This is a genomic window from Clostridioides sp. ZZV15-6383 (assembly GCF_020657735.1).
Taxonomy (GTDB): Bacteria; Bacillota; Clostridia; order Peptostreptococcales; family Peptostreptococcaceae; genus Clostridioides; species Clostridioides difficile_D.
The window spans coordinates 1-52,852 of the sequence record NZ_JAGWCV010000025.1; the positions used below are offsets into that span (position 1 = coordinate 1).

The 52,852-nt window shown below is 29.2% G+C and carries 51 protein-coding genes and 2 pseudogenes; 3 read left to right on the forward strand and 50 right to left on the reverse strand.

The features are described from left to right. Positions 1–401 precede the first annotated feature (401 nt). The 13 genes and pseudogenes from KGF42_RS10630 to KGF42_RS10680 form a co-directional block, all read right to left on the reverse strand. Positions 402–1,538, reverse strand: a complete 1,137-nt coding sequence (locus tag KGF42_RS10630; RefSeq protein ID WP_227821247.1) for a M20 family metallopeptidase — start codon at positions 1,536–1,538, stop codon at positions 402–404. A gap of 55 nt (positions 1,539–1,593) precedes the next feature. Further along, complete coding sequence (locus KGF42_RS19860) at positions 1,594–1,890, reverse strand: alanine:cation symporter family protein (protein ID WP_311315308.1); 297 nt, start codon at positions 1,888–1,890, stop codon at positions 1,594–1,596. Beyond that, entirely contained in the window at positions 1,887–2,084 is a 198-nt protein-coding gene (locus KGF42_RS20465) for an alanine:cation symporter family protein (protein ID WP_255643233.1), read from the reverse strand. Before KGF42_RS20465 ends, KGF42_RS19860 begins: the two co-directional genes overlap by 4 nt. A gap of 62 nt (positions 2,085–2,146) precedes the next feature. Continuing rightward, positions 2,147–2,209: pseudogene (locus tag KGF42_RS20220) on the reverse strand (hypothetical protein); the annotation flags it as partial. Positions 2,210–3,026: 817 nt separating this feature from the next. Beyond that, a complete protein-coding gene (locus KGF42_RS10640; RefSeq protein WP_227821246.1) occupies positions 3,027–4,286 on the reverse strand; it encodes an MFS transporter in 1,260 nt (419 codons plus the stop codon). 23 nt (positions 4,287–4,309) lie between these two features. Further along, positions 4,310–5,518, reverse strand: coding sequence for a PLP-dependent aminotransferase family protein (locus KGF42_RS10645; protein ID WP_227821245.1), 1,209 nt, complete (start codon positions 5,516–5,518; stop codon positions 4,310–4,312). Between the two features lie 29 nt (positions 5,519–5,547). Next, the gene (locus tag KGF42_RS10650) at positions 5,548–6,441 is read right to left on the reverse strand and encodes a bifunctional enoyl-CoA hydratase/phosphate acetyltransferase (RefSeq protein ID WP_227821244.1); all 894 of its coding nucleotides are present in this window, start codon (positions 6,439–6,441) and stop codon (positions 5,548–5,550) included. A gap of 17 nt (positions 6,442–6,458) precedes the next feature. Next, the gene (gene buk, locus KGF42_RS10655) at positions 6,459–7,517 is read right to left on the reverse strand and encodes a butyrate kinase (protein ID WP_227821243.1); all 1,059 of its coding nucleotides are present in this window, start codon (positions 7,515–7,517) and stop codon (positions 6,459–6,461) included. Between the two features lie 143 nt (positions 7,518–7,660). Next, on the reverse strand, positions 7,661–8,200 hold the full coding sequence (locus tag KGF42_RS10660) for a 2-oxoacid:acceptor oxidoreductase family protein (RefSeq protein ID WP_227821242.1): 540 nt from the start codon (positions 8,198–8,200) through the stop codon (positions 7,661–7,663). A 12-nt stretch (positions 8,201–8,212) separates the two neighbouring features. Next, complete coding sequence (locus KGF42_RS10665; RefSeq protein WP_003416668.1) at positions 8,213–8,932, reverse strand: thiamine pyrophosphate-dependent enzyme; 720 nt, start codon at positions 8,930–8,932, stop codon at positions 8,213–8,215. Positions 8,933–8,934: 2 nt separating this feature from the next. Beyond that, on the reverse strand, positions 8,935–10,011 hold the full coding sequence (vorB, locus tag KGF42_RS10670; protein ID WP_054274432.1) for a 3-methyl-2-oxobutanoate dehydrogenase subunit VorB: 1,077 nt from the start codon (positions 10,009–10,011) through the stop codon (positions 8,935–8,937). A gap of 28 nt (positions 10,012–10,039) precedes the next feature. After that, entirely contained in the window at positions 10,040–10,237 is a 198-nt protein-coding gene (locus KGF42_RS10675; protein WP_003416663.1) for a 4Fe-4S binding protein, read from the reverse strand. 286 nt (positions 10,238–10,523) lie between these two features. After that, positions 10,524–11,291: an IclR family transcriptional regulator gene (locus KGF42_RS10680; RefSeq protein ID WP_054274433.1), complete on the reverse strand. Its 768-nt coding sequence runs from the start codon at positions 11,289–11,291 to the stop codon at positions 10,524–10,526. Positions 11,292–11,570: 279 nt separating this feature from the next. On the opposite strand from KGF42_RS10680, the gene KGF42_RS10685 reads away from it, so the two are divergent. After that, on the forward strand, positions 11,571–13,118 hold the full coding sequence (locus KGF42_RS10685; RefSeq protein WP_227826295.1) for a nitrite/sulfite reductase: 1,548 nt from the start codon (positions 11,571–11,573) through the stop codon (positions 13,116–13,118). 165 nt (positions 13,119–13,283) lie between these two features. On the opposite strand, the gene glyS is transcribed toward KGF42_RS10685, so the two are convergent. The 21 genes from glyS to prmA all read right to left on the reverse strand — a co-directional run bounded on the left by glyS (position 13,284) and on the right by prmA (position 30,500). After that, a complete protein-coding gene (gene glyS / locus KGF42_RS10690) occupies positions 13,284–15,350 on the reverse strand; it encodes a glycine--tRNA ligase subunit beta (RefSeq protein ID WP_227826296.1) in 2,067 nt (688 codons plus the stop codon). Beyond that, the gene (gene glyQ, locus KGF42_RS10695; protein WP_227826297.1) at positions 15,350–16,228 is read right to left on the reverse strand and encodes a glycine--tRNA ligase subunit alpha; all 879 of its coding nucleotides are present in this window, start codon (positions 16,226–16,228) and stop codon (positions 15,350–15,352) included. The genes glyS and glyQ overlap by 1 nt, the downstream gene beginning before the upstream one ends. Before the next feature lie 159 nt (positions 16,229–16,387). Next, the gene (locus KGF42_RS10700) at positions 16,388–16,987 is read right to left on the reverse strand and encodes a DUF4342 domain-containing protein (RefSeq protein ID WP_199856142.1); all 600 of its coding nucleotides are present in this window, start codon (positions 16,985–16,987) and stop codon (positions 16,388–16,390) included. Beyond that, positions 16,980–17,753 carry a DNA repair protein RecO gene (gene recO / locus KGF42_RS10705; RefSeq protein ID WP_054274438.1) on the reverse strand — a complete coding sequence of 258 codons (774 nt, stop codon included), beginning with the start codon at positions 17,751–17,753 and terminating at the stop codon, positions 16,980–16,982. The genes KGF42_RS10700 and recO overlap by 8 nt, the downstream gene beginning before the upstream one ends. Continuing rightward, complete coding sequence (locus KGF42_RS10710) at positions 17,719–17,874, reverse strand: YqzL family protein (protein WP_003416649.1); 156 nt, start codon at positions 17,872–17,874, stop codon at positions 17,719–17,721. Before KGF42_RS10710 ends, recO begins: the two co-directional genes overlap by 35 nt. Before the next feature lie 72 nt (positions 17,875–17,946). Further along, entirely contained in the window at positions 17,947–19,326 is a 1,380-nt protein-coding gene (gene mgtE, locus KGF42_RS10715) for a magnesium transporter (RefSeq protein ID WP_227826298.1), read from the reverse strand. A gap of 11 nt (positions 19,327–19,337) precedes the next feature. Continuing rightward, complete coding sequence (era, locus tag KGF42_RS10720) at positions 19,338–20,231, reverse strand: GTPase Era (RefSeq protein WP_227821238.1); 894 nt, start codon at positions 20,229–20,231, stop codon at positions 19,338–19,340. 47 nt (positions 20,232–20,278) lie between these two features. After that, a complete protein-coding gene (locus KGF42_RS10725) occupies positions 20,279–20,680 on the reverse strand; it encodes a cytidine deaminase (protein ID WP_054274441.1) in 402 nt (133 codons plus the stop codon). 118 nt (positions 20,681–20,798) lie between these two features. Further along, complete coding sequence (locus tag KGF42_RS10730; protein ID WP_054274442.1) at positions 20,799–21,518, reverse strand: diacylglycerol kinase; 720 nt, start codon at positions 21,516–21,518, stop codon at positions 20,799–20,801. A gap of 5 nt (positions 21,519–21,523) precedes the next feature. Continuing rightward, positions 21,524–21,985, reverse strand: a complete 462-nt coding sequence (gene ybeY, locus KGF42_RS10735) for an rRNA maturation RNase YbeY (RefSeq protein WP_227821237.1) — start codon at positions 21,983–21,985, stop codon at positions 21,524–21,526. Positions 21,986–22,041: 56 nt separating this feature from the next. Then, positions 22,042–23,163 (reverse strand): PhoH family protein, encoded by a 1,122-nt coding sequence (locus tag KGF42_RS10740; RefSeq protein WP_227826299.1) that lies wholly within the window; start codon positions 23,161–23,163, stop codon positions 22,042–22,044. Further along, positions 23,102–24,445 carry a sporulation protein YqfD gene (gene yqfD / locus KGF42_RS10745; RefSeq protein ID WP_227826300.1) on the reverse strand — a complete coding sequence of 448 codons (1,344 nt, stop codon included), beginning with the start codon at positions 24,443–24,445 and terminating at the stop codon, positions 23,102–23,104. Before yqfD ends, KGF42_RS10740 begins: the two co-directional genes overlap by 62 nt. Positions 24,446–24,457: 12 nt before the next feature. Next, a complete protein-coding gene (locus KGF42_RS10750; RefSeq protein WP_054274445.1) occupies positions 24,458–24,694 on the reverse strand; it encodes a YabP/YqfC family sporulation protein in 237 nt (78 codons plus the stop codon). A gap of 210 nt (positions 24,695–24,904) precedes the next feature. After that, positions 24,905–25,465 carry a ribosome hibernation-promoting factor, HPF/YfiA family gene (gene hpf, locus KGF42_RS10755; protein WP_227821235.1) on the reverse strand — a complete coding sequence of 187 codons (561 nt, stop codon included), beginning with the start codon at positions 25,463–25,465 and terminating at the stop codon, positions 24,905–24,907. A gap of 192 nt (positions 25,466–25,657) precedes the next feature. After that, positions 25,658–26,155, reverse strand: coding sequence for a TspO/MBR family protein (locus KGF42_RS10760; protein WP_227821234.1), 498 nt, complete (start codon positions 26,153–26,155; stop codon positions 25,658–25,660). A gap of 110 nt (positions 26,156–26,265) precedes the next feature. Next, complete coding sequence (locus KGF42_RS10765; RefSeq protein WP_054274448.1) at positions 26,266–26,709, reverse strand: GatB/YqeY domain-containing protein; 444 nt, start codon at positions 26,707–26,709, stop codon at positions 26,266–26,268. A 29-nt stretch (positions 26,710–26,738) separates the two neighbouring features. Beyond that, on the reverse strand, positions 26,739–26,918 hold the full coding sequence (gene rpsU / locus KGF42_RS10770; RefSeq protein ID WP_003416618.1) for a 30S ribosomal protein S21: 180 nt from the start codon (positions 26,916–26,918) through the stop codon (positions 26,739–26,741). 162 nt (positions 26,919–27,080) lie between these two features. Next, positions 27,081–27,431: a histidine triad nucleotide-binding protein gene (locus tag KGF42_RS10775; RefSeq protein ID WP_054271054.1), complete on the reverse strand. Its 351-nt coding sequence runs from the start codon at positions 27,429–27,431 to the stop codon at positions 27,081–27,083. Between the two features lie 44 nt (positions 27,432–27,475). Then, on the reverse strand, positions 27,476–28,774 hold the full coding sequence (gene mtaB / locus KGF42_RS10780; protein ID WP_227826301.1) for a tRNA (N(6)-L-threonylcarbamoyladenosine(37)-C(2))-methylthiotransferase MtaB: 1,299 nt from the start codon (positions 28,772–28,774) through the stop codon (positions 27,476–27,478). Between the two features lies 1 nt (position 28,775). Continuing rightward, positions 28,776–29,534, reverse strand: coding sequence for a 16S rRNA (uracil(1498)-N(3))-methyltransferase (locus KGF42_RS10785; protein WP_054274450.1), 759 nt, complete (start codon positions 29,532–29,534; stop codon positions 28,776–28,778). A gap of 18 nt (positions 29,535–29,552) precedes the next feature. Beyond that, the gene (gene prmA / locus KGF42_RS10790; RefSeq protein WP_227826302.1) at positions 29,553–30,500 is read right to left on the reverse strand and encodes a 50S ribosomal protein L11 methyltransferase; all 948 of its coding nucleotides are present in this window, start codon (positions 30,498–30,500) and stop codon (positions 29,553–29,555) included. Positions 30,501–30,863: 363 nt separating this feature from the next. On the opposite strand from prmA, the gene KGF42_RS10795 reads away from it, so the two are divergent. Next, a complete protein-coding gene (locus KGF42_RS10795) occupies positions 30,864–31,973 on the forward strand; it encodes a sn-glycerol-3-phosphate ABC transporter ATP-binding protein UgpC (RefSeq protein ID WP_227821231.1) in 1,110 nt (369 codons plus the stop codon). Between the two features lie 29 nt (positions 31,974–32,002). Further along, complete coding sequence (locus KGF42_RS10800; protein WP_227826303.1) at positions 32,003–32,770, forward strand: helix-turn-helix domain-containing protein; 768 nt, start codon at positions 32,003–32,005, stop codon at positions 32,768–32,770. A gap of 187 nt (positions 32,771–32,957) precedes the next feature. On the opposite strand, the gene KGF42_RS10805 is transcribed toward KGF42_RS10800, so the two are convergent. From KGF42_RS10805 to KGF42_RS10880, 16 genes and pseudogenes are all read right to left on the reverse strand, one after another. Further along, positions 32,958–34,331 (reverse strand): MFS transporter, encoded by a 1,374-nt coding sequence (locus tag KGF42_RS10805; protein WP_227826304.1) that lies wholly within the window; start codon positions 34,329–34,331, stop codon positions 32,958–32,960. A gap of 32 nt (positions 34,332–34,363) precedes the next feature. After that, positions 34,364–35,299: an ROK family protein gene (locus KGF42_RS10810; RefSeq protein ID WP_227826305.1), complete on the reverse strand. Its 936-nt coding sequence runs from the start codon at positions 35,297–35,299 to the stop codon at positions 34,364–34,366. Positions 35,300–36,128: 829 nt separating this feature from the next. Continuing rightward, positions 36,129–37,283 (reverse strand): molecular chaperone DnaJ, encoded by a 1,155-nt coding sequence (dnaJ, locus tag KGF42_RS10815; protein WP_227826306.1) that lies wholly within the window; start codon positions 37,281–37,283, stop codon positions 36,129–36,131. Positions 37,284–37,493: 210 nt separating this feature from the next. After that, complete coding sequence (gene dnaK / locus KGF42_RS10820; RefSeq protein WP_107595608.1) at positions 37,494–39,341, reverse strand: molecular chaperone DnaK; 1,848 nt, start codon at positions 39,339–39,341, stop codon at positions 37,494–37,496. A gap of 91 nt (positions 39,342–39,432) precedes the next feature. Next, positions 39,433–40,053 carry a nucleotide exchange factor GrpE gene (grpE, locus tag KGF42_RS10825; protein WP_227821226.1) on the reverse strand — a complete coding sequence of 207 codons (621 nt, stop codon included), beginning with the start codon at positions 40,051–40,053 and terminating at the stop codon, positions 39,433–39,435. A 29-nt stretch (positions 40,054–40,082) separates the two neighbouring features. After that, positions 40,083–41,102, reverse strand: a complete 1,020-nt coding sequence (hrcA, locus tag KGF42_RS10830; RefSeq protein ID WP_004454754.1) for a heat-inducible transcriptional repressor HrcA — start codon at positions 41,100–41,102, stop codon at positions 40,083–40,085. A gap of 102 nt (positions 41,103–41,204) precedes the next feature. Then, positions 41,205–42,380, reverse strand: a complete 1,176-nt coding sequence (gene hemW / locus KGF42_RS10835; protein ID WP_227821224.1) for a radical SAM family heme chaperone HemW — start codon at positions 42,378–42,380, stop codon at positions 41,205–41,207. A 173-nt stretch (positions 42,381–42,553) separates the two neighbouring features. Continuing rightward, on the reverse strand, positions 42,554–43,867 hold the full coding sequence (locus KGF42_RS10840; RefSeq protein WP_227821223.1) for an amino acid permease: 1,314 nt from the start codon (positions 43,865–43,867) through the stop codon (positions 42,554–42,556). Between the two features lie 238 nt (positions 43,868–44,105). Beyond that, positions 44,106–45,443 (reverse strand): CCA tRNA nucleotidyltransferase, encoded by a 1,338-nt coding sequence (locus KGF42_RS10845; RefSeq protein WP_227826307.1) that lies wholly within the window; start codon positions 45,441–45,443, stop codon positions 44,106–44,108. 150 nt (positions 45,444–45,593) lie between these two features. Next, complete coding sequence (lepA, locus tag KGF42_RS10850) at positions 45,594–47,399, reverse strand: translation elongation factor 4 (RefSeq protein ID WP_054274465.1); 1,806 nt, start codon at positions 47,397–47,399, stop codon at positions 45,594–45,596. Between the two features lie 281 nt (positions 47,400–47,680). Then, entirely contained in the window at positions 47,681–47,932 is a 252-nt protein-coding gene (locus tag KGF42_RS10855; protein ID WP_227821220.1) for a hypothetical protein, read from the reverse strand. A gap of 29 nt (positions 47,933–47,961) precedes the next feature. After that, entirely contained in the window at positions 47,962–48,981 is a 1,020-nt protein-coding gene (gene spoIIP, locus KGF42_RS10860; protein ID WP_227821219.1) for a stage II sporulation protein P, read from the reverse strand. 17 nt (positions 48,982–48,998) lie between these two features. Beyond that, positions 48,999–49,952 carry a GPR endopeptidase gene (gene gpr / locus KGF42_RS10865; RefSeq protein ID WP_227821218.1) on the reverse strand — a complete coding sequence of 318 codons (954 nt, stop codon included), beginning with the start codon at positions 49,950–49,952 and terminating at the stop codon, positions 48,999–49,001. A 373-nt stretch (positions 49,953–50,325) separates the two neighbouring features. Further along, a complete protein-coding gene (locus KGF42_RS10870; protein ID WP_227821217.1) occupies positions 50,326–51,189 on the reverse strand; it encodes a transglutaminase domain-containing protein in 864 nt (287 codons plus the stop codon). Between the two features lie 68 nt (positions 51,190–51,257). Continuing rightward, positions 51,258–51,998: pseudogene (locus KGF42_RS10875) on the reverse strand (alpha/beta fold hydrolase); the annotation flags it as partial. 189 nt (positions 51,999–52,187) lie between these two features. Continuing rightward, the coding region (locus tag KGF42_RS10880; RefSeq protein ID WP_227826308.1) for a transposase at positions 52,188–52,852 on the reverse strand (665 nt) is incomplete at its 5' end.

Below are 52,852 nucleotides of genomic sequence, written 5' to 3' on the forward strand. Positions count from 1 at the left end.
TTTAATGAGGAAACTAGGGGCAGATTTAAAAATATTAGTCTAGAAAATGATAATAGAATATTTAAATCTGTTGAAGAAGAATTGAAGTACTTACGCATGGAGAATGAATTCTTAAAAAAGTTAAGTAGCCTATCGGACAAGTCAAAGTAAGCGATAAATTTAAAACAATTAAATATATTTAATTGATACTACAGATCCAAAGGAAATGATTAGTCTAATAAATGATTATATTTATTTTTATAATAATGAAAGATACAATTAAAAAACGGAATGAGTCCGATTGAATATCGAACTCATTCCGCATAAAGATAGCCTTTTTTAAGTCTGTCTACTTGACAGGGACATATCCAAAACAGATAAGCCTCTTTTTCATTGTTGAAATGATAAAAATAATCTAAATACTACTCTTCCTTCATTTTTTTCAATAACTCTGGATTTTCAAATAAATTAAATCCTGTTAAAGCTAATATTTTTATACCATCAATCACTCTATCTTTTGCATATTGATTTATAGAAGCTTCTAAAAACTCTTTTGTGTGTAGTTCTTCTCCATTTTCAGAAAACTTCATCAAAGGATGTATACATGGCATTATTTGACTTAAATTTCCCATATCTGTTGAACCCAACATTACTTGATCGTCTTCATATATTCCAAATTCTTCCATGATTTTTGTAAATATACCTGTTAAAACTTTGTTTTCATTTAATCCTTGACAAGTTGGCTCAAAGTGATAAAATTCAAGTTCACATCCAGTAGCTATTGCAGCACCTCTAGCACAATTTTTCACTTTTTCTACTACTTCATCAAAATAATTTTGTTCTTTTGCCCTTATCTCTAATCTTACTTTTCCCATATCAGGTATTACATTTGCAGCAGTCCCTGCTTCTAGTATAATACCATGTATTCTCGTTCCATCTACTAGTTGTTGTCTTAGTGCATTTATATTGTTATATAGTAATACTACTGCATCTAGGGCATTTATTCCATTATATGGCTTAGCTCCTGCATGAGATGCTTTTCCAGTGAATATAAAATCTAGACCTCCTATTGCTATAATTTCTGGTGCTACACAAGTCTTCGAATTTGGATGTATCATCATTGCTGCATCATATCCATCAAATACACCATGTTCTATCAAGTAAGGTTTTCCATCTCCAGTTTCTTCAGCAGGCGTCCCAATTATACTTACCTCTCCTTTGTAAGTATCTAGTATACTTGAAAGAGCTATTCCAGCTCCAACTCCCATAGATGCTATTAAATGATGTCCACATGCATGACCATTTCCTGGAAGAGCATCGTATTCTGCTATAAAAGTAATTCTTGGTCCATCGCCATTTTTCTTAGTTGCTTTAAAAGCTGTAGCCATACCTGCTAAATTTTCTTCAACTTCAAAGCCCTCTTCTCTTAAAAATTCTGCTATTTTTTTAGCAGACTTATATTCTTGTAAGGCAATTTCTGGTTCATCATATAAAGATTGACATAGCCCTAAAATTTTTTCTTTCTTTAAATCTGCCACTTGTATTATTTTTTCTTTCATATCAATCTTACCTCCCATTAAATTTATTTATTCATTTTTGTATCCTATTATAACTTTAATTTAGTTTATCTTTATTCTCTTTTAGGTATCTATTTTCCCAAAATTCAGCATTTTTTATATCCAGTTCTATAGGGTTAAAAGTTCTATCATTCCTTTTAATTCCTATCTTTTTCTGTCTTAGATAATCATAATATGCATTTATAGCTGGTTTTTTTAATGTAAAGATGGCAATTAAATTTATATATGTTAATATCCCTATACATATATCACCTAGTGCCCAACTTATAAGTGGCTCTATAAAACAACACATTGCTGCACATATTATAAGCATAAATCTACAGACATTAATTATGTACTTTCATGTTTTTCTGCTTTAATTCTAGTTACTAAGTAAGATACATTAGTCTCCATCATGTATGAAAATGCTAACAAAGTTGTAAATGTAAATAATAATAAAACTATTGCTATAAAAATATCACCTAATTGCGGATGTAATGTATTTATTAATATTGTGGACCCGGCTCTACACCTGGTAGTGTTGTGCAAACACCTGTAACATTATACATTCCTGTTATTACAATCATAATACCTGTAGCCATACATATTAATAGTGTGTCTACATAAACAGAAAATGCTTGAACTAATCCTTGTTTGGCTGGATGAATGATGATATCCCAACATGAGAACTATCTCCTTCAAGCAAGAGAGTAAACATCTCTTTTACATCTCTTATTTGAAAAAATTTTAATTTCAATGAAAAATATAATCCTATACACAAACACATTACAACTAATACGGGTGACCAAACAATTCCATTAATGGTGTTAACTAAATCGGTCACTTAACTCACCACCATTCATTTTATATTTATAGACAATAATTTAAACAGCTATATTTCAATATTTTATATAATCTTTATCTTAATATATCTAAAAAATCTATCTTCTATTTATTTATATTATTTTTAATCCACAATCTACAAATATTTATTTCTAAAATCAAGAATATTAATCGATATCTAAACATAAATTTATAAACTTTTTAACGATATGTGTTTGACCAATAATCAAACAATATAAATTGGAATACATATAATGAAAAGCCTGAAATTGTTACTATATAAATAGTACAATATACAATTATTGATATATAATTAAATAGTATCTAGTTAGATTTTAAATTTTCGTATTTATTATTAGGTGTAAAATTGAGTACAACTACCATCTATTTTTGGAATTCTTTTAAAATTTAAATTAAATAGGTTTATGTAAATATGCAAATAGATAATAATTGCTACTCAATTTTATACCTTTAGGGGTAACTTTATGCTAAAACCTAGAAAACTTGATAACATTTTGATTTTTACGCTTTATTCTCTAAACATTATTATAAAACTTAATTTATTGATATTTTTTATGCTATTTATGCAATCACATTCATCAAAATAAGTATTATATTTACATATACTTAATCACCAAATTTGAATATTTAAGCTTCTAATTTACTTGCTCTTCTCTTCTTAACCTTTAATATATATAAACAAGATAATATTCCAATAATTAGAATTGCTATCTGGAATATAAATGTGTATGTGTAACCTTTATTACCATAAGTATCTATCCAATATCCTATTAATGCAAATTGGAATACATCTGGTGAAAATCCTAAAGCTGCAGCTATACCTATAGTAGTTGCTGAATATTTAACTGGAACTTTTACTTCATCTTGAACTGCATAGTATATACCTTTTCCCATGTAACCTAATATACCTACTACAAATGTTAGAGCTATGAATATAGTCATTGGAGTTGATGCAGGTAATACTAGGAATAAAATTATTACTGCTATACCAAATACATAGATTGGTAAAAGCACTTTCGTAGGTGATTTTAATTTGTCTGCACAGTATCCTCCAAATGGTGCTCCAAACAATTTTAGACCATGCTGTCTTATTATTGCTAATGCACCAGATAGTGCAACAGAACCTCCAAGTACTGATGTTATATATGGTGTAAAATAAGACATTGTAACTGTGAATGAATATACACAGAATATACTTATACCTACTAGCCAAGTATTTGGTGATTTTAGTACTGTCATAAAATCACCAGCAGACATTTTTTCACTTGCTTCTTCTTTATCTTCTCTAATATCTACATCTTTAATTACATACCATAATACTGGACACATTGCTATTGATAATATTCCTAGAGATATCATTACCCATCTCATACCCAATGCAGGAGTTGCAAAGCATGTATAAATATATAAGAATATTGCGCCCATTACTACTCCAGAAACTCCAACCATAGCTTCATTAAATCCATAAACTTTACCTTGATTATCTTTTCCTATAACTCTAAGTATCTTTACCATAGAAGGATAGTTCATAACTAATGATGTAATTGCACAACCTACCCAAGTTGCAACTGCAAATGAATAGTTCATATTAAATGCAAATAAAAATGATACTACTCCATTAAGAAACACAGAACCTAAAATTATCTTTCTATAATCAAATCTATCTGCTAACCAACCTCCTATAGGAGCTCCAAATATATTTCCTAATCCATAAATCGTAAGTAGAAAACCTAGTTGAGTATTTGTACATTCTAATGCTTTTAAGATTGGATCATATAATGTATATTGGATAAATGGTATAATATAAACTAATTCCCAAGATATTGCTATAATAACAAGTTGAAACATTAACTTTCCAAAATTTATACCGTTCCCTTTTTCTCCCATATTTAAACCCTCACTTTTTATATTTATTCACAAGCATAATTGAGTTCTTTTTTTATAACCTCTGCAAGTATTTGAACACCTTTAACAATTTGTTCTTCTGACATTGTTGTATAGTTAAGTCTCATAGTATTCTTTGGACCATTGTTTGCAAAGAAAGATTCTCCAGAAACATAAGCAACTCCAGCATCAATGGCTTTATCTAGTAAATCATCTACATTTATGCTTTCAGGAAGTTCAACCCATATAAACATTCCTCCATCTGGCTCTGTATATTTAGCTTCCTCTGGGAAATGTTTCTTCATAGCATCTAACATCAATAGACATCTTTTTTTATACTCTGCTCTTATTTTTTCTATATGCTCATTTAAGTTATATTTCTTTAAAAATTCTATTACTTGTACTTGAGAAAATTGGTTTGACTGTAAATCTATACCTTGTTTTAAAAGTTCTGCTTTATCTATAATGTCTACATTACCACACATCCAAGCAACTCTAAATCCTGGACATAATACCTTTGAAAATGACCCTAGATATAATACTTTGTCTTTAGTATCAAGTGATTTAAGTGTAGGTAGAGGCTCTGGTGTGAATCTTATTTCTCCATAAGGATTATCTTCTATTACTATGACATCATATTTATTTACAACTTCCATAAAATCTTTTCTTCTTTGTAGAGACCACGTTTTTCCTGTAGGATTTTGAAATGTTGGTATTACATAGATTACCTTTATATTAGAATTTTCAGATAATAATTTATCTAATTCATCTGTTACCATTCCTTCTTCGTCTGTATCTACTCCTAAAAAATCACATTCATAAGGTCTAAATGCATTTATTGCACCTAAGTAACTTGGATTTTCTGTAACTATTATATCTCCCTTTTCAAGTAAAATCATAGCACTAAGAGCGATACCTTGTTGTGACCCAGTAGTTATTATGATATTTTCTGTTTTTGTATCAATATTTTCTTCTTCTTTCATTCTTTTTACTAATAAATCTAATAACTCATCTTCACCTTTAGTAGGTCCATATGCTAAGGCAAATTTTCCTCTTTCATTAAGTACTTTTTGAGTTATTTCACTTATCTCTTCTATTGGAAATAAATTTGGGTCAGGAAGTCCTGCCGCAAAAGATATAACAGTACCACCACTTGCTACCTTCTGAGCTATTTTCTTTTGAGAATCTCTTATAGCTGAAGCTTTTACCATATCCATTCTTTTTGCATATTTCATAATACTTTATCCTCCTTAATAATAATTTCTTATTGTGATGCTAAGCACGCTAATGCTATTGAATTTATTTTAATTTCAGCTGTATCAGAACGTGAACCTAAAATTATTGGATTTGTTGCTCCTAAAACTATACCTGCCCACTTAGCTTTATTAAATCTAAGCCATGACTTTCCTAATATATTCCCTGCTTCTATATTTGGAAATACTAATAAGTCAACATCACCAGCGATATTGCTTTTAATACCTTTATGTTCTGCTGCATGTGCATCAAATGCTACATCAAATGCTATTGGACCTTCTACTATACAACTTGGTATTTCTCCTGATTTTTCCATCTCCACAAGTAAGTTGGCATCCACTGTAGATTGTATTTTAGGGTCTACCATTTCATTTGCAGTAAGTATCGCAGTTTTAGGATTTTCCATACCAATACTCTTCATAGTGAGAAGTGCATTTATCATTATATCTTTTTTTTGATTTAAATTTGGTGATACATTTATACCACTATCAGTGCAATAAAGAAGTTTGTGGTATTGAGGTAATTCATATACTGCAAGTAAACTTAATAATCTTCCTGTTCTAAGACCAGTTTCTTTGTTTAGTATAGCTCTCATATAGACACTTGTATTTACTAATCCTTTCATAAGAATTTTAGCATCCTTATTCTTAACTATTTCTACAGCCTTTTTAACTGATTCATCAGGATTTTGACATCCTATTATTTCATGACCTTTTAATCCAATTTCTCTCGATATATTTTCTATTTTATCCTTATCTCCTACAAGAATTGGCTTTATAATATTTAAATCTGTTGCTGATTTCACAGCCTTTAATACTTCTTTGTCTTCTGCAACAGCAACACTTACAATAACAGGTTCAAGCTTTTTAGCCTCTTCCAATAAATTATTAAAATCTTTTAACATACTCTTTCTCCTAAATATTAATAAGTTTTTGCTATTTCTTCTCCATTAAGTACTCTAAGTGCTCCAAGAGCAAGTGCTTCCATTTCCATCTCTCCTGGTACTATCTCTACTGGAGCTAGATATGACACTTTTTCTATGACTCCTTTAATTACCATTTCCGAATGAGATATACCTCCTGTTAAAATAATTCTATCTACATTTCCTGAAAGTGAAGCTCCATACATAGAGATTTCTTTTGCTACTTGATAAATAAATGCATCCATTATAAGTTTTGCCTTCTCATCACCTTCCTTGATTCTGTTTTCAATTTCTATCATGTCTTTTGTACCTAAATAGTCATACATTCCTCCAATAGAACTTACTTTTGAGACCATTTCATCATGAGTATATTTTCCTGAGTAACACAATTCTATAAGAGGATATGCAAGTAAGCCACCGCTTCTTTCTGGAGAAAATGGGCCATCAGATCTTCCACCACTTCCATCAATCATTTTGCCTTGTTTATGTGCTACAATTGATATTCCAGAACCTAAATGAGCTACAATAAAGTTATAATCCTCGTATTTTCCACCAAATTTTTGTGCAATTTTTCTTGAAACAGCTTTATGATTTAATGCATGTAACCAGCTAGCTTTTCCTATATCTGATATTCCTGTAATCCTTGATACATCATCAAACTCATCCACAGAAACTGGGTCTACTACAAATGATTGTACTCCTATTTCATCTGCTATGGTTTTGGCTAATAATGCACCTAAATTTGATGCATGCTCTCCGTTTATTTCATTTCTCATATCCTCAATCATTTCTTCACTCACAATATAAGTGCCACCTTTTATAGCTTTCATAAGTCCACCACGACCAACTACTGCATCAAAAGAATTTATATTATGATTCTCACTACTTAAAATATCTACTATTAATTGTTTTCTATAGTCATATTCGTCAAATACTTTAGAAAAGCTTTTTAAATCTTCTCTTGTATGAGTTATATTTTTTTTCAAAACTTCATTTTCATCTTGAAAAACAGAAATTTTTGTAGATGTACCACCAGGATTTATTACTAGAATTTTCAATTTAACACCCCCTAGTTCTATTATATAGAACATTGTTCTTATTTTTTAACCTAAAACCTTCGTCCTATTATTCAGAACGATGTCCTATATTTATCAATTAAATACTAACATATAAAAATAAGTATTTCAAATATTTAAAATATTCATTCATAGTCGTATCCAGCTTCAAATGCTTCTACATTTTTAGCATTAAATTTACCTTTACCTTGATTTTCAAAGTATTCACACATACCACTTTCAAATTCTTCTTTTGTAAATAAATCTAAATTCTTTACCATAGCACCTAACATACAAATATTAGCAGCTTTTTCATTACCTAAATTTTGTGCTATTTCAGTAACGGGTACTCTTATAACATTAATATCTTCTCTATATTTTCTATCCTTACTTACTAGTGATTCATTGACAAACATATAACCATTTGTTTTCATTAAACTTTCATACTTATCTACTGATACACTATTCATTCCTAATAATATATATGGATTTTTTACACAAGGATTTGCAATTTTTTCATCGCTTACGACAACATTACAATTTGCACTTCCTCCCCTCATCTCATTTCCATAAGATGGGAACCATGTAATTTTCTTTTCTGCCTTATATGCAACATACATTATAATTTTTCCTGCTGTAAGAACTCCCTGTCCTCCAAAACCAGCACATATAATTTCATTCAACATATTATTTCCTCCCTAATCAATAAATTCTCCAAGTGGATACTTTGGAACAAGTTCATTTTCGATTCTCTTCATAGCATCTACTGGTTTTAATCCCCAGTTTGTTGGACATGGTACAAGTACTTCTATTAAGCAAAAACCTTTCTTTTCTTTTTGTTTTTCTAGAGCTTTTTTGATGTATCTTTTTGTTGTATTTATTTCTTTAGGGTTAGTTATTGTTCCTCTTGCTAGATATGCTATATCTAAATTTCCCATAACTTTTACAACATCAAATGTTGAACCATGATCTGCGTAATTTCTACCCGCTGGAGTAGAAGCTGTATATTGACCTTCTACAGTAGTTGGAGCCATTTGACCTCCTGTCATTGCAAACATGTTATTGTTCATAACAAGAAATATTACATTATCATTTCTAGTAGCAGCTGACATAGTTTCTCCAAGCCCTATTGCATAAGCTCCACCATCTCCAGCTATTGTAAATATATATTTATCTGGTCTAACTCTTTTCATAGCTGCCATCGCTGCTCCCATTTTACCATGAGGTGGAACGACAACATCTACATTCATACTAAATTGAAACATATGATTACAACCTATATCTGAACATATAATTGTATCTTGACATATATCCATTTCTGTTAGTACTTCTCCAATAATTCTATCGACTATAGAGTGTCCACAGCCTCCACAGAACATATTTTCACACATCATTATTGCTGGTGCTTTTTTAGCCATAATTAAAATACCTCCTCTTGCTTAGCTTTTCCATCTATAATCTGTTGAGCAAAATCTATTAATTGATTTACTTCTGCCATATATTGAGCTGTTGCTACTGAATACACTGGAAATCTATTATCACATGCTATAATTACATCTTCCTTCATCTGTGCCATCATGTTCATTTCAACTGTTACAAGCCCTTTCAATGAATCACTTAATTTTTTAAATGCTTTTCTTGGGTAAGGCCACAATGTTTTTGGTCTTATTAGTCCTAATTTTATTCCTTTTGCTCTAGCATCTCTAACTGCACCTTCTGCTATCCTTGAGGAAATTCCATACGCTACAAATACTACTTCTGCATCTTCTATTTCTATTTCTTCCCATCTTTGTTCATTTTCTTGAACTTTTCTCATTTTTTCTATATAACCTTTTTGCCATGTATCTTGGTCCTCAAAATATGTTATATCAGTTATAACTTTATTTTTTTCTCCTACAGGTGTTCCTTTAGCAGCCCATGGAGCTTTATCCATATCGTATTCTTTCATTGGTGGTGCTATACAAGGTTCTACCATTTGACCTATTGTAGCATCAGAAAGTATAAGTACTGGATGCATATATTTTTCAGCTAATTCAAAAGACTCATATGCCATATCCATATTTTCTTGAACACTATTAGGTGCCAATACGATTAGATGATAATCTCCATTTCCTCCACCTTTTACTGCTTGCCAATAGTTATCTTGACCAGCTCCTATAAATCCATCACCTATACCATACCTTTGTACACATGCTACAACTGCTGGCAAACCAGCTGATACCCAATATGCAATACCTTCTTGTTTTAATGAAAATCCTGGACCAGATGAAGAAGTCATGGCTCTTGCTCCAAGTGCACTTGCTCCCATAACCATATTTACACTGGCTATTTCTGATTCACCTTGGATAAATACTCCTCCAACTTCTTTTTGTCTCCATGCCATCATTTCTAATATTTCTGATTGTGGTGTTATCGGATAACCTGCATAAAATCTACAGCCACCACGTATAGCACCTTCTGCTAAAGCTTCATTTCCTTTAATTAATAAACTTTGCATACTTTTTCTCCCCCCCAATAAAAATAATTTATAATATTTCAAATACTAAATCAGGACACATTGTATAACAAGCGCCACATTGAATACATTTTTCTTCATCGACTTTGATAGTTACAAAGCCTTTTTTATTTGTGTAATCAGAAAGACTTATTGCATCTTTTTTACAAGCTTCAATACAAAGATAACACCCCTTACATCTTTCAACACTCAATTTGACTTTTTCCATTTCTCAAATCTCCCCTTTATGTAATATTTTTTACTTAATTTTAAATATATAATATTTATATTTTGTATAAACACTATATATGCATTAATTTTGTTCTGTAGTATAGAACATCGTTCTGTTTTTATATTGCTTAATTAAAAGATAACACATTTGCTTATATATTTCAACAATATTTTAAATTTTAAGAATATTTAAATTTAGATTAAATAAAAAGAGGCTATATTTAAACTGATATTCACAAATAACAATTTAAATATAGCCTCTTTTTATTATCCAGATTAAAAAATCATCTAAAAAGTTCAGATATACTTTTTGCAGTTTCTATAACTCTTTTAATTTTATACTCAAAGTCCCCTTCTCTCATTCTTATAGTTGGACCTGATAAACTTATTGCTGCAATAGCTTTATTGTCTTTATCTAAAATAGGTGCTCCAATACAAGTTAACCCGTGTTCTAGTTCTTCATCATCTATGGCATATCCCTGTTCTTTTATTTTTGCTAAAAAAAGCATCATATCATCCCAATTATCAATTGTGTGTTCTGTATACTTGTGTATTGGTGTTTTTCTATATTTTTCAAAATCTATAGAATCATTAAATGCCATAAGACATTTTCCAACTGCTGAACAATAACATTCACTACTTGAGCCAACTGATGGATTTACCGAGAGTAGTTGATTTGAACCATATTCTTTATGTATTATGATACTCCTTGGAGAATCTTGAGCTCTTTCTTCCAATATAGATACATTAACTACTTCGTTAAATTCTTGATTTAATTTTTTCGTATATGGTTTTACTATTTCAGTCAATGACATTTTTTCTCCCACAACCATACCTATTGCATATAAATTTATTCCTAGCCAATACTTACCATTCTCTGTGTTTTGTATAACAAAACCTTTGTTTTCAAGAGTGACCAAAGTTCTATGTATAGTACTTTTATATACTCCCATAACCTTACTTATTTCAGTTATTCCCATTTCTCTCTTTTCATGATATAACAGCAAAATTATGTCTAGGGCTCTATCTAATGCATTTATTATTTCTCCCATATACAAAAACTCCTCCTGCAAATATTAAGTGCTACTTCAACACTCTATTAAATATTATATATTAAAATTACAAAATTATCTATTTATCTTAATTATATTTTACAAAACAAAAATATTATACCTATTTTATAAAATAAAAACAAAATACTCACTACATCTTTCTTATTCTTGCTTATAGTAAGATTATTCTGTTATATTTTTATCCTATCTAGATAATAATATATATATCTATTATACAATAGATATATTTTTATACAAGACTAATAACGAGGTGAGATAATGGACAATTTTAAGAAAATATTGTTAAATGAACTACCTAATTTTAAAGAATATTCCTTAAAGTTTTTAAATGGAGAAATAAATAAAATGCAGTACAAAGGATTTTCAGGTGGATATGGTGTCTATGCTCAAAGAGATAAAAAATCCTTTATGATAAGACTTAGAGTATCTGCTGGAGTTTTATGTAAATATCAACTTAATAAAATTTATGAAATGGCTATTAAACATAACTTAGATAAAATACATTTAACAACTAGACAGGCTATACAACTACACGATTTATCTATAGACTCTATTGTTGATGTTATGGAAGAAGGAATAAAAAACGATATATTTACTAGAGGTGGTGGTGGTAATTATCCTAGAAATGTCGGATTATCGCCATTATCTGGAGTTGACCCTAGCGAAGCCTTTGATGTTACTCCATATGCAGTTGCTACTGATAAATATTTTATCAAAAATGCCACTACATATCATTTACCTAGAAAATTAAAAGTTTCTTATTCTAATTGTTACACAGATACTGCTCATTGTAGTATACAAGACTTAGGATTTGTAGCTACTTTGAAAAATGGCGAACGATATTTCAGAGTCTTCTTAGGTGGAGGTTTAGGTAAACATCCTAAAGTTGCTTTAGAACTTGATGAACTTATAAAACCAAAAGATGCACTATATTGTGTTGAAGGTATGATTAAATTCTTTATGGCTTATGGTAACTATGAAAATAAAAATAAAGCTAGGGTTAGATATATGGTGGAAACACTTGGTGAAAAATTATTCTTAGAAAAGTTTAAAGAATACTATAAATCAGAAAAAGAAAAAGGTGGTCTTGAACTCAATGTTGAAGAAATAGACTACTCTAAATCTGGAGTTAAAATAGATGTACAAGATTCTAGATTGATACCTCAAAAACAGGATGGTCTATACACCGTATATATACATCCAGTTGGAGGTATATTGTTGACAAAGGATTTAGATACTTTACTTAAAGAATTAGATAATATTGAAAATCCTATGATTAGACTAGGAATGACAGAAGGATTATACATTTTAAATTTAAATGGAAATGAAGCAAAAAGGATATTAGAAATAAGTAAAACTATTAGTTGTAATTCTCAGCTAGAACAGAGTATATCTTGTATAGGTGTTCCAATTTGTCAAATGGGTATACAAAATAGTCAGAAAATGTTACATGAAATCATAGATTATTTTAGATTACAAAATAGTGAAGAAGTTTTAAATAAAGCACCTAAATTATATATATCAGGATGTTTAAATTCGTGTGGTGTTCACCAAGTTGGTAGTATAGGTTTATGTGGTAAAAAGAAGAATGTTGATGGTGTATCTACAGATGCTTTTGAATTGTTTGTTGGAGGTAGTTTTGAAATAGGCAAGACTAGATTAGGAAAGTCACTTGGAGATTTTAAAGCTAGTGATATTCCTGAAATGCTTTATAAAATATCTGACGCATCATCAGGCAATTTTTATGAATGGGTAAATTCAAATGATGATATTTTAAACAAAATAACTGATAAGTATAAAATATAATTTATTATATTTACTTACAAAAAGTGTGGGTGTCTCAAAATGAACTTTTTAGTTTATGAGACACTCTTTTTCTATGAAATCAAATATATTTTCATCATCTCAACAATGAAAAATAAGACTATCTCTATTTTGAGACAGCCTTATTTCTTATAAATAGTTTAAATTTTATTTATAAACAATTTTAGATAAATCACAAATTTCTAGCATAGTATCATATACTTGTTTAAGTAAAGCAAGTCTATTGTTCTTGATAGCTTCATCATTATCCATGACCATAACTGTATCAAATAAATTATCAACTACTGGTCTTAAAGATGCAAATTCATCTAAAGCAATACCATATTTCTTATCTTTTAATAATTCCTTAACTTTTATCTTTACTTGTTTAAATTCATTGTAAAGTTTAATTTCAGCATCCTCTTTTAATAAAGTTTCGTTAACTTTATCACTTTCTGCTTTTTGAGCTAAAGTAGAAACTCTATTAAATGCAGTAAGCATCTCAACTAATTCATCTTTTTCCAACCAATTATTAAGCTCTAAAGCTCTCATGTGCATATCAGAAACATCATTTATATCAGAACTTAAAACAGCATCAACAACATCATATCTTATTCCTAAATCTTTAAATAGATTTTTTACTCTCTCATTGAAGAAATTCATTATTTGTTCAACAACTTCTTCTTTATTAAAATCTAATTCAGAGTAATTATCTAAAGCATGTTCAATAAGTACTTTTATATCTACAGCAACTTTTCTATCCATAAGTATACTTAATATACCTAAGGCTTGTCTTCTTAAAGCATATGGGTCTTGAGAACCTGTTGGTTGTATACCTATAGCGAAGAAACCTGCTATTGAATCCAACTTATCAGCTATTGATAAGGCAACCCCTGCATTAGTCTTAGGAAGTATATCTCCTGCAAATCTTGGAAGATAATGTTCAAAAATAGCTTCACTTACAACCTCATTTTCTCCTCCAACTTTTGCATATTCTTTTCCCATAAAACCTTGTAATTCGTCAAATTCTCCTACCATTCCAGTAACTAAATCTGCCTTAGATAATTTAGCAGCCCTTATAGTATCTTCCTTTTCATCTACTAAACCTAAGCTATCAAGTATATCAGCACTTAATTTTTCAAGTCTTAAGGTTTTATCATAAATAGTTCCTAGTTTTACTTGGAATACAACAGTTTTTAATTTTTCTATGTAGCTTTCTAAGTTTCTCTTAGTATCTTCTCTATAGAAAAATAAAGCATCTGCAAGTCTTGCTTCTAAAACCTTTTCGTTTCCAGCTTTAACATTGTCTATTCTGTAAGAATTACCATTTCTAACAGCTATAAAGTTAGGTAACAGTTTTCCATCTTTAAGTACTGGGAAATATCTTTGATGTTGTTTCATAGGAGTTATAACAACTTCTTTTGGTAGTTTTATATAATCTACATTAAATTCTCCATAAAAAGCAGTTGGATATTCAACTAAGTAAGTTACCTCTTCAAGTAAATCTTCATCAAATTCAACTTCTCCACCCAAAGAATTTGCAACTTCTATACATTGTTTTCTTATAATTTCTTTTCTCTTATTTTGGTCTAAAACTATATAATTTTTTTCTAATTTTTCAAAATAATCTTCTATAGAATTGACTTCTATTGTACTTTCTCCTAAAAATCTATGACCTTTTGTTATATTAGAAGATATTATTCCTTCTAAATCAAACTCTAATACTTTATCATTTAATAATGTGACTATCCATCTTATAGGTCTTGCAAATTTAAGATTTTTTCCTCCCCAACGCATAGCTTTTGGGAATACTACAGATTTTATAGTTTCTGGTAATATATCTTTTAATACTTCTGAAGTTTCTTTTCCATCTTGCTTTATAGTAGCAAAGATGTATTCGTCTTTTCCAACTTGTTTAAAGTATATATCAGATTCACTTAACCCTTTGCTTTTTATAAATCCTAAAGCTGGTTTTGTTAAATTATTTTCTGCATCAACAGCAATTTTCTTAGCAGGACCTTTTATTTCTTCTTCTAAATCATTTTGTTTATCACTTAATCCTTCAACTACTAAAGTCAATCTTCTTGGTGTCCCATATGCATTTACTTTATCAAAAGATATTCTATTTTCATCAAGTAATTTATTAAGATTGTTTTTTAATTGTTCTAGTGTGCTGCCTACAAATCTTGATGGCATTTCTTCAACACCGATTTCAAATAAAAGATAATTTTTCATTATTTGTCACCGTCCTTTAAAAGAGGGAATTCCATTTCTTCTCTTTGTTTTACAAAAGTTTCTGCAACAGTCTTTGCCATATTTCTAACTCTACCTATAAATGAAGCTCTTTGACTAACTCCTATTGCACCTCTTGCATCCAATGTATTAAATGCATGAGAGCATTTTAACACATAATCATATGAAGGTATTACAAGTCCATTTTCCATAAGTCTTAATGCTTCTTTTTCATATATATCAAATAGATTAAACAACATATCTGCGTCACATAATTCAAACGCATACATTGAATTTTCATACTCAGCTTTATTAAATACTTCACCATAAGTTATTTTATCATTCCATTTTAAATCATAAACACTATCAACTTCTTGAATATACATAGCTAATCTTTCTAATCCATATGTAATTTCTCCTGTTTCAAGCTCACATTCAATATTACCTACTTGTTGAAAATACGTAAATTGAGTTATTTCCATACCATCTAGCCAAACTTCCCATCCAAGTCCCCAAGCACCAACTGTAGCAGCTTCCCAGTTATCTTCAACAAATCTTATATCATGCTCACTTGGGTCAATTCCAATTTCTTTTAAACTTTCCAAATATAACTCTTGTATATTATCTGGAGATGGTTTTAGTATAACTTGGAACTGATGATGTTGATATAGCCTGTTTGGGTTTTCACCATATCTTCCATCTGCTGGTCTTCTTGAAGGCTCTACATAACATACTTGCCAAGGTTCAGGTCCTAATGATCTTAAAAAAGTATTAGGGTTCATAGTTCCCGCACCTTTTTCAATATCATAAGGTTGCATCATGATACAACCTTGCTTTGACCAGTATTTTTGCAACGCCAGTATCATCTCTTGAAAATTCATAAAAATCCCTCCTATAACAATAAAGCCTCTCGTCTACACGAAAGGCTATTTTAATAGTTCTTTTACAACTTTTAGAATATCAAATTCTATAAAATTTGTCAATGTTAGCGATAATTCTCATAATTATCTTCTCTTCATTTTTTAAAAGTCACTTTATATCTATTTATTTTCGTCTTCGTCTTCTTTATTCTTTTCAAATTCTTCTTTCATAAGGTCATCAGTTACATCTTTGTCATCTTCTTTTTTATCAACTACTACATCCTTCACATCTTTAGCTGCATTAGTTATCATATTCTTCAAAACATGAAGTTTTTCTTCATTCAATTCACCTAAATCTACAATTTCTCCATCTTCTTCATTTTGAACTTTTATACGATATTTACTTATAACGGCAGCTGATAGACCAACTAAAGTAGCTAATGGTACAAAAGCTAATCCAACAACTCCAACTGTTAAAGGAATGTTCATCATAGTTTTTCCATCTTTTTCAATTATTACTCTTACTACACTACTTTTTCTAAGAAGCTCTTTTAGTTGAAATTTTATATTTTCTCCATCTTTACCAAATACTTCTTCCATAGTTTCTTTAGCAGATTTTGCTTTACAATTACAAGTATTTTTTTTATTTTCTAAATATATTACTGCTTCAATTACATCTCCATCGCATATTACTAATGCCTCTTTTGCTTCTGCATAAGTTGCTCCTGGAACTCTTTCAAAGACTGAATCAACCATTTCAATAGTTATATTACTACTCATCATTATCCACTCCCTTATTATTTTTTACACTTTGTAATACGTGTAATGATTTAAAATTAATATTATCAACATAAACTTTCAAATACTTGTCTAGAATATTCTCAAGCTCATGTGTTATATATTTTGATACTTTAGCTTTACTACATGTTAAAATATCATTCCTTAATACATATTCCATAAGACTTATAGTTGTTAAGTCTAATTTTATATTATTATCAAAAAGTTTGCTACACTTACTACATAGTATACCACCTTCGTAGATATTAAACACAGAATTTTGCAAAATTTTACATTTACAATTAATGCATTTATTCACTATAGGTTTAAATCCTATATAGTCTAAAAATTTTAACTCGAATGCTACTGTTATAAACCTATTATCTGTATTCTCCTGTGTATACAAATACAGCGTCTGCGCAAGTAATATAAATAACCTATTATTAGTCTGATTTTCAAGTATAGAATTCTCAACTAATTTTGTAATATATGTAGCATAAGAAAATGCCTCTATATCGTAGGATATATTATAAAAACTTTTTATTATTTCGCTTTGAGTAACCTTGTACATATTACCTTGTTTTTTTAAGGTAAAATTGCTATAAGAAAATAACTGTGATGATGAAAGTAAAGAGCTCTTATTTTTTTTGGCTCCTTTTGCTATTGCAGATATCTTTCCAAGCTTCCTTGTAAATAGTGTAAGTATTATATCACTTTCCTTATACCTTATAGCTTTAAGTACTATCCCCTGGGTGTTCAGGATTATCATCGTCTTCTTTTTTCTCCCTTACTTCTTCAATTTCTTCATGTATGTTTTTGCAATCACAGAAATATAAATATGCATCTATACTACCTGTTTTTTTAAAAACTTCCCAACTGATATTGTTCATTTTTAAAAAACCCCCTTCTTACATTTATACTTATATTTTTAGTAAGAAGAGGATAAATCATACATAAAGTTATTAAACAATTTTTGACAATAATGCTGTTGTTATTATAATGTAAACTGCTATGCCAGTTATATCAAGAGCTGTAGATATAATTGGTGATGAAACTGTAGATGGGTCTGCATCCATTTTTTTTAATAAAACAGGCATAAACGCACCTATTGTTGCACCCAAAACCATATTTATAAATAATGATATTGAAACAATTAATACAATGTCTAACTTTCTCATAACAAAGTAAATTATAATACCTGTTATTATACTACACAAAAGACCTGTAATAATTCCTACAATAGCTTCTCTAACCACATTACTAAAATTCAAATCTTTATTAGACAATGTTATTACTGTAACAGCTGATGATTGAGTTCCAATATTTCCACCCATACCAATTACTACTGGTATAAAAAATACTAATGGAGCATATACAGGGTTCATTATATAGTCTAAGTTAGAAAGTATTAACGAAGCCAACAATCCTCCTATTAATGTAATAATTAACCAAGGTAATCTTCCTCTAAGTGCTGATATTGTCTGCTCTTTCAATGTAGGGTTTTCTTTTTCAGCAACTTCTCTTTCATGTTCTGAACTTCCTGCAAACTTATACATATCTTCAGTTGCTTCTTCTTCCATTACATCGATTATATCATCTACTGTTATTATTCCTTTTAATTTTTCTTGTCTATCCACTACTGGAATTGCTATTAAATTGTATTTAGATACTAATCTTACTGCTTCTTCTCTATCTTCATCTACATAAACAGAGATTATATTTTCACTCATCAAATCTTCTACTATATTTGCATCTCTAGCTATTATTAATTCTCTTAATGACAATACTCCAACTAGTTTTTCTTCATCATCAACTACATATATATAATAAATAGTTTCGGCTTCTTCAGCTTCTTCTCTCATATGGTCTATCGCCTCAAGAGCTGTCATATCTTTATTTATAGAAATATATCCAGTAGTCATTGTTCCACCAGCAGAATCTTCATCATAGAATAATAGCTCTTTTACATAATCAGCATTCTCTTGATTTAAAAGATTTATTATGTGTTCTCTTTCTTCTTCTTCAAGCTCACTTAACTTGTCTGCCATGTCCCCAAGAGACATAAGTTCAAGTATATTTTTTGAGTGTTCTACATCCAACTTAGATAAAATACTAATAAAAAACTCTACACTACCTTCTTCTAATATAGAAGATGCCATATCTAAAGGAAGTACTTCAAACAATTGAATTTTCATGTCTTCCTCTAAATTTTCCATTATATCGAATATATCAATTATATGATATTCCTCTATTAATTCTCTTAACTCCAATACTTTATTATTATCAATTAATGATTTTACTTCATATAATAAATCTTGGGAAGCATCCAGTTTCCTATCCATATAACCCACCTTTATTTATCATTATATCCAAAATTATTTATATAATTTTGTAAATTTCTCCAATTTTCTTTGACTTTAACCCATAATTGAAGATTTATTTGTGAACCTAAAAGTAATTCTATATCTTGTCTTGCTGATTTACCTATTCCTTTTAGTTTCCTACCATTTTTCCCTATTATTATTCCCTTATGTGAATCTCTTTCACAATATATTACAGCAGATACATCTACTATTTCTTTATCATTTCTTGCTTTCATTTTTTCAATTTCAACAGCTACACCATGAGGTATTTCATCATTAAGATAGTGAAGAACTTTTTCTCTTATAAGTTCTGCTATTAATACCCTCTCTGGCTGGTCTGTAATCATATAATCTGGAAAATACTTTGGTCCTTCTTCTAAATAGTTTTGTATAACTTTTATTAGGGTATCCGTATTCTTTCCTTTTAATGCTGATATTGGTACTATTTCTTTAAAAAGCCCCTCATTATCATACATTTTGATTATATCAAATAATTCATCTTTTTGGTCTAGTTGGTCTATTTTGTTTACAACTATAATTATTGGTGTTTTGACACCTCTTAAGTCCTCTATTATCTTTCTATCTCCAGGACCTATTTTTTTAGAATCATCAACCACAAATAATATTAAATCTACATTTTTAAAGGCTTCTGTTGCTGCCTTTACCATAAATTCACCTAATTTATTTTTTGGTTTGTGAATACCTGGTGTATCTAAAAATACTATCTGAGATTCTTCATCTGTATATACTGCTTGTATTGTATTTCTTGTAGTTTGAGGCTTATCACTCATTATAGCTATTTTTTCTCCAACTACATTATTCATTAAAGTAGATTTTCCTACATTTGGTCTACCAACTATACTGACAAAACCTGATTTGAACATTAACTGTCTCCTAACTTTTTTATCTTCTTGTTTTAATCACATTAAATTTATTTTAAATCATTTCCAGAGAAATAGTTTGGCAACAAATCCTTTATATCATGCTCAAACACCTCTCCTTTAGTATATCCTGTTATTATTTTTATATCAGAGCCAAACTCTATAATTACCTGCCTGCATATTCCACATGGATATGTTTGCTCATTATTTTCTGAGTTATCACTTGCTATAGCTATTTTATAGATATCTTTATCACCTTCTGATATTGCTTTAAAAATGGCTGTTCTTTCTGCACAATTTGTTCCACCTAATGATGCACATTCTATATTACATCCAGTATAAACTTTACCACTCTTAGTTAAAAGAGCTGCACCCACTCTAAAACCTGAGTAAGGAGCATAAGAATGTTGTCTGGCATCTTCTGCCAACTTTAACAATTCTATGTTATCCACAACATCTCCTCCTGTATACAATAATTAAAAGTTATTTTTATTTAATACTCTACATTATATCATAAAATTTTAATTAGCACAGATTTGTTTTATTTTAAATATTTTATGTACATTTATTTTAATTATAGAACATTCCAAGCTGAAATACTAATATAGCTATCAGCACACCTAATAAAGCTCCAGCTATAGTCTCCCAAAATGTATGTATTTTTCCTTCAATCCTACTTTGGGCAACTAATACAGCCATTATATATGCAAGAGTAGATGCAACAACTCTTTCAGTCATAAGTGTAATTGCAGTTGCTATAGCAAATGCTAAAGCAGCATGACCACTTGGCATTCCTCCTTTTAAAGGAGTACCTGTAGAAGTCAATGCTTTTACAACTACAACAGCTATAAGAACCAATAATATACATATCAAGGTTATATGTAATTCTGATTCTCTTATTTTATAAATTAATATCCCAGATATATCCGTCAATTTATCATAAAACAAAATATATCCAACTACTACTGAGTTTAGTGCTGCTACTAGAACACCACCAGCCGCAACATCTTTTGCTATCTTAGCAAGCACATGATATTCATCAGTTACTAAATCAACAGCTTTTTCTATAGCTGTATTAAACATCTCCGCAACTACAACTAAACATATGGACATAAGCAACATTATCATTTCTAATTTTGAAAAGTTAAAAAACAAACTTATTATAAGAACAGCAACTGAACCTAAATAATGTATTTTCATGTTTCTTTCAAATTTAAATGTATACAATATCCCTTCTATAGCTGCATTAAATGCTTTAATTATACCTTGACGAGCTTTTCCTGGTTTCATAAAAACTACTCCCTTGTTATGTTTAACTTATTCAATATGTGTTCTTCTTTTTCTCTCATTTCTTTTGTATTTTCATCTGTATCGTGGTCATAACCTAAAAGATGAAACATACTATGACATATTAAAAAACATACTTCTCTTTCAAAACTATGATTGTACTCTATACTCTGTTCTAAGGCTCTTTCAAGAGATATTACTATATCACCTAGAGATTCTTCTTCTAACTCAACATCATCAAAATCATCACTTAAAAGAGGAAATGATAAAACATCAGTCACTCTATCAACTCCTCTATATTCTCTATTTAATTCATGAATCTCTTTATTATCTACAAAAGAAAGACTCACTTCATAATTATCATCATATCCTTCATAATCTAAACATTCTAAGATTATATCCTTTATCTTTTCAATTAACTCCTCGTTTACTTCTAATTTATCTTGTCTATCATCTAATATCAAATCCATTAACTACACCTACTTTTTATTCATTAATAATGCTATATATCTATATTACTACACTTTTACTTTCTTTTGAAAGTCTTTTCCTGTATTTTCGCTTTTTTACGTTCTTCTTTTTTAAATTCTTCTCTTTTATCATGCTTCTCATAAGCTCTTATTATTCTCTGTACTAACTCATGTCTTACAACATCTCTATCAGTTAACATTATAGACCCAATTCCTGGAACTCCTTTAAGAATCTCTGTAGCCTGTATTAGACCACTCTTCTTATTTTGTGGTAAGTCTGTTTGTGTTACATCACCTGTAACTACAGCTTTAGAACCAAATCCTAGTCTAGTTAAAAACATTTTCATTTGTTCAGAAGTAGTATTTTGAGCTTCATCTAATATTATAAATGAATTGTCAAGGGTTCTACCTCTCATAAATGCAAGTGGAGCAACCTCAATAGTACCTCTTTCTAAATATTTATTAAATTTATCAGCACCTAACATTTCAAATAGTGCATCGTATAATGGTCTTAAGTATGGGTCAACTTTGTCCTTTAAATCTCCTGGCAAAAAACCTAAACTCTCTCCAGCTTCCACAGCTGGTCTTGTAAGTATAATTCTACTAACTTCATCTCTTTTAAAAGCTTTTACTGCCATAGCAACGGCAAGATAAGTCTTTCCTGTTCCAGCAGGTCCAACGCCAAAAGTTATATCATTATTTTCTATAAGTTTTATATATTCTTTTTGACCTAAAGTTTTAGGTTGAACAGCTTTACCTCTTTGAGTTATGACAATTGTTCCCTCAAGTTCTTTTATTTTTTGTTCACTACCTTCAAGTAAAAGAGACAATGAATAAGAAATACTCTGTTTATCTAAATGTTTACCATTTGATACAGTCTGATGTAATTCATTCATAAGTTTTAATGCAGAATCTACATTCTTTTCTTCTCCAATTAAAATTATATTACCTTCTCTAAGTATCACATCTATATTTAAAGTTTTTTCTATTAATTTTACATTTTCATCAAAGTTACCAAATAACTCTCTTTCAAAATTACCATCTGCTATTGTAAATTTCTTTTGTATTATCAATTGAATTAGTCCTCCTAAGATTTTAAGTTTAAGTTTAAGTTTATTAGTTATTATTGCTATTATTATTTTGACTATTATTACTATTTTGATTACTATTATTTTCATCAGAACTGTTTTGGTCTTTATTATCCTTATTATCCTCATCAAATTCATTTCTTATATCATTCAATGGCCTTTTTTCTGGATTAGAAGGAACTTCCTCTTCGCCTTCTTTTGGTTTACTTTCTTCCTTTATAAACCTTTCTGCTTCTGATTTACTAAGAGGATAAATTTTAGCAATATTTTCACTAGTTTGAACTGTTATTAAATATTCTAACATATTTTTATTAACCTTAAAGTTATGTTTTACATCTATTATTCTAGCCGAAGCTGGGATTATGTATTCTAACTCTTTTAAAGCTTTTTCAGATAATTCTTTTTTTAACTCTTCTTTATTCCTTTTCACTTCTACTTTTTTTGTTTCATAAAAAGTACTCGTCTTTATCTTTATCGGAAAAGTATAGTCTCCTATTGATAGTTTTTTTTCTTTATTTTCAACAATATAATCTTTATATTTTATATTTTTTCTCATTGTGAACTCTTTATCATAAAAACTTAACGTATATATATTTTTCTTTTCTCCAGTCTTTTTGTTTACAATATCTACATAACTTGCCTTTTTTGTAGATTCATAAAAAGTACTTGCCCATACTTCTGGTATTGATTTTGTATTAGCTCCATTTAACAAGACATCTCCCTTTTGGACTATATCTCCAGATTTAATGACAGATTTACCACTTCTAGGGATTACCTTTTCTATTATACCATTTTTTAAAGCAATTACATTACAATAATTTGATTGGTCTGTAGATTTTAGGGATTCCGCCTTTTTTGTAACAGTAACAAATATATTTGTTCCTTTTACATTAATGGATAAATATGCCACATCATTAAATTTTGACATCATATGGTCTCTAACTTCTTTTCTATCAATACTCTTCTTATATACTCCTGGTCTTACTCCAACCTTGTAAAGCTCACTTCTAAGAGCTTCTTTTTTTATCCCTTCAGGAGATTGTATATATACATCTGTCACGAACTGTGATGTTGACATCAATAAAAATAAAGATACAACAGCACAAATCCACATACCTTTGTGCTTATAAATTCTTTTGATAATAAAAGGAACCCCTGTTTTTTGCTTTACCTTTATATCAAACTTACTTCCTCTATAAATATTCTTAAACTCTTTTATATCTTGTCTATCTATATGAAACTCCATTTTAGTATTTTTTATTCTAGTTGCATTGTAAACACTTATCCCATTTCTTATAAGATGATTTAAAAATTGTTCGAGTCCTACTCCTTCCACAACTATAACATAGTATCCCCTTATAAAACTTATCAAGTGTATCTCCTCCTAATCAACATACTCAACATTGTAAATAATTCCTTTTATACCTATCTCACTATCAGTAATATACTTAAGTGATAGTTTATCCCCAGATATTTTAATTGTTTTAACTTTAGTCTTTATTCTTATTAAATCAACTTCATATTCTAATATTGATAGATAATTTTCTATACTCATAAACGTATTACTTGTAACAGTAATAACTGGTTGATTTACTTGTAAATCAGTGGATATTTCTAACATAAGCATTACCCCCTTAATTAATTTTATGCTTGAAATAGGTATTTATGCACTTTATTGATGTTGCAATAGATTAGTTTTAAAATTTTTATACAATAATACCTAATATTTAATATATTATTTAAACAATAAAAAGGTAATCATATTGATAAAAAATCAATATAATTACCTTTTTATTTTTCTTATATAAAATCTAAACGTATACAATTTTTATTAGTCTTGTTCTATTAAACCATATCCACCAGCTTTACGCTTATACACTATGTTTATTTCAAAATTATCTTGATTTCTAAACATATAGAAATTGTGTCCTACCAATTCCATTTGAAGTATTGCTTCTTCTGAGCTCATAGGTTTTACATTAAATTTCTTTCTTCTTTCTATAACTATATTTTTATCTTCTTCATCATAATCATAATCATCAAATTCATTGCTATTATCTATAAAGTCAACATTTTCAAATCTTATGCTCTTATTATTTTGATTTTTGTCTTTAACTTTAGTTTTATACTTGACAACTTGTCTACTTAATTTGTCACAAACAATATCAATCGCTGCATATAAATCATCTTCCACATCTTCTGCTCTTATTATTTGCCCACTAACAGGAATTATTGTAACCTCCACTTTTTGTCTATCCTTTTTCGCACTTACTGTTACTTTCACTTCTGATTCAGGATCAAGGTATTTTTCTAACCTACTTAATTTTCCATCTACGTATCCTTTTATTCCGTCAGTTAATTTCATTTGTCTCCCAGATACTATTATTTGCATAAAAACCTCTCCCTTCAAGCCTTTCCAATTCTAATACTTTAATATGTTAATCTTTAAATACAACTTTTATAAATTTATTATATTTAAATTAATATTATTGTATATGAAAATGATTATTTTTAATAGTCTATTTATTTTTTATTTGGTGTGATATTATTAAAAGTACAGGGTAATTTACAAAACCTTTACATTCTATTTATTAATAAACCATATAAAATAATTCAAAAATCCTGCATAAACAAGCCACATCAAATATACCAAATTTATGTATCCAGCTCTCTTATCTATTTTAGAAAACTTAGAAATGGTTATTATAGAAACCAAAATCATTATTATTATATCTATTAAAGCTGTAAATCTAAGTCCAAACCCAAAAAATAGTATACTCCAAACAAAGTTTAGCACAAGTTGTAACCCATAATAAAAAATTGCATCTCTTACTTTAGGTAAGTTATAACCCTTTCTTAATATTATGTATGAAGATATACCCATCAGTATGTACAATATAGTCCAAACTATTGGAAATATAAAAGCTGGTGGTGCAAAGCTTGGCTTTGTGAGTTGTAAATAATAGGTTGAAATATCTGTTCCACTAATAATCATTGTTAAAATACTACTTAAGTAACCTATTATTAATGGTATCAATATGTTTATCAAAAAATTCCTAATCTCTTTTACTGATATAATCAAATTTTTCCCCTTCTTTCAAAATTTTCTTTGATTATAGATATGCTCAAATATGACTTGTTATTCCCAAAAACTATAAAAAGCCTAGAGATTTCTCTCTAGGCTATATCAATCTATTGTAAGTTTTGTTTTACCAACTTATTTATAAGTTTTCCGTCAGCTCTTCCTTTAACTTTTGGTTGGATAACTGACATTATTTTTCCCATATCCTTCATAGAAGTTGCTCCTACTTCAGATATAGTAGATTTTACAATTTCTTCTAACTCTTCTTCGCTTAATTGTTGAGGTAGGTACTCTTTTAAAACTTCAATTTCAACTTCTGTTTCTTTTATTAAGTCTTCTCTTCCAGCTTTTTCAAATTCAACTAATGCATCTCTACGTTGCTTTAATTGCTTTGCTATTACATCGATAATTCCATCTTCATCAAGCTCGACCCTATTATCAACCTCATACTGCTTTATAGAAGCTCTTATTAAAGTTACTACAGATTTTCTCACTGTATCTTTGTTTTTCATCGAAGATTTCAAATCCTCTTGTAACTTCTGCTTAAGGGACATCCCCTTCACCTCTTTATTCTTATTTACTACTATTTCTTAGCGTTTTTTCTTCTTGCTGCTTCAGCTTTTTTCTTACGCTTAACGCTTGGCTTATCATAGTGCTCTCTTTTTCTCACTTCTGACATGATGCCAGACATTGCACATTGACGCTTGAATCTTCTTAAAGCGCTGTCTAATGTTTCATTTTCTCTAACTCTTACTTCTGACATTTCTTTTTCCCTCCCTCCAATAGCGCAATTATGCTGGGACTGTAACTATGTTCTTTTTGCATAATATGCATTACAACCTAACACTTTGTTTATTATAAACTAAATTTTTACTTTTATCAAGTATTTTTATCAAGAAGAAACTCAATTTTTCAATAATTTAGTTTAGTTTTGTCCCGCTTCGTAATTAGGAAGCTTTTTACCAGCTAAAATATGATAGTGCAAATGCTTAACTTCTTGCCCTCCATCACTTCCACAATTATTTATGATTCTGAATCCAGTTTGGTCAAAACCTTTCTCTTTAGCTATTTTATTAATAACAACATGAATATGTGACACAATGTCCATCTCTTTATCAGGAATATCAATTACACTATCATAATGTTTTTTAGGTACAACTAATATATGATATGGAGCAACTGGGTTCAAGTCGTTAAATGCTAAGACTCTATCATCTTCATAAACTTTAGTTGAAGGTATTTCTCCGTTCGCTATTTTACAAAAAATACAATCCATTTTTTTCCACCTCCTATCTTACTAAATGTTATAATTTCTACATGTTATAGCAAAATTCCTTCTACATATTCATCTTTTACATCATTTATTTTTACTTTTAATATCTGACCTTGTATATTTTTGTCACTTTCAACAACAACTCTTATATAATTTGAAGTTAATCCTTCGTATTTATTGCCCTCTAGATTTTGTTCAAATAAAACATCTAACTCGCGACCAATAAATTTAGTTGCAAATTTATTAAAATTTACTTTACTTAAATTTAAAAGTTGTTCACTTCTAAAATGCTTCATTTGAGGGTCAACTTGATTTTCCATAGTTGCAGCTGGAGTTCCTTTTCTTGGTGAATATTTAAAAATATGCATTTGTGAAAGCTCTATTTCTTTCAAAAACTCATATGTTTTTTTAAATTCTTCATTTGTCTCTCCTGGGAATCCTACTATTACATCTGTAGTTATTGCAACATCTGGCATTTTACTTCTCAATCTGTCTACAATAGTTTTGTACTCTAAAGTTGTATATCGTCTATTCATTCTTTTTAAAGTTTCATCACATCCACTTTGAAGCGATAGATGGTAATGAGGACAAACTTTATCCATCTTTAAAACTTCATTCACAAATTCATCTGTAAATAAAATTGGTTCAACAGAGCTAAGTCTAATTCTTTCTATTTCTTCTATTTCATTTATTTGTTTTATTACATCAAGAAGTTTAATATCCTTATCCTTTAAATCTTTTCCATAAGAGGCAACATGTATTCCTGTTAATACGACCTCTTTATAGCCATTATTAGCCAATTTTTTTACCTCATAGACTATACTATCAATATCTCTACTTCTAACGCGTCCTCGGGCATAAGGAATGATACAATAAGTACAAAATCTGTCACATCCATCTTGTATTTTCATAAATGCTCTAGTCTTTCCATTAGTTTGGCTGATTTCTATTTCTTCAAAAGCTTTAACTTTCATTATATCATCAACCGTACTAACTTTTTTGTTTGCATCTATCTTTTTAATTTCTTCAACAATCGTTCTTCTGTCATTTGTACCCATGACTAGATTTACTTCTTCTATATCCAAAATTTCTTCTGGTGATACTTGAGAATAGCATCCCACTACGGCTATTATTGCATCTGGATTTTTTTTCTTAACTCGTCTTATGTATTGACGAGATTTTCTATCACTCATGTGAGTAACTGTACATGTATTTATAACATAAACGTCAGCATATTCTTCACTATTAACTTGTTCATAACCATCTTTTTCAAATAGTTCTAGCATAGCTTCCGTTTCATATTGATTGACTTTACACCCAAGTGTATAAAAAGCTACTTTTTTCAATTTATTTTTCTCCTCCTAAATCACTTAGCTCATACAAAGCTATCGTTGATGCTACAACAGAAGCTGTCTCAGTTCTCAATATTCTAGGCCCTAATGATACAACACTACAATTATTATTTTGCACTTGTTCTATCTCTTCTTCAGAAAATCCACCTTCTGGACCTATAAAAATTCCAACGCTGTCTACATTAGAATCACATTTTTTAAGTGCATGTTTTATTGAAACTGTTCTTTCATTTTCATAAGGGCAAATACTTGTATTATTTTTTTTCATATCTTCTAAAGCTTCTTTAAAACTTAAAACACCTCTTAATTTTGGTATCTTGCCTCTTTTACTTTGCTTTGCTGCTTCATAAATTATTCTTTCCCAACGTTCAAATTTTTTATCTTCTTTTTTGTCATCAACTTTAGCAACACTTCTCTTAGTTTGAACTAATATTATTTCTTCTACACCCACTTCAGTTAATTTTTGAAGTATCATCTCCATTTTTGGAGCTTTTGGAAGTCCTTGATATAGTCTTATTTTAAGTTCTGATTCTCTATTTATATCAACCTTTTCTAAAATATTTAAATTAACTACACTTTTATCTATATTCATTATCTCACAAATATACTCATTATTACTCTTGTCACATATCTCAAGTTTCTCACCTGGCTTGTATCTTAAAACTTTTGAAATGTGTTTTACATCTTCACCTTCTATAGTGCAAGTTCTATCTTGTAGATTTATATTATTTTTTTCAACAAAAAATCTATCCATTATACGTCACCATATCCCTTATTTTTTAAGCTTAGAAACTATTGCTGACCATTCACCTAATTTTTGAACTTCAACTATTTCAAATCCATTTTCAATTAAGCTTTCTTTAACTTCTTCTACTTTATCCAAAATTATACCTGAAGATATGAATATAGCATCTTCTTTCATAAAGTTTTGTACATCTTTTGCAAGTATCTTTATTATGTCTGCTATTATATTGGCAACTATTACATCAGCTTTATCTTTTATTACATCTGTTAAATTACCATGCATTACAGATACATTTTCTTCAACTTTATTTTCAAGGACATTTTCTTTTGCAACTTTTACTGCCACTTCATCTAAATCTACAGCTACAACTTCTTTTGCTCCTAATTTGGCTGCTGCTATTGCAAGAATTCCACTACCACAACCAATATCAAATACTTTAGAATCTTTATTCACATACTTTTCTAATTCTCTAATGCACATACTAGTAGTCTCATGTGTTCCTGTACCAAACGCCATTCCAGGGTCAAGCTCTATGATTAAATCCCCATCTTTGATAGCATAATCTTCCCATGTAGGTTTTACTACTACCCTTTGTCCCACTTTTGTTGGTTTGTAGTATGCTTTCCATGCATTTGCCCAATCAGCTTCATTTACTTGGTCTAATGATACACTTCCTTCACCTATATCTATACCAAAATCTTTTAATCCTAAAACTTTTTGCTTTATTATTTCGACAAATTCCATCACATTTTTTTCTTCAGAAACGTAAGTTTTTATAAGGACATCATCTTCTTCATTCTTTTTAAATACTTCTTCTTCAACATAATCCCAATCTAGTTCATTTTTCTTTTGAAATAAAAAGTCTTTTGGGTCTTCTATTACAGCCCCTCCAGCTCCTTGTTCATATAGTATATTTGTTATAGGCTCAACTGCTTCTGTTGTTGTTTTTATAGTTACTTCTATCCAATTATTCATAAGTTTACCTCTCTTCTTTATAGTAATATTCCTATTTTTCCATAACTTTTATTATATCATAAATATAATGTTTTTTTGTTTTATAAATTTTTATTAATAATATCTTACATAAAATAAATTTTCCAATTTTTACTAGATTAAGCTCATAACTATTCATTAAAATATATAAATTCTTAACTTCCACTAAAATAATGACAGATATCACTTTTTAATATATTTTACATATTACATAATAATATATATTATACATTAGAATAATAATAACTACATTATTAAACAAAAAAGTTTAGTCATTTTACACATTTAATATAATAAAAAAATTTGATACTATATAATTAAAATTTAAATATCAAGGAGAATATTATGTCAGAAGTAATTTTAAAAAATATATCAAAACTTTACTCAAATGGATTTAACGCAGTAAAAAATATAAACATAGACATTAAAGATAAAGAATTTATCGTCTTAGTAGGACCATCTGGTTGTGGTAAATCGACTACACTTAGAATGATTGCTGGTCTTGAAGAAATATCTTCTGGAGAACTATACATTGGAGATAAACTTGCCAATGATATAGAACCAAAAGATAGAGATATAGCTATGGTTTTTCAAAACTATGCTTTATATCCTCATTTATCTGTTTATGAAAACATGGCATTTGCACTTAAACTTAAAAAATTACCAAAAGATGAAATAGACAAAAAAGTTAAAGAAGCTGCTAAAATATTAGATTTATTATCTCTTTTAAATAAAAAACCTAAAACACTATCTGGAGGACAAAGACAAAGGGTTGCTTTAGGACGTGCAATAGTTAGAAATCCTAAGGTATTCTTAATGGATGAGCCTCTATCAAACTTAGATGCAAAACTTAGAACTGCCATGAGAACAGAGATAACTAAATTACATCAACAGCTTGGAACTACATTTATCTATGTAACACATGACCAAGTTGAAGCTATGACTATGGCTGATAGAATTGTAGTAATGAAAGATGGAGTGGTTCAACAGATTGCAACTCCACAAGATGTATACGACTATCCAGCTAATATATTTGTTGCAGGGTTTATTGGAGCACCACAGATGAACTTTATTAATGTAACATTAATAGAAGAAAACAACGAAATTTATGTACAAAATGAACATATTAAGCTTAAATTGAATAAGGAGAAACACTATGATTTAATAAAAGATAATTATATTAATAATGAAGTTGTTGTAGGTATTAGACCAGAAGATATTCATGTAGAAGATGCTTTTGTTAAATCTAATCCAGATACTTGTTTTAAATCAAAGATTGAAATAAAAGAGCTTATGGGAGCAGAAACTTATGCTCACTTAAAACTAGGTGAAAATACGATAACAATTAGATTTGATAGTAAAAACAGAATTAATGTTGGTGATGACTTAACACTTTCAGTTGACAATAGTAGAATACACATATTTGACAAAGAAACTACTTTAGCTATAAGATAAGAATATAATCTTATTTTTAAGGAGACTTTATGGAAGAGTTAAAAGATTTTTTAGAAAGACAACTTAATAAAAAAATAAATATCTATCCATATAAAAATCAAAGTTTAAATGCTAATAGCCATTTAGTTACTTTCAATAATATTATTTATGTTATTGATTTTCTAGATAAAAATAATCTTGATAATCTAAAAGGTAACTTTTACTTAATTTATCAATCTCACATAGACTTTGAGTATCTAAAAAATATCTTTTATAATTTATATGAAGATATAAATATAATACAACACAATGGTTTTTTTATAGTAAATTCTAAATATAACCTAGATATTAATGTAACTACACAAAATATAATTGAAGCTGAAACTTATCAAAGTACTTATATTTTTTATCTTGGTGAATTAGATAATAAATCTGATTTTGATTTTAGATTACAGTTATGTTCTGATTTACTACCTCATGTTGTAAAAGACAATGCTGAAAATAAGTTTTTAAATTTATTTGACCTTATTAGATATAAAACTTTAGATTTAATTAATGAGGATAGTATACTTAATAAGTTAATAGACTTTAATAAGATTAAATCTATTGATGAAGAACTTCTATATACAGGAATAAAGTTTATAAATAATGACTTAAACATTTCTAAAACATCTACTAGTATGTTTTTACATAGAAACACACTAGTATATAGATTGGAAAAGATTAATGAGATACTTGGATTTGATTTAAAGAACTTTGAAAATGCAATGATTTTTTATCTGAGTGTCAAATCTTATTTTCTATATAAAAAAATTTAACTATTAAATTAAGCAGAAATTTGAAAGACTAATTCAAATTTCTGCTTAATTTTAATTCAAAATATTGTATACTTGTCAAATATTCTGTACTTCAAAGCTTTAAATTTATAATTATCCAATCATTTATATTTTACAAATAATACTTTCAAAGCTATTAACTATCAGACCTATTAAACCCATAAATCCACTATTTTACATTTCTTAATTCTTTCTTTAATATAAAATTCAATAAAAAACTTATTGCACCTAAGACCACCATTACATATCCTAATATCTGAAATTGTTCTGATGTTATGCTTGCCTCAAATACCATTCCAAGTAAAACAGTTGCTAAAATAGAACCTAAATAACGACTAGTTTGAAACAGACCAGAAGCTGTTCCTATACTATCAGGAGGACTTTCTTTAAACATTGAGGATTGTAATGCTACATTACCAACTCCATAACTAATGCCCGCTAATGATAAAATAATGCCCTTTCCTATTACTGGTATATAAACAAAAATTACTGAAAGAAGTACTGCACTAATAAGCATAAAAATTGATGACATCATAAGGGGCAATCTAGTTCCAGATTTATCTATCCATTTCCCAGTTAATGGAGATATAAATATACCTATACCAGACATAAATAACATAAATAACCCAGTTGATTTTGCACTATAGTGTAATGCATCTTGAAAATAACTAGGAAGACCAAAAAACAAAATATAATTAAAGAAATTTAATATAATAAACTGTAAGTAAACTTTTGACAATTTAGGATTACTTATAAAAAGCTTAATATCTATAAATGGTAATTTTATTCTCAACTCATGCCAAATAAAAAGACTCATCAATATTACACCTAGTACAAGTTGTTCTAAATTAAAAGACTCCTTCATAGATAGCAAAAATAACAATATAAAAATCATTGCAATTGAAAATAGAAGTATACCAATGACATCTAATCTTGACAAAACATTTTTTAAAGTCTCTTTTATAGATTTCTTATCTTTTGATTCCTTTGGGAATAAAAAATACCCTAAGCATATAGAAACCAAAACAATAGGTATATTTACAAGAAATATAGCATGCCATCCTCCTAAATCCAACAATAATCCTCCAAGTGTTGGACCTAATCCTGCTGTAATTGAAGCAAAAATGGTTAGAACCGCTAATGCAGAAGACTGTCTTTCTTTTATATTATTTTGTATAAGAGCAACTCCAGATGGATATAATGTACTTGTTCCAATTGCCTGAATTACTCTTATAAAAATCAATATAAAGAACGATTGAACAAATGGTACTATAGATGCTGATAAAATTACAAGTATTAAACCACTCAAAAATAAGACTTTTCTACCTATTAAATCTCCTATCTTACCTGAAACTGGTTGTGCAATAGCACTAGCTAAATAAAATGCTGAAACAATCCAAGATACAGTTGTAAAACTAATATGAAAATCATTTTGGATACTATGTAAAGCAAGTGAAATCATAGAAGAATTAAGAGGATTTAGCATAGTTCCTGAACCTATGGCTATCAAAAAAAGCGTTCTTCTAGCATTTGTTTTACCCATATATCACGCCTCCAATAAGCAGTTCATTTACCTTATAAAAAAGCTGCTCCTATAATACCTGCGTCTGAACCCAAAGTTGCACATGTAATTTTAGCTATCTCTTCTTTTTTATACAATACGAATTTTCTTACCAAATCTTCTATTCCATCAAGTATTATATCACTAGATTTAGAAATTCCTCCACCTATAGATATAATTTCTGGGTCTAAAGAATTTATCGTGTTTGCAAAAGTTTTAGCTAAATACTCTTTAAATCTATTTATTACTTTAATTGCCACTAAATCATTTTCTCTATATGCATCAAACACCATCTTTGCATTTATATTTTCTAAATCACCTTCTGCTAAATCTAAAATCCTACTCTTTTTCCCTTCTTGTATAAGCTTTTGAGAATACTTTATAATTGCAGTTGCTGAGCAAAAAGTTTCTACACAACCATTATTTCCACAATTACAATTAAAATAGTTTTCTCCTATAATCTGATGACCTATTTCTGAACCCAATCCATGTGCTCCAGAAAATACTTTTTGATTAATTATTATTCCTCCACCTACACCAGTTCCTAAAGTATATAAAACACCAACATTAGCGCCCTTCATACTTCCAAACTTTGCTTCTCCAAGTGCTGCTACTGTTGCATCATTTTCTCCATGAATTTCAACATCTGGAAATATCCTTTTTAGTTCCTTATCAAAAGCTTTTCTATTCCACTTTAAATTTACACAAGTTACTAACCCCTCTTTGTTTATAAATCCCGGAACACCAAATCCAATAGATTTTATGTCACTCATAGTAAGTTTGTTATCTTCAAGCAACTTATAAATCATTATTTTTATGTCATTAAGTATTCCTTCAAAACCTTTTTCAATTACTGTTTTACATTCTGACCTAAAAAGTATCTTCCCATAATTATTAACTACTCCTGCTTGTATACCTGTTCCACCTATGTCTACACCTATATAATACATCACATTTCACCTTTCTCTTTTGAATAATTTAATTTTTACCTATATTTTATTATATATATAGTATATTAAAATGTGACACTATGCAAATTTTTCATAAAAGTTTATATACAAAGCAAAAACATCTTCTCACAGTATATTCTTACTATGAGAAGATGTTTATTTTATTAATTATTTTAATTTGGCAAGTGTTCAAAACAAACTTATACTTTAGTAATTTATACTAAAAATTATATACATTATATGCATATTTCTTTACATCTACCTAACCAGACACATATTTCTTTACATACACATCCAGAACAACAACTAATACTACATACATATTTCTTTACACATGTACATACTAAAAGTAATTTAAATTAGGTTATCCTAACTAAACTCTAATCAAATATACCCTTTGTAAAAATTTTAATTCATACAAAAGATTTAAAAATTAGATGCCTTGTCTATATAATATTACTATTTTACTACTAAAAATTTGAGTCTAGGTAATTACAATAATTATCCCAGCTCATGAGTTTTTCCAGTACTTAATCTAGCACTAAAAGCATCTAATTTTATTTTGTATATTACAATAAAGTTTTCTTCGTCATTTGGCAGTGCCACATCCGTTCCCACTGGAATCACCCCTTTCTTTTATTTGATTATATTATAGCATATTATATATTTTAGGATAAGTATTTTTCAGAAAATTATTTATATTCAGTTTTATTTTATGCACATTTATTTTTTATACAAAAATAGCCAATATAAAAATCATAATATCTCCTTTGACAATCTTATAAATAACTAAGATTTCAAAAATATGATTATATATTGGCTACTTTAACTACTTTTTCTTAAACATATCTTCTATCTTTTGTCCGAAGGTTTTCTTCTTTTCGTGGACGTTCGACCCACACTCTTTCGCAAATTCTCTCAATAGTTCTTTTTGCTTATCGTTTAATTTTTTAGGAATTTCAACTACAACCTTAACATATTGGTCTCCTCTTGAGTTTCCTCTGATTCTAGGAATTCCTTTTTCTTTAAGTCTAAATACAGTTCCAGTTTGTGTTCCTTCTGGCACACCATATTTAACTTTTCCATCCAAAGTAGGTACTTCTATTTCATCACCTAAAGTTGCTTGAACAAATGTAATTGGCATTTCAAAGTAAATATCATTTCCATCTCTAGTAAACAGTGGATGTGACTTAACATTAACTACAATATATAAATCTCCTCTTGGAGCACCTTTTTCACCCACTTCACCTTGAGCAGAAAGTTTTATCATTTGACCATCATCTATACCAGCAGGTATATCCACTTCTATAGTCTTAACTTTTCTTGTATTTCCAGTTCCATGACATTTACTACATGGAGATTCAATCACTTCTCCAGTTCCATTACAATCACTACATGGTCTTGAACTTGCTATATTACCAAATGGAGTTCTTTGAACAGTTCTAACTTGACCAGTTCCATTACAAGTTGAACAAGTTTTCTTTGATGTCCCTGGTTTTGCCCCAGTTCCATTACATTCTTCACACTCTTCGCTTCTATTTACTTTTATAGACATCTTTTTACCAAATGCAGCTTCTTCAAAAGATATAGTAACACTTTGTCTTATATCTGCACCACGTTGAGGGCCTCTTCTTCTTGCTCTTCCACCTCCGAAGCTTCCTCCAAACATGTCACCAAATATATCTCCGAACATATCTTCAAAACCACCAAAGCCTTGACCGCCAAATCCTCCTTGACCACCAAAACCTCCTTGACCATTCAGCCCATCATGTCCAAACTGGTCATAAGTTTTTCTCTTAGTATCATCAGATAGAACTTCATAAGCTTCATTTATCTCTTTAAACTTTTCTTCTGCTTCTTCATCTCCAGGATTTCTATCTGGATGGTACTTCATTGCTAATTTTCTGTAAGCTTTTTTTATCTCTTGAGCTTCTGCACCTTTACTGATACCTAAGACTTCATAATAATCCCTTTTTGTACTCAAAAATTGACACCACCTTCATTTTACAAAACGATAGCTTGTAGAATAATAAACTACAAGCTATCATTAATTCTTATATTCTACTTTAAGTTATATAATCTATGATATATTATATTCTTTATGATGTGTATTGTCCATATATCTTTAACATATATATGATTTTCACAAATCATATATGCTCCAATTATCATTTAGTGTTACATATTATATAGCTTATTTATCTTCATCTACTTCTTTAAAGTCAGCATCTACTACATTGTCATCTTTAGGACCATTGTCTTGAGCTTGTTCTGCACCTTGTGTTGCTTGTTGCTCTTGAGCTGCTTTTTGGTACATTTCTTGAGATACTTTTTGGAACTTAGTCATTACTTCATCTGTAGCTTTCTTAAGTTCTTCTGCTGTAGCATCTTGATTATCTTTTACAGTTTTTAAGTCTGCTATAGCTTTTTCTATATCCTCTTTATCACTTGAACTTATTTTATCTCCAAGTTCATTTAAAGTTTTTTCAGTTTGATATATAGTAGATTCAGCTTGATTGAACGCTTCTATTTTTTCTTTCTTTTGTTTATCAGCTTCTGCATTCATTTCTGCTTCTTTTATCTTTTGCTCTATTTCTGCTTCTGATAGATTAGTGTTTGATGTTATAGTTATTTTTTGTTCTTTTCCTGTACCTAAATCTTTAGCTGAAACATTAACTATACCATTTGCGTCTATATCAAACGTAACTTCTATTTGAGGTATTCCTCTTTGTGCTGGTGGTATATCTGTTAATTGGAATCTTCCTAAAGTTGTATTGTCATAAGCCATACTTCTTTCACCTTGAAGAACGTGTATATCAACAGCTGTTTGATTATCTGCAGCAGTTGAGAATACTTGAGATTTCTTAGTTGGTATTGTAGTATTTCTTTCTATTATCTTAGTCATTACATTACCCATAGTTTCTATACCAAGAGATAATGGAGTAACATCTAGTAATAATAAGTCTTTAACATCTCCTGCTAAAACTCCAGCTTGTATAGAAGCACCTGCTGCAACACACTCATCTGGGTTTATACCTTTGTGAGGTTCTTTTCCTATAAATTTCTTAACAGCTTCTTGTACTGCTGGTATTCTTGTAGAACCACCTACTAATAATACATCATCTATATCACCTGTAGAAAGTCCTGCATCTTGTAAAGCTGTCTTAGTTGGCTCCATAGTTTTTTCAACTAAACCTCTAGTTAATTCTTCAAATTTAGCTCTTGATAAATCTATATTTAAGTGTTTTGGTCCTTCTGCTGTAGCAGTTATGAAAGGTAAGTTTATATTTGAACTCATTGTTGATGATAATTCTTTCTTAGCCTTTTCTGCTGCTTCTTTTAATCTTTGAAGAGCCATTTTATCATTTCTTAAATCTACACCTTCAGCTTTTTTAAATTCCTCTGCTAAATAATCTATTACTATTTGGTCAAAGTCATCTCCACCTAATCTATTGTTACCTGCTGTAGCTAAAACTTCAAAAGTTCCATCTCCTATTTCAAGTATAGATACGTCAAAAGTTCCTCCACCTAAGTCAAATACTAATATTTTCTTTTCTTGGTCTAATTTATCCATACCATAAGCAAGAGCAGCTGCTGTTGGCTCATTTATTATTCTCTTAACATCAAGTCCTGCTATTCTACCAGCATCTTTAGTAGCTTGTCTTTGAGCATCTGTAAAATAAGCTGGAACTGTTATAACTGCTTCTGTTACTGTTTGTCCTAAGTAACTTTCTGCATCTGATTTTAATTTTTGTAATATTATTGCTGATATTTCTTGTGGAGTATATGATTTCCCATCTATATTTACTTTATAATCAGTTCCCATATGAGTTTTTATAGAAGTTATTGTTTTGTCTGCATTTGTAACTGCTTGTCTTTTTGCAGGTTCTCCAACTATTCTTTCACCATCTTTTGTAAATGCTACTACTGATGGAGTAGTTCTCATACCTTCACTATTTGCTATTATTTGTGCTTCTCCACCTTCTAATACTGCAACACATGAATTTGTTGTTCCTAAATCTATTCCTATTATTTTTCCCATGACTAAAATCCTCCTCGAGTAATTATATAATTAAGTTTTACTTATTTTAATATTTTATATTAAGTTAAATAATTTAACCTTTAATTTATACTTAGCAAGAAACTTTAACCATTGAAGGTCTTACAACTTTAGTTCCTAGCTTATATCCTTTTTGAAGCACCATTACTATTTGATTTGCTTCAACTCCATCTACACTTTCTTGCATAACTGCTAGATGTAAATTAGGGTCAAATTCCTTAGATTCTGCTTCTATTTCTTCTACTCCAAATTTTACTAGAGTGTCTATTAACTGTTTATGTACAAGGCTTATACCCTTATACATAGTATCTTCCTTATTTTCACATGCATCTAAGGCTCTTTCCATACTATCTATAACTGGTATCAACTCAGTTATTATCTTTTCATTTGCAAATACACCTATCGTTTCTTTCTCTTGTTGAGTTCTTCTTCTGTAGTTTGCATATTCGGCTTGAAGTCTTTGATATTTATCATTTAATTCATCTAACTCATCCTGCAATTTCTTTTCTGCTAACTTAGAATTTATATCTGTTACATTTTCATCATCAACTTCTTTTTCATCAGTTTTTTCACCTGACGTTTCACATTCTTCATTAACAACTTCCTCTTCTAACTCTACTTGAGTTTCAGATTCTTGGTTAATAGAAGTATCATTTTCTTCTCTTACTTCCTGTTGTTCATTTTTTTTATCCAAGACTTTACACCTCGCAATTTAAAATTTCTTTACTTTCTATTAATTAATAAACTCATATAATTTATTATAGAGTAAATTCTAGCATAATCCATTCTTGTAGGGCCTATAAAGCTTATTCGCCCAACCAAGTCTCTATCTACATTATAAGTTGCTGTAACTATACTACAATCCTGTGCCAGTTCACAATCATTATCACTACCAATTATTATATTTAGATTGTCTTTTTGTATTCCCTTTGATTTAATTATATCTGCTATCGTTTCCTTTTTTTCCAACATATTTAAAAATGACTTTGCTTTTAATACATCATTAAATTCTGGATAACTAAATATATTAGTAGCCCCATTTAATGATAGAGAAAAATCTTCTTCTTTCATATTTGAGTTCAAAGCATTTAAAAGCTCATCTATAAGCCCAGAATACTCACTTATTTCGTATTTAATAAAAGCAATTAGATTATCATCCAAATCTGTTATACTTTTACCTAAGAGCTTCCTTGTAAGATTATCAGAAATCAAATTTAACTTAGATTGATCTAAATATACATTAGTTGTAAGGTTAGCTTTTTTTAAGTCCCCTTTATCTGTTACAACTATAAGTAAAATATTATTGTCATTCATGGCAACCAACTGTATGTGCTTTATAACACTTTGATTTATTAAACTCTTAGTGACTGCTACAGTTGTATAGTTTGTTAGTTGAGATAATAGCTTAGAAGTTTCATGAATCAATTCTTTTATATGATTTATATTGTGATTCATACATTGTTCAATAAGAATCTTATCATTATCATCCAATTCACTTTTACTCATAAGAGAGTTTACATATAACTTATAGCCTTTTTCAGATGGAACTCTACCCGCAGAAGTATGAGGCTGAATTAAGTATCCTAATTCTTCAAGGTCAGCCATTTCATTTCTTATGGTAGCAGCACTAACACCTAAATCATGTCTTTTAGATATTGTTCTAGAACCTATAGCTTCAGCTGTTTCTATATAATCTTTAACTATAGCTTTGAGGATATTTAATTTTCTTTCATTTAATTCCATATTATTATACCTCCTAGCTGTTAGCACTCACCAAGTTCGAGTGCTAAAAAGATTATATATATTATATACCATTATAAATTTATTTTGTCAACACCTTAAAAATTATTCCATAAATTCTATAAATATACTATTAGATATTTCTCTTCCTTTTTGAGTTAATTGTATACCTTCAAAGCTCTGATTTACAAGCTTTCTAGTTGATAGCATTTCTATTTGCTTACTATACTTTTCTCTAAAATCTATTCCAAATTTTTTTTTGAAATCTTCAAATTTTATACCTTTATTCATTCGAAGCCCCATAAATATCTTTTCTTCTATCATATCTTTTTCAGAAAGAATTTCACTTTCTTGTATTGGTTTTTTTCTTTTTGATAACATTAAATGATAATCCTCTAAAGATTCTAAATTATTATATCTGTTCTTATTGATATAGCCAGAAGCTCCTGCTCCAAATCCTATATAATGTTCACATTCCCAATATAAAATATTATGCTCACAATTATAGCCTTCTTTTGAGTAGTTTGATATTTCATATTGATTATATCCTTTTGACTTTAGATAGTTTATCGTATACTCATACATTTCTATATCTACATTTTCATCTATAAGTTCAAATTTATTACTCTCATACATATTGTATAGTTCAGTACCTTCTTCTAATATAAGAGAATAAGCCGATATATGTGTTGGATTTAAGTCTACAACTTTTTGAAGAGTTTCCTTCCAATCACACAAAGTTTGATTTGGAAGACTGTACATTAAATCTATATTAATGTTTTTAAAACCTACACTTAACGCATCTTTATAGTTTTTCTCAAATTCTTCATAAGTATGTATTCTTCCTATAAAATTTAAATGCTTTTCTTGAACAGCTTGTAATCCTATACTAAGCCTATTTACACCAATATCTTTCATAGTTCTTAATTTTTCTAATGTCAATGTACCAGGATTACACTCTATAGTTATTTCTGCATTCTCATCTATGTTAAACATTTCTTTTATACTTGTAAATACTTCTCTTATTTCATTAGATGTTAATATACTAGGTGTACCTCCACCTACAAATATACTAGTTATTTTGTCATTTTTATTTAGACTATAACATTCTTTATTTTTATATTCATTATCTTTATATAATTTATTACTGTATAATTCCATTTCTATTTTTAAATCTTCTATATATCTTTTTTTTGAATCTATATCCATTTTATAAGAATTAAAGTCACAATACTTACATTTTTTCACACAAAATGGAATATGTATATAAAGTCCTAGCATTTTTTATTCCTCATTTCTTAAATTGTCTTAAATCATCAATTACTAAATTATAAATCAAACAAGATAGCATATCAAGTAACATATATAACACTCATATTATGTAATATTATAAAAAATTTGGATAAAAGTTAATTTTTACTTTTATCCAAATTCATCTAACTTAAATTAGGTAGTTATCTTTTTTTCATATAATAATAAACTGGTAAACCTAATAGTGTTATAAATATTCCACCTAAAGATATTATTGTTGAAGTCAATATTTGATTTATTATTACGAACAGTCCACCTAATATAGCTATAATTGGTATTACTGGGTATAAAGGAACTTTATACGGTCTGTATAAATCTGGTTTTTCTCTTCTAAGTCTCATAACTCCTATAAAAGTCAATACATAAAATACCCATATTGAAAATATAGTTAAATCTGTTAAAAGATTAAATTGTCCAGATAATGCATATACACAGGCTAATACAGTTATTAGTAATATTGAATTTACAGGAGAACCTCCAGAGTTTACTTTTAAAAGAGTCTTAGACGCTGGCAAAGTTCCCATTTCAGCTAATGTATATGGTATTCTTGAACCTGTCAATAAATATCCATTTAATGTACCAAATACTGATATTAATATACCCACAGTTATTACTTTTCCACCTAAATTTCCAAATAATCTTGTTGCAACCAATGTAGCTGGTGAAGTAACTGTTGCTAGTTCACTTGCTGGTACGACCCAAAGATATGCTATATTTATTATAATATAAACTGCCATAACTAACGATAAACCACCAACTATTGCTCTTGGCAAGTCTTTCTCTGGAGATTTCATTTCTCCTGATATAGCTCCAACATTTATCCAACCATCATATGCAAACAAAGTAGCTATTAGTACTTGTCCAAGTGCATTTGATACATTAACACCCTCTCCTACAAATGGATTTAATACTTCACTACTTTGACCTTTAATAAACCCAAAGATTATTATTAAAATTAAAGGTATCATCTTTCCAATAGTAGCTACTGTCTGAACTTTTCCACCTAATGATGAACCAATTATGTTGAGTAATGCCAGAAAGAGTATAACACCAATTGCTATAGGAAGTACATTAGCCAAATTACTTGGACTCATACCTAAAAGTTCAGATGCTTGTTGAGCAAATATTACTCCTAACGCTGCTGATGTGCCTGGAAAAAATAATACAGTTTGCATCCATCCAGTTAAAAAACCTAACTTTTCTCCATATATTTCTTCGATATAAATCATCATACCACCAGTTTTTGGTATAGCAGCTGAGATTTCTGTGGCCGTAAGCCCAGCAGTTATTGTTATAAAACCACCTAAAAACCATGCTATAATACCTAGACCTGGAGCTCCATTAGTTGTAGTGTATATTGCTTGTGGCTTAAAAAAAACTCCCGAACCTATAACCATACCTACAACAGTAGAAAGAGCTGCTGAAAGACCAATAGTCTTTTGTAGTTGAGTACGCATCCTGTTCCTCCTCACTGTTTTACAGTATATAAAATATTAATTTTATAAATTTATGGTTTTAGTATTCCCAAAGTTTTTTTTTATATTAATCTACTAATTCTAGATTAATTTTCTATACATTTAAAAATTACATAATCCTAGTTTCTAAAATATTCTCTAAAAATTATTTACATTATCTAAATGGGCATTGTATTTTCTAATCTTCAAATTAATCAGAATAAAATTTTTATATTTGAGTCTAAAATGTATATATATTTAATGCTTTTTCTTTCAGTACTTCTTTTTCATTTAGCTCTGGATTATTTATAACTATTTCAAGCATCTTATTTAAAATATGTCCTATGTCTTTACCTGGTTTTATCCCTATAGATATTAAATCTTTTCCGTTAATAGCTAAATCTTTAATATTAAAACACTCTTTTTGATTTATTATATGTTTAAATTCTTTTTCACACTCAATAAGATTCAATATCTTTTGTTTCGCATATTTTGGATTTTTAGCAAGTGTATCAGCCCAATTAACTTTTATTAAATCTTCAAATAGTTCGATATCTTCAAGTTTATTTAATAACTTTTTAATTATCTTCCTTTTAGGTTCTATTCTATAATCATGATATTGTATCAATATCAAAACTTTATTAATAGTATAATTATCATATTTAAGTCTCTTCAAAATCTTCTTTGCAATCTTTACAGACTCTCTACTGTGAGTATAAAAGTGGTCAATCCCATTTTTGTCAGTTGTTTTAGTTACTTTTTTGCCTAAATCATGAAATAACATTGCAAGTTTTAAATATAATTCGTTTTCAATTACTTCTGTAGCTATTAAAGTATGTTTTTGTACATCATAAATATGATATGGATTATTTTGGGTAACACCTTCTAATTCACAGATTTCAGGCACTATAAATTTCAACAAACCTGTTGAATTTAATAAATTTAATTTAGATGAATCAGACACTAGCATTTTATTAAATTCAGTCTGGATTCTTTCCATAGAAACATTTTTTATCAAAGTTGCCTTTTTGTGGATACTTTGCTTAGTACCTTCAGCTATTTTAAAATTGAGTTGTGCAGAAAATCTAACTGCTCTAAGCATTCTAAGTGCATCTTCTTCAAATCTATCTACTGGATTTCCAACACAGCGTATATATTTATTTTGTATATCCTCATAACCATTAAATGGGTCGACCAATCCTGTCTTTGAATTGTATGCAATTGAATTAATAGTAAAATCTCTTCTTGATAAGTCCTTAACTATGTTATTTGTAAATTCTATTGAATCTGGATGTCTACCATCACTGTAGTTGCCATCTATTCTATAAGTTGTTACTTCAAATGGTTCATGTTCAATCATAACAGTTACAGTTCCATGTTGTATACCAGTTGGAATTGTCTTTTCAAATAACTCTACTACCATTTCAGGTCTAGCACTAGTTGTTATATCCCAATCGTTTGGAATTCTATCTAATAAACAATCTCTGACACATCCTCCAACTATATAGGCTTCATAACCATTCTTTTCTAATTCTTTAATTATATAGTCTACTTTTTTAGGAATTTCTATATTAATCATAAATATCACCTTTTTATTCTTCTTTAATATATTCTTACTTATATTTTCTATGAGTTTACTTAAAATATACCACAAAAAAGCTAGATTAATTTAGAAACAATTCTAAAATCACTCTAGCTTTTAAATATCTTTATCTAAATTTATAAGAATTTATTCATCTAATTTAAGTACAGACATAAATGCTTTTTGTGGAACTTCAACAGAACCAATTTGTCTCATACGCTTCTTACCTTCTTTTTGTTTTTCAAGAAGTTTCTTCTTACGAGATATGTCTCCACCATAACATTTAGCAAGTACATCTTTTCTTAGGGCACTTATTGTTTCTCTTGCAATGACCTTATTTCCAACAGCAGCTTGTATAGGTATAGCAAATTGATGTCTTGGAATTTCCCCTTTTAGTTTTTCACACATTGCCTTTCCTCTAGGGAAAGCACGAGTTTCATGAACAATAAAGCTAAGTGCATCAACTTGCTCTTTATTAATTAATATATCAAGTTTTACAAGCGTAGATGCTACATAACCTTTAACCTCATAATCAAGAGAACCATAACCTCTAGTTCTTGATTTCAAGGCATCAAAGAAATCGTAAACAACTTCATTAAGAGGAAGGTCATAGTGAAGCATTACTCTTCTCTCATCTATATATTCCATATTTAACATGTTTCCACGTCTTTCCTGGCAAAGTTCCATAACAACACCTACATAGTCTTTAGGAACTATTATATCTCCTTTTACTATAGGCTCTTCTATCATCTTTATTTCAGATGGTTCTGGTAAGTTTGCAGGATTTTGTATCATTACAACCTCTCCATCCATTTTTGTAACTCTATATATAACAGATGGTGCTGTAGTAATTATATCAAGATTAAATTCTCTCTCAAGTCTTTCTTGCATTATCTCCATATGTAAAAGACCTAAGAAACCACATCTAAAACCAAATCCTAGTGCTGCTGAAGTCTCAGCTTCATATTCAAGTGCAGCATCATTTACTTGAAGCTTTTCAAGAGCATCTCTAACATTTTCATACTTTTCTCCTTCTCCTGGATATATACCACAATATACCATTGGAGTAGCTTTTTTGTATCCTGGTAAAGGTTCTTCTGTAGGATTATTTGAATCTGTTATTGTATCACCAACACGACAACTTCTTATATCTTTTATGCTAGCTGCAATATAACCAACATCACCTGCTGATAATTCACTAAGTTCAGTTTGACCTGGAGCCATGACACCAACTTCAGTTACTTCAAATTTTTTATTGGTATTCATCATTTTTATTGTCATACCCTTTTTAACAGTTCCTTCAAATACTCTAACATAGGCTACAACACCTTTATAAGCATCATAGTAAGAATCGAATATTAATGCCTTTAATGGAGCTTCATTATCTCCTTTAGGTGGAGGAACATTTTTTACAATATCTTCTAAGACATCTTCTATATTTAAACCAGTCTTAGCTGAAATAAGAGGTGCTTCACTTGAGTCAAGCCCAATTAAATCTTCTATTTCATGTTTTACTTCCTCTGGTCTTGCACTTGGTAAATCTATTTTATTTATTATTGGTAATATTTCTAAATCTTGGTCTATGGCAAGATAGACATTAGCTAAAGTTTGTGCCTCAACACCTTGAGCTGCGTCAACTACCAATAATGCTCCCTCACATGCAGCTAAACTTCTTGATACCTCATAATTAAAGTCTACATGTCCAGGTGTATCTATAAGATTTAAATAATATTCATTTCCATCCTTCGCTTTATACATTAATCTTATGTTTTGAAGCTTTATAGTGATTCCTCTTTCCCTTTCAAGGTCCATATTGTCAAGTAATTGACTTTTCATGTCTCTTTCACTAACAAGCCCAGTTTGTTGTATTAATCTATCAGCTAAGGTAGACTTTCCATGGTCTATATGTGCAATTATACTAAAATTTCTAGTTCTACTTTGTTTATTGTCCACCTTAAAATTCCCTCCTCTTAATTATTCTTATAGTTATTATTTTACATTATCTAAAAACTCTTTATATATCAAATTTAAAATTTTTGAATATAAACTAATTGGCACTAAACAAAATTATCCACATTATATGTGGATTATCAAGTCTAACACTAAATATTATATAATATCATAAACTTAAAGTAAATCCTATAAAATACAGTTATTGCATTTTTATTTTATATATTAAAAATATATAACTAAAATAAGGCTTATTTTAATCAATAAACCTTATTCACTTATTACTACTTATTAAATTTTTTGATTATTTCATGTATATCAAAGTTCGTTATATTAAGGTCAAACTTTGTCATATCAAAGTTAATACTTGGAAAATCATATTGTTTCATTCCTAACATACTTTTTGCATTACTGTCTACTATAAATACACAAACTGATGTACCTATAATCATAATAACCAAAAATAAAACTCTCATGATATATTTGTATTTTCTTAGTTTACTTTTACTTTCTATAGTTTTTTCTAATCGGCTCATTTAACATGCTCCTAATTATACCCTAAGCTCTAATTTTTTTGTTTAAAATATTCATCCAATATCTCAGCTAGATACTTTGTAGTAGCCTTAGATTCTTCTAAACTTGTTGCGTTATTTCCTATTTCAACTAACATATGATTCTTAACTGCAAACTGATTGAATCTAGCATAGTCTTTTTCTACTATTGGAGAGACTAAGCCAGGATATTTCTTTTCAGCAAAAGCAGTTATATCCTCTGCTAAAGCTCTAATTTGTGCTCTATTTGTATTTTTACCTCCTACAACAAAGAAAAACTTTGATACTCTTTCTCCATTTATCATAGTTGTATATTTTAAATGGTCTTTTTCCTTAGTGGCTGGATTAGTTAAATCCCTAGCATCTCTATGTAAGTCTATTGCTATGTCCACTGAGTTATATTTAGGTAATATACTTTTTATTGTTTTTAAGCTACTTGCATAAGAGTTATTATAAGATGGATAGTCATGATATTTAGTTGTATGAACTACACCCCATCCCTTGCTATCTAAAGCACTAGTTAATGTACTTCCTACTTCCATTACTGAGTTTTTCTTATCTCTTGAATGGTAGTTTCCAGCAGGTGAATTTGAATAAGTTTCACATCCATGAGTATGATATATCAAAATTCTTGGATTTTCTTTAGTTACCCTTAAATCATCCTTATAATCTGAGCTAGATGTAGTGTTAGTTTCAGTTGTGTCTGAATTTTTTGACTCAATATCTGGAACATTTTCTTTACCAACATAAAGTTTTATATATTCTTTTTCACTCTCTTTTTTATTATCAACTTTACTTGCATCTTTAGATTTATTGTTTTCTTCTTTACTTTCTTCCTTATTTTCTTTGCTTGTTTCTTTATTTTTATTATTCTTTTTATCTTCTGTATCATTTCCTTCAACTTTAGCTTCCGGATAAGATGAATTCACTAAAAATTTTAAAAAATCATCTTGATTCAAAGCCAATGACTTTCCTGGTAAAATGCATGCTAATATAAAAGTCAAGGTTACTACTTTAATGCATTTTTTAAACATAATTGTTCCTCCTTATTTTATACCAATCTACCTGGATGTAAAGACCTATTTAGACCTTCGCTTATTATTATAGATAGATTTTCGATTGTATCATCTATATCCTTTGGTGTTACTATTAAATTCTTGTCATATGGATCTAATGAATCTTTTATTAGATGATATTTTTCTTCTTCTTTAAGTTTTTTCAACATTTCATAAAAACTTTCTGTTTCTTCTGATTGAGCTATTAAATTGTCTATTGCCATATCTAAAACATCTATTGTAAGAGTTGCTGCATCAACCACTGTTGGTACTCCTATTGCAATAACATCTACTCCTAAAGTTTCTTTAGTTAGAGATTTTCTTGTATTGCCAACACCTCCACCAGGTGATATTCCTGCTGTTGATATCTGTATAGTAGAGTTTACTCTTTCCATTTTTCTCGAAGCCAATGCGTCTATTGCTACTACTCTATCTGGTTTTACTTTTTCAACTAATGACTTTACAATTTCGCTAGTTTCTATTCCAGTAACTCCCATAACTCCTGGGCTTAAAGCTGATACCTCAGTAAAATCATCATCATAATCTTTATTATAGTTTTTAAAAAGATGTCTAGTCACAAGTGTTTTGGATACACTTTTTGGTCCTAATGCATCAGAAGTAATATTTCTATTTCCAAGACCGATTACTAGTGTTTTTTTATTTTCGTCTTGTCCAAATATATCTACCAATTCATCTTTTAAATAACTTATCATTTCTTCTCTTGATTCATCATCATCAAACTTCATAAGATTGCTTTCCAGAGTTATATATTTCCCTATATCTTTATTCATTATTTCTGCACCTTGTTCGTCTATTACTTCCACTTTAGTTACAATACAATTTTCTAATTCTTTAATTTCTATTTCTACCCCAGGAATACTACTTCCTTCTTGAGACTTTTCACACATTTCACTAGCTTCTAAAGCTAAGTCTGTTCTTACATTAATCATATAAACCTCCAGTATAAATTAAATGCTAATTATAATTGTTAACAAAATTTAGTATTTTATAACAAAAAACTATAAATTTATTTAAAACAAGTAAAATTAAGGCTTTCAATGTAAGAAAATTGAGTTTGGTCAGTAATTTGTCAGTAAACTTTCTTATCTATCATTTATTTACAAGCATAAAAAAGTAGCAACTATTTATATAGGCGCTACCTTTTAATCTATCCATCACTTTCATATTAAGTTTTTGTTCATTAGATATTTCCTCTAAAATAATTAAATGATAAACATATTCTTGAAAGTGTTTATTCAACTTTTTGAAGAGTTTAAAAATATTTAATCATAAAAAAGGCTCCCTAAGGAGCCTTTTCTTGTTTTATTGGTTAAAACCTAGTACAGATAATGCCTTAGCATCATAATACTTAGGCATAGTTTTTGTTGCATTTTCTAGTCTAGAAGAATTAAACTCTGCTGAAGTTCTATATAATGCAACTTCAGAACCATCAAATTCATACCACTTACCATCAATTTGCACATAGTTCCAAGCATGGTTTAAGGCTCCATCTTCCTGATATATCGAATTCATTCCCATTAGCCTTGTCAACACATGAAAGCTACTAGCAAAACTTCCACATGAACCACGTTTTTCAACAAGATTTCCATATACATTTGTATCATGTGCTATACCACTCACATATTTTGACTCTATTACTAGTTTTGCAGCTCTATTCGCTTTTTCCATATCAGATGCATTTCTCCAATCGAAACTATTTAGGAAATTTCTAATTACTGCAAGTTCATTTTTAGTCTGCTCATAAGTAAGCAACTCTTTGCCTGCTATACTTTTTATAGGGTCAAGATTTTTAAATATTACACTCTTGTATGGTTCACCTGCAAATGCAGCAGCGTATGCACCTAATCCTGCATATCCTTTATTTATATAATAATATTTACCATCTGCTCTAAGTTCATTTCCATTTTCATTTCCACCATAATTAATGTCCCATCCAAATTTTCCTGTTGTATTAAGACCAAGCTGCTCTAACATTCCTTTTAAAGGATACTTAGGGTCATAATTTGGTTTCTTATTATCACCTTTAGTTTGTGTTACTGTTCTAGTATCTGCCTGCTTTACATGATATTTTAAATCAGATACTTCATTCCCTTGCGCCATCACTGGTATACTTGTAGTTGATACTATAATTCCAGAAATAGCTAAAATTAATATACTTTTTTTCATATCATACCTCCTTTATTTACTGCATTTCTAAAAAGAAGCAACAATTACCTTATAAGCATCTCACTCCTTTATTCCTGCTGAAAAAATGGTTCAGCAATTGCCAGCCATTCATCTGGAAGATAAAGAGATAAATATCCATGATTGTAACCCTTAGCTTCATAAATCTCACAAGAGGATACATAAGACTGAAACATTTTTGCAGATTTTTTAACACATTTCATTTCTTTTTCTCCATACCAGTACATTACTTGTGCTGTGGTTTTTTTCACATTATCTTTAAGTGTATAGTTCATCATGTAAGTACGATACATATTATATAATGTTTCTTTTCTTACATGTGGCATATCCGTCATATAATATGCTTTTATTTCATCTGGATACTGCATGTTTTCAGGTAACAATTTTGGCATCATAGCAATTTGAAAGCGACAAGCCTTCTTACTAAATAAAAGCCCTCCAAAAAATCGGATACCAGCAATACAAAACCTTGCCATAGTAGGTCTTGGGTAGCAGATACTACCATCGATAATTGCTTTTTTAGCAATATCAGGCTTTCGAGATAAAAGTTCCATGACGATTTGACCACCTAGTGATACTCCACATAGAGCAAAAAGATGCCCACTACAATTTTCATCTATATATGATATCAACTTATTCGCTGTATCCTCTGTAGAAATGTATGTTGTCTCATATTCTTCTCCATGACCATCCAATGTAGGAAGTATCACATAATAGTTGTTAGACAAAACTTCTGCTTGTCGTAAATAGTTCCACCATGCATTCCCTCCTCCATGAATCAACATAATATGTGGTTTGTTTTTATTTCAAAATTCATGAAACTTCATATATAACCTGCTACTCAAAATATGGTCAAATATATCCATATCGAGATTTTTCCTTTTTCATTGAACCTCGCCTTGCCTAAGCTACTACGATTTGGTATAGTTCTCCAAAGGCTTAAATTCCGAAGTTAGCCCTCCGTACATATATAAGTGCTTTTAAGCCATCTTATATTTTTTAGCATTTTTAAGATTAATACTTGCATTTAAATCTCTATCAATAGATAATCCACATTCACATTTGTACACTCTATCTTTAAGTTTTAAACCTTTATTAACCTCTCCACATTGGCTACAAGTCTTTGATGATGGATACCATCTATCAACTACTCTAAGTTCTATATTATTTTGTTTGCATTTAGTAGTTAGTTTAGTTCTAAACTCAAAAAACTTTTGACTTGATACAGCCTTTGATAAATGCTTATTTTTCATCACTCCAGTAACATTTAAATCTTCAATGGTTATATAGCTTGGTTTTTGCTCTATTACCTGGGATATTGTTTTATTAATATAATCAGTTCTTATATTAGCTAATCTTTGATGAATTTTTTGTACTTTGACCATCTGTTTTTGGATATTCTGACGAGTAGCTACTCCTTCTTTTATATTTTTATTTCTTACTTTTAAACTCTCATATTTTCTTGAAAGTTTTCTTTGTTCTCTTTTTAATTTCTTTTCAACTTTTTTGACGGTTGAAGTCTTGTTTATATTTTTAAATTTACTTCCATTTGAACATATTGCAAAATCTTTAATTCCTAAGTCAATACCTATTCCTTCATTAGTACATTTAGATACTTGAATATCATCTTCCTCAACTAATATAG

Bases quoted from the DNA above. Each gene is read 5' to 3' on its own strand.
- KGF42_RS10630 (WP_227821247.1), bottom strand. From the start codon at position 1,538: ATGAAAGAAAAAATAATACAAGTGGCAGATTTAAAGAAAGAAAAAATT.
- KGF42_RS10640 (WP_227821246.1), bottom strand. From the start codon at position 4,286: ATGGGAGAAAAAGGGAACGGTATAAATTTTGGAAAGTTAATGTTTCAA.
- KGF42_RS10645 (WP_227821245.1), bottom strand. From the start codon at position 5,518: ATGAAATATGCAAAAAGAATGGATATGGTAAAAGCTTCAGCTATAAGA.
- KGF42_RS10650 (WP_227821244.1), bottom strand. From the start codon at position 6,441: ATGTTAAAAGATTTTAATAATTTATTGGAAGAGGCTAAAAAGCTTGAA.
- KGF42_RS10660 (WP_227821242.1), bottom strand. From the start codon at position 8,200: ATGTTGAATGAAATTATATGTGCTGGTTTTGGAGGACAGGGAGTTCTT.
- KGF42_RS10665 (WP_003416668.1), bottom strand. From the start codon at position 8,932: ATGGCTAAAAAAGCACCAGCAATAATGATGTGTGAAAATATGTTCTGT.
- vorB (WP_054274432.1), bottom strand. From the start codon at position 10,011: ATGCAAAGTTTATTAATTAAAGGAAATGAAGCTTTAGCAGAAGGTGCT.
- KGF42_RS10675 (WP_003416663.1), bottom strand. From the start codon at position 10,237: ATGGAAAAAGTCAAATTGAGTGTTGAAAGATGTAAGGGGTGTTATCTT.
- KGF42_RS10680 (WP_054274433.1), bottom strand. From the start codon at position 11,291: ATGGGAGAAATAATAAATGCATTAGATAGAGCCCTAGACATAATTTTG.
- KGF42_RS10685 (WP_227826295.1), top strand. From the start codon at position 11,571: ATGGACAATTTTAAGAAAATATTGTTAAATGAACTACCTAATTTTAAA.
- glyS (WP_227826296.1), bottom strand. From the start codon at position 15,350: ATGAAAAATTATCTTTTATTTGAAATCGGTGTTGAAGAAATGCCATCA.
- glyQ (WP_227826297.1), bottom strand. From the start codon at position 16,228: ATGAATTTTCAAGAGATGATACTGGCGTTGCAAAAATACTGGTCAAAG.
- KGF42_RS10700 (WP_199856142.1), bottom strand. From the start codon at position 16,987: ATGAGTAGTAATATAACTATTGAAATGGTTGATTCAGTCTTTGAAAGA.
- recO (WP_054274438.1), bottom strand. From the start codon at position 17,753: ATGATAATCCTGAACACCCAGGGGATAGTACTTAAAGCTATAAGGTAT.
- KGF42_RS10710 (WP_003416649.1), bottom strand. From the start codon at position 17,874: ATGAACAATATCAGTTGGGAAGTTTTTAAAAAAACAGGTAGTATAGAT.
- mgtE (WP_227826298.1), bottom strand. From the start codon at position 19,326: ATGGATAGGAAACTGGATGCTTCCCAAGATTTATTATATGAAGTAAAA.
- era (WP_227821238.1), bottom strand. From the start codon at position 20,231: ATGTTCAAATCAGGTTTTGTCAGTATAGTTGGTAGACCAAATGTAGGA.
- KGF42_RS10730 (WP_054274442.1), bottom strand. From the start codon at position 21,518: ATGAAACCAGGAAAAGCTCGTCAAGGTATAATTAAAGCATTTAATGCA.
- ybeY (WP_227821237.1), bottom strand. From the start codon at position 21,985: ATGGATTTGATATTAGATGATAGACAAGATAAATTAGAAGTAAACGAG.
- KGF42_RS10740 (WP_227826299.1), bottom strand. From the start codon at position 23,163: ATGAAAATAATAGTAATCAAAATAGTAATAATAGTCAAAATAATAATA.
- KGF42_RS10750 (WP_054274445.1), bottom strand. From the start codon at position 24,694: ATGTTAGAAATATCCACTGATTTACAAGTAAATCAACCAGTTATTACT.
- hpf (WP_227821235.1), bottom strand. From the start codon at position 25,465: ATGCAAATAATAGTATCTGGGAGACAAATGAAATTAACTGACGGAATA.
- KGF42_RS10765 (WP_054274448.1), bottom strand. From the start codon at position 26,709: ATGTCCCTTAAGCAGAAGTTACAAGAGGATTTGAAATCTTCGATGAAA.
- rpsU (WP_003416618.1), bottom strand. From the start codon at position 26,918: ATGTCAGAAGTAAGAGTTAGAGAAAATGAAACATTAGACAGCGCTTTA.
- KGF42_RS10775 (WP_054271054.1), bottom strand. From the start codon at position 27,431: ATGGATTGTATTTTTTGTAAAATAGCGAACGGAGAAATACCTTCAACT.
- KGF42_RS10785 (WP_054274450.1), bottom strand. From the start codon at position 29,534: ATGGATAGATTTTTTGTTGAAAAAAATAATATAAATCTACAAGATAGA.
- prmA (WP_227826302.1), bottom strand. From the start codon at position 30,500: ATGAATAATTGGATAGAAGTAACTATAAAAACAACAACAGAAGCAGTT.
- KGF42_RS10795 (WP_227821231.1), top strand. From the start codon at position 30,864: ATGTCAGAAGTAATTTTAAAAAATATATCAAAACTTTACTCAAATGGA.
- KGF42_RS10800 (WP_227826303.1), top strand. From the start codon at position 32,003: ATGGAAGAGTTAAAAGATTTTTTAGAAAGACAACTTAATAAAAAAATA.
- KGF42_RS10805 (WP_227826304.1), bottom strand. From the start codon at position 34,331: ATGGGTAAAACAAATGCTAGAAGAACGCTTTTTTTGATAGCCATAGGT.
- KGF42_RS10810 (WP_227826305.1), bottom strand. From the start codon at position 35,299: ATGTATTATATAGGTGTAGACATAGGTGGAACAGGTATACAAGCAGGA.
- dnaK (WP_107595608.1), bottom strand. From the start codon at position 39,341: ATGGGAAAAATAATAGGAATAGATTTAGGAACAACAAATTCATGTGTT.
- hrcA (WP_004454754.1), bottom strand. From the start codon at position 41,102: ATGGAATTAAATGAAAGAAAATTAAATATCCTCAAAGCTATAGTTAAA.
- hemW (WP_227821224.1), bottom strand. From the start codon at position 42,380: ATGCTAGGACTTTATATACATATTCCATTTTGTGTGAAAAAATGTAAG.
- KGF42_RS10840 (WP_227821223.1), bottom strand. From the start codon at position 43,867: ATGCGTACTCAACTACAAAAGACTATTGGTCTTTCAGCAGCTCTTTCT.
- KGF42_RS10845 (WP_227826307.1), bottom strand. From the start codon at position 45,443: ATGATTAATATAGAAATTCCTAAAAAAGTAGACTATATAATTAAAGAA.
- KGF42_RS10855 (WP_227821220.1), bottom strand. From the start codon at position 47,932: ATGAGCCGATTAGAAAAAACTATAGAAAGTAAAAGTAAACTAAGAAAA.
- spoIIP (WP_227821219.1), bottom strand. From the start codon at position 48,981: ATGTTTAAAAAATGCATTAAAGTAGTAACCTTGACTTTTATATTAGCA.
- gpr (WP_227821218.1), bottom strand. From the start codon at position 49,952: ATGATTAATGTAAGAACAGACTTAGCTTTAGAAGCTAGTGAAATGTGT.
- KGF42_RS10870 (WP_227821217.1), bottom strand. From the start codon at position 51,189: ATGAAAAAAAGTATATTAATTTTAGCTATTTCTGGAATTATAGTATCA.